The sequence below is a fragment of the Gracilibacillus sp. YIM 98692 genome (assembly GCF_010993965.1).
Classification (GTDB): domain Bacteria; phylum Bacillota; class Bacilli; order Bacillales; family Amphibacillaceae; genus Gracilibacillus.
The window spans coordinates 115344-173014 of the sequence record NZ_WIXM01000003.1; the positions used below are offsets into that span (position 1 = coordinate 115344).

Annotated in this window: 59 protein-coding genes and 1 other annotated feature (2 of these 60 cut by a window edge); of the genes, 22 read left to right on the plus strand and 37 right to left on the minus strand. The window is 36.0% G+C overall.

What is annotated here, in order from left to right; translation table 11 throughout:
* Positions 1 to 341: the 3' portion of an MEDS domain-containing protein gene (locus GHD00_RS04995; RefSeq protein WP_163537045.1), read on the plus strand. 238 nt of this gene lie to the left of the window's left edge; only the last 341 of its 579 coding nucleotides appear in the window; the start codon falls outside the window, past its left edge; it ends in the stop codon at positions 339 to 341.
* 292 nt (positions 342 to 633) lie between these two features.
* The gene (locus tag GHD00_RS05000; RefSeq protein ID WP_163537046.1) at positions 634 to 1227 is read left to right on the plus strand and encodes a cell wall hydrolase; all 594 of its coding nucleotides are present in this window, start codon (positions 634 to 636) and stop codon (positions 1225 to 1227) included.
* 16 nt (positions 1228 to 1243) lie between these two features.
* Here GHD00_RS05000 and GHD00_RS05005 read toward each other — a convergent pair whose 3' ends face one another.
* Positions 1244 to 1921 (minus strand): DUF3298 and DUF4163 domain-containing protein, encoded by a 678-nt coding sequence (locus GHD00_RS05005; RefSeq protein WP_163537047.1) that lies wholly within the window; start codon positions 1919 to 1921, stop codon positions 1244 to 1246.
* Positions 1922 to 2169: 248 nt separating this feature from the next.
* Between GHD00_RS05005 and GHD00_RS05010 the strand changes: the two genes are divergently transcribed.
* From GHD00_RS05010 to GHD00_RS05020, 3 genes are all read left to right on the plus strand, one after another.
* Positions 2170 to 2895, plus strand: coding sequence for an alpha/beta hydrolase (locus GHD00_RS05010; protein WP_163537048.1), 726 nt, complete (start codon positions 2170 to 2172; stop codon positions 2893 to 2895).
* A 17-nt stretch (positions 2896 to 2912) separates the two neighbouring features.
* Positions 2913 to 3335, plus strand: coding sequence for a GNAT family N-acetyltransferase (locus tag GHD00_RS05015; protein WP_163537049.1), 423 nt, complete (start codon positions 2913 to 2915; stop codon positions 3333 to 3335).
* Between the two features lie 75 nt (positions 3336 to 3410).
* On the plus strand, positions 3411 to 4088 hold the full coding sequence (locus GHD00_RS05020; RefSeq protein WP_163537050.1) for a YetF domain-containing protein: 678 nt from the start codon (positions 3411 to 3413) through the stop codon (positions 4086 to 4088).
* 24 nt (positions 4089 to 4112) lie between these two features.
* Here the strand turns inward: GHD00_RS05020 and GHD00_RS05025 are convergent, their stop codons facing one another.
* The 3 genes from GHD00_RS05025 to GHD00_RS05035 form a co-directional block, all read right to left on the minus strand.
* On the minus strand, positions 4113 to 4397 hold the full coding sequence (locus GHD00_RS05025; protein WP_163537051.1) for a hypothetical protein: 285 nt from the start codon (positions 4395 to 4397) through the stop codon (positions 4113 to 4115).
* 172 nt (positions 4398 to 4569) lie between these two features.
* Positions 4570 to 4791 carry a hypothetical protein gene (locus GHD00_RS05030; protein ID WP_163536936.1) on the minus strand — a complete coding sequence of 74 codons (222 nt, stop codon included), beginning with the start codon at positions 4789 to 4791 and terminating at the stop codon, positions 4570 to 4572.
* A 94-nt stretch (positions 4792 to 4885) separates the two neighbouring features.
* Positions 4886 to 5365, minus strand: a complete 480-nt coding sequence (locus GHD00_RS05035) for a CotO family spore coat protein (RefSeq protein WP_163537052.1) — start codon at positions 5363 to 5365, stop codon at positions 4886 to 4888.
* 177 nt (positions 5366 to 5542) lie between these two features.
* Here GHD00_RS05035 and GHD00_RS05040 point away from each other — a divergent pair, with 177 nt between their 5' ends.
* Positions 5543 to 5986: a CotY/CotZ family spore coat protein gene (locus GHD00_RS05040; RefSeq protein WP_163537053.1), complete on the plus strand. Its 444-nt coding sequence runs from the start codon at positions 5543 to 5545 to the stop codon at positions 5984 to 5986.
* A gap of 295 nt (positions 5987 to 6281) precedes the next feature.
* Entirely contained in the window at positions 6282 to 7817 is a 1536-nt protein-coding gene (locus tag GHD00_RS05045; RefSeq protein WP_163537054.1) for a glycine betaine uptake BCCT transporter, read from the plus strand.
* 40 nt (positions 7818 to 7857) lie between these two features.
* Here the strand turns inward: GHD00_RS05045 and GHD00_RS05050 are convergent, their stop codons facing one another.
* From GHD00_RS05050 to mgtE, 4 genes are all read right to left on the minus strand, one after another.
* Positions 7858 to 8259 (minus strand): thiol-disulfide oxidoreductase DCC family protein, encoded by a 402-nt coding sequence (locus tag GHD00_RS05050; protein WP_346427612.1) that lies wholly within the window; start codon positions 8257 to 8259, stop codon positions 7858 to 7860.
* 257 nt (positions 8260 to 8516) lie between these two features.
* On the minus strand, positions 8517 to 9296 hold the full coding sequence (gene fabI / locus GHD00_RS05055; protein ID WP_163537056.1) for an enoyl-ACP reductase FabI: 780 nt from the start codon (positions 9294 to 9296) through the stop codon (positions 8517 to 8519).
* A 214-nt stretch (positions 9297 to 9510) separates the two neighbouring features.
* On the minus strand, positions 9511 to 11358 hold the full coding sequence (locus tag GHD00_RS05060; protein WP_163537057.1) for a monovalent cation:proton antiporter family protein: 1848 nt from the start codon (positions 11356 to 11358) through the stop codon (positions 9511 to 9513).
* Positions 11359 to 11376: 18 nt separating this feature from the next.
* A complete protein-coding gene (mgtE, locus tag GHD00_RS05065) occupies positions 11377 to 12741 on the minus strand; it encodes a magnesium transporter (protein WP_163537058.1) in 1365 nt (454 codons plus the stop codon).
* Between the two features lie 252 nt (positions 12742 to 12993).
* Here mgtE and GHD00_RS05070 point away from each other — a divergent pair, with 252 nt between their 5' ends.
* Together GHD00_RS05070 and prpE are read left to right on the plus strand one after the other, a co-directional pair.
* Positions 12994 to 14181 (plus strand): FtsW/RodA/SpoVE family cell cycle protein, encoded by a 1188-nt coding sequence (locus GHD00_RS05070; protein WP_163537059.1) that lies wholly within the window; start codon positions 12994 to 12996, stop codon positions 14179 to 14181.
* Between the two features lie 29 nt (positions 14182 to 14210).
* Positions 14211 to 14954 (plus strand): bis(5'-nucleosyl)-tetraphosphatase PrpE, encoded by a 744-nt coding sequence (gene prpE, locus GHD00_RS05075; RefSeq protein WP_163537060.1) that lies wholly within the window; start codon positions 14211 to 14213, stop codon positions 14952 to 14954.
* Positions 14955 to 15008: 54 nt separating this feature from the next.
* Here prpE and GHD00_RS05080 read toward each other — a convergent pair whose 3' ends face one another.
* The 3 genes from GHD00_RS05080 to yjbM are packed head-to-tail and all read right to left on the minus strand — an operon-like array spanning position 15009 to position 17376.
* Entirely contained in the window at positions 15009 to 15911 is a 903-nt protein-coding gene (locus GHD00_RS05080; protein WP_163537061.1) for an RluA family pseudouridine synthase, read from the minus strand.
* A 23-nt stretch (positions 15912 to 15934) separates the two neighbouring features.
* The gene (locus GHD00_RS05085; protein ID WP_163537062.1) at positions 15935 to 16741 is read right to left on the minus strand and encodes an NAD kinase; all 807 of its coding nucleotides are present in this window, start codon (positions 16739 to 16741) and stop codon (positions 15935 to 15937) included.
* A gap of 14 nt (positions 16742 to 16755) precedes the next feature.
* Complete coding sequence (gene yjbM, locus GHD00_RS05090) at positions 16756 to 17376, minus strand: GTP diphosphokinase (RefSeq protein WP_163537063.1); 621 nt, start codon at positions 17374 to 17376, stop codon at positions 16756 to 16758.
* Between the two features lie 184 nt (positions 17377 to 17560).
* Here yjbM and GHD00_RS05095 point away from each other — a divergent pair, with 184 nt between their 5' ends.
* From GHD00_RS05095 to GHD00_RS05105, 3 genes are all read left to right on the plus strand, one after another.
* Entirely contained in the window at positions 17561 to 18139 is a 579-nt protein-coding gene (locus GHD00_RS05095) for a CYTH domain-containing protein (RefSeq protein ID WP_163537064.1), read from the plus strand.
* A gap of 156 nt (positions 18140 to 18295) precedes the next feature.
* The gene (locus GHD00_RS05100; protein ID WP_163537065.1) at positions 18296 to 18697 is read left to right on the plus strand and encodes a globin domain-containing protein; all 402 of its coding nucleotides are present in this window, start codon (positions 18296 to 18298) and stop codon (positions 18695 to 18697) included.
* Entirely contained in the window at positions 18694 to 19587 is an 894-nt protein-coding gene (locus tag GHD00_RS05105; RefSeq protein ID WP_163537066.1) for a ClpXP adapter SpxH family protein, read from the plus strand. Before GHD00_RS05100 ends, GHD00_RS05105 begins: the two co-directional genes overlap by 4 nt.
* A gap of 835 nt (positions 19588 to 20422) precedes the next feature.
* Here GHD00_RS05105 and pepF read toward each other — a convergent pair.
* The 12 genes from pepF to GHD00_RS05165 all read right to left on the minus strand — a co-directional run bounded on the left by pepF (position 20423) and on the right by GHD00_RS05165 (position 35322).
* Positions 20423 to 22237: an oligoendopeptidase F gene (gene pepF / locus GHD00_RS05110; protein WP_163537067.1), complete on the minus strand. Its 1815-nt coding sequence runs from the start codon at positions 22235 to 22237 to the stop codon at positions 20423 to 20425.
* Between the two features lie 91 nt (positions 22238 to 22328).
* Positions 22329 to 23417, minus strand: a complete 1089-nt coding sequence (locus GHD00_RS05115) for a competence protein CoiA (RefSeq protein WP_163537068.1) — start codon at positions 23415 to 23417, stop codon at positions 22329 to 22331.
* A 56-nt stretch (positions 23418 to 23473) separates the two neighbouring features.
* Complete coding sequence (locus GHD00_RS05120) at positions 23474 to 24862, minus strand: MDR family MFS transporter (protein WP_163537069.1); 1389 nt, start codon at positions 24860 to 24862, stop codon at positions 23474 to 23476.
* Positions 24863 to 25049: 187 nt separating this feature from the next.
* The gene (gene mecA, locus GHD00_RS05125) at positions 25050 to 25733 is read right to left on the minus strand and encodes an adaptor protein MecA (protein ID WP_163537070.1); all 684 of its coding nucleotides are present in this window, start codon (positions 25731 to 25733) and stop codon (positions 25050 to 25052) included.
* Positions 25734 to 26082: 349 nt separating this feature from the next.
* Positions 26083 to 26478 (minus strand): transcriptional regulator SpxA, encoded by a 396-nt coding sequence (gene spxA, locus GHD00_RS05130; protein WP_163537071.1) that lies wholly within the window; start codon positions 26476 to 26478, stop codon positions 26083 to 26085.
* 203 nt (positions 26479 to 26681) lie between these two features.
* Complete coding sequence (locus tag GHD00_RS05135; RefSeq protein WP_163537072.1) at positions 26682 to 27281, minus strand: GNAT family N-acetyltransferase; 600 nt, start codon at positions 27279 to 27281, stop codon at positions 26682 to 26684.
* A 272-nt stretch (positions 27282 to 27553) separates the two neighbouring features.
* Positions 27554 to 28783: a putative glycoside hydrolase gene (locus GHD00_RS05140; protein ID WP_163537073.1), complete on the minus strand. Its 1230-nt coding sequence runs from the start codon at positions 28781 to 28783 to the stop codon at positions 27554 to 27556.
* Between the two features lie 164 nt (positions 28784 to 28947).
* Positions 28948 to 29874: an ABC transporter ATP-binding protein gene (locus tag GHD00_RS05145; RefSeq protein ID WP_163537074.1), complete on the minus strand. Its 927-nt coding sequence runs from the start codon at positions 29872 to 29874 to the stop codon at positions 28948 to 28950.
* A 558-nt stretch (positions 29875 to 30432) separates the two neighbouring features.
* Positions 30433 to 31473 carry an ABC transporter ATP-binding protein gene (locus tag GHD00_RS05150; protein ID WP_163537075.1) on the minus strand — a complete coding sequence of 347 codons (1041 nt, stop codon included), beginning with the start codon at positions 31471 to 31473 and terminating at the stop codon, positions 30433 to 30435.
* 15 nt (positions 31474 to 31488) lie between these two features.
* Positions 31489 to 32637: an oligopeptide ABC transporter permease gene (gene opp3C, locus GHD00_RS05155; RefSeq protein ID WP_163537076.1), complete on the minus strand. Its 1149-nt coding sequence runs from the start codon at positions 32635 to 32637 to the stop codon at positions 31489 to 31491.
* Positions 32637 to 33569 carry an oligopeptide ABC transporter permease gene (gene opp3b, locus GHD00_RS05160; RefSeq protein WP_163537077.1) on the minus strand — a complete coding sequence of 311 codons (933 nt, stop codon included), beginning with the start codon at positions 33567 to 33569 and terminating at the stop codon, positions 32637 to 32639. Before opp3b ends, opp3C begins: the two co-directional genes overlap by 1 nt.
* An 88-nt stretch (positions 33570 to 33657) precedes the next feature.
* A complete protein-coding gene (locus GHD00_RS05165) occupies positions 33658 to 35322 on the minus strand; it encodes a peptide ABC transporter substrate-binding protein (protein ID WP_163537078.1) in 1665 nt (554 codons plus the stop codon).
* Positions 35323 to 36001: 679 nt separating this feature from the next.
* Between GHD00_RS05165 and GHD00_RS21400 the strand changes: the two genes are divergently transcribed.
* Positions 36002 to 36358 (plus strand): DUF3899 domain-containing protein, encoded by a 357-nt coding sequence (locus GHD00_RS21400; protein ID WP_163537079.1) that lies wholly within the window; start codon positions 36002 to 36004, stop codon positions 36356 to 36358.
* Between the two features lie 74 nt (positions 36359 to 36432).
* Positions 36433 to 36625: a binding site (T-box leader), on the plus strand.
* 92 nt (positions 36626 to 36717) lie between these two features.
* A complete protein-coding gene (trpS, locus tag GHD00_RS05175; RefSeq protein WP_163537080.1) occupies positions 36718 to 37716 on the plus strand; it encodes a tryptophan--tRNA ligase in 999 nt (332 codons plus the stop codon).
* 143 nt (positions 37717 to 37859) lie between these two features.
* Here the strand turns inward: trpS and GHD00_RS05180 are convergent, their stop codons facing one another.
* The 4 genes from GHD00_RS05180 to GHD00_RS05195 all read right to left on the minus strand — a co-directional run bounded on the left by GHD00_RS05180 (position 37860) and on the right by GHD00_RS05195 (position 41321).
* Positions 37860 to 38618 carry a DUF3603 family protein gene (locus GHD00_RS05180; protein ID WP_163537081.1) on the minus strand — a complete coding sequence of 253 codons (759 nt, stop codon included), beginning with the start codon at positions 38616 to 38618 and terminating at the stop codon, positions 37860 to 37862.
* A gap of 125 nt (positions 38619 to 38743) precedes the next feature.
* The gene (locus GHD00_RS05185) at positions 38744 to 38956 is read right to left on the minus strand and encodes a YuzI family membrane protein (protein WP_163537082.1); all 213 of its coding nucleotides are present in this window, start codon (positions 38954 to 38956) and stop codon (positions 38744 to 38746) included.
* Between the two features lie 153 nt (positions 38957 to 39109).
* On the minus strand, positions 39110 to 40348 hold the full coding sequence (gene fabF, locus GHD00_RS05190; protein ID WP_163537083.1) for a beta-ketoacyl-ACP synthase II: 1239 nt from the start codon (positions 40346 to 40348) through the stop codon (positions 39110 to 39112).
* A 37-nt stretch (positions 40349 to 40385) separates the two neighbouring features.
* The gene (locus GHD00_RS05195) at positions 40386 to 41321 is read right to left on the minus strand and encodes a beta-ketoacyl-ACP synthase III (protein WP_163537084.1); all 936 of its coding nucleotides are present in this window, start codon (positions 41319 to 41321) and stop codon (positions 40386 to 40388) included.
* 151 nt (positions 41322 to 41472) lie between these two features.
* On the opposite strand from GHD00_RS05195, the gene GHD00_RS05200 reads away from it, so the two are divergent.
* Positions 41473 to 41676, plus strand: coding sequence for a hypothetical protein (locus tag GHD00_RS05200; protein ID WP_163537085.1), 204 nt, complete (start codon positions 41473 to 41475; stop codon positions 41674 to 41676).
* A 275-nt stretch (positions 41677 to 41951) separates the two neighbouring features.
* Here GHD00_RS05200 and GHD00_RS05205 read toward each other — a convergent pair whose 3' ends face one another.
* Positions 41952 to 42929, minus strand: a complete 978-nt coding sequence (locus GHD00_RS05205) for a BMP family ABC transporter substrate-binding protein (RefSeq protein ID WP_240468601.1) — start codon at positions 42927 to 42929, stop codon at positions 41952 to 41954.
* A 258-nt stretch (positions 42930 to 43187) separates the two neighbouring features.
* Between GHD00_RS05205 and GHD00_RS05210 the strand changes: the two genes are divergently transcribed.
* Together GHD00_RS05210 and GHD00_RS05215 are read left to right on the plus strand one after the other, a co-directional pair.
* Positions 43188 to 43361, plus strand: coding sequence for a DUF2929 family protein (locus GHD00_RS05210; RefSeq protein WP_163537087.1), 174 nt, complete (start codon positions 43188 to 43190; stop codon positions 43359 to 43361).
* Positions 43362 to 43440: 79 nt separating this feature from the next.
* A complete protein-coding gene (locus GHD00_RS05215; RefSeq protein ID WP_163537088.1) occupies positions 43441 to 44271 on the plus strand; it encodes an undecaprenyl-diphosphate phosphatase in 831 nt (276 codons plus the stop codon).
* 607 nt (positions 44272 to 44878) lie between these two features.
* On the opposite strand, the gene GHD00_RS05220 is transcribed toward GHD00_RS05215, so the two are convergent.
* Together GHD00_RS05220 and GHD00_RS05225 are read right to left on the minus strand one after the other, a co-directional pair.
* Positions 44879 to 45190 (minus strand): metal-sulfur cluster assembly factor, encoded by a 312-nt coding sequence (locus tag GHD00_RS05220; protein WP_163537089.1) that lies wholly within the window; start codon positions 45188 to 45190, stop codon positions 44879 to 44881.
* A 95-nt stretch (positions 45191 to 45285) separates the two neighbouring features.
* Entirely contained in the window at positions 45286 to 46050 is a 765-nt protein-coding gene (locus tag GHD00_RS05225) for an alpha/beta fold hydrolase (RefSeq protein WP_163537090.1), read from the minus strand.
* Positions 46051 to 46194: 144 nt separating this feature from the next.
* On the opposite strand from GHD00_RS05225, the gene GHD00_RS05230 reads away from it, so the two are divergent.
* The 3 genes from GHD00_RS05230 to GHD00_RS05240 all read left to right on the plus strand — a co-directional run bounded on the left by GHD00_RS05230 (position 46195) and on the right by GHD00_RS05240 (position 47720).
* Positions 46195 to 47046, plus strand: a complete 852-nt coding sequence (locus tag GHD00_RS05230) for a Cof-type HAD-IIB family hydrolase (protein WP_163537091.1) — start codon at positions 46195 to 46197, stop codon at positions 47044 to 47046.
* A gap of 76 nt (positions 47047 to 47122) precedes the next feature.
* A complete protein-coding gene (locus GHD00_RS05235; protein WP_163537092.1) occupies positions 47123 to 47317 on the plus strand; it encodes a DUF3813 family protein in 195 nt (64 codons plus the stop codon).
* A gap of 139 nt (positions 47318 to 47456) precedes the next feature.
* Positions 47457 to 47720 (plus strand): NifU N-terminal domain-containing protein, encoded by a 264-nt coding sequence (locus tag GHD00_RS05240; RefSeq protein ID WP_163537093.1) that lies wholly within the window; start codon positions 47457 to 47459, stop codon positions 47718 to 47720.
* 196 nt (positions 47721 to 47916) lie between these two features.
* Here the strand turns inward: GHD00_RS05240 and GHD00_RS05245 are convergent, their stop codons facing one another.
* Positions 47917 to 48759 (minus strand): BsuPI-related putative proteinase inhibitor, encoded by an 843-nt coding sequence (locus GHD00_RS05245; protein ID WP_163537094.1) that lies wholly within the window; start codon positions 48757 to 48759, stop codon positions 47917 to 47919.
* Between the two features lie 47 nt (positions 48760 to 48806).
* Positions 48807 to 49655 (minus strand): YitT family protein, encoded by an 849-nt coding sequence (locus GHD00_RS05250; RefSeq protein WP_163537095.1) that lies wholly within the window; start codon positions 49653 to 49655, stop codon positions 48807 to 48809.
* 200 nt (positions 49656 to 49855) lie between these two features.
* Here GHD00_RS05250 and GHD00_RS05255 point away from each other — a divergent pair, with 200 nt between their 5' ends.
* Both GHD00_RS05255 and GHD00_RS05260 read left to right on the plus strand, forming a co-directional pair.
* Positions 49856 to 50719 (plus strand): DegV family protein, encoded by an 864-nt coding sequence (locus tag GHD00_RS05255; RefSeq protein ID WP_163537096.1) that lies wholly within the window; start codon positions 49856 to 49858, stop codon positions 50717 to 50719.
* Positions 50720 to 50975: 256 nt separating this feature from the next.
* Entirely contained in the window at positions 50976 to 51836 is an 861-nt protein-coding gene (locus GHD00_RS05260; protein WP_163537097.1) for an SDR family oxidoreductase, read from the plus strand.
* Positions 51837 to 51975: 139 nt separating this feature from the next.
* Here GHD00_RS05260 and GHD00_RS05265 read toward each other — a convergent pair whose 3' ends face one another.
* The 5 genes from GHD00_RS05265 to GHD00_RS05285 all read right to left on the minus strand — a co-directional run.
* Positions 51976 to 53427: an alpha-amylase family glycosyl hydrolase gene (locus tag GHD00_RS05265; protein ID WP_163537098.1), complete on the minus strand. Its 1452-nt coding sequence runs from the start codon at positions 53425 to 53427 to the stop codon at positions 51976 to 51978.
* A gap of 235 nt (positions 53428 to 53662) precedes the next feature.
* Positions 53663 to 54112, minus strand: a complete 450-nt coding sequence (locus tag GHD00_RS05270; RefSeq protein WP_163537099.1) for a hypothetical protein — start codon at positions 54110 to 54112, stop codon at positions 53663 to 53665.
* 45 nt (positions 54113 to 54157) lie between these two features.
* Positions 54158 to 56008 carry an asparagine synthase (glutamine-hydrolyzing) gene (gene asnB / locus GHD00_RS05275; protein WP_163537100.1) on the minus strand — a complete coding sequence of 617 codons (1851 nt, stop codon included), beginning with the start codon at positions 56006 to 56008 and terminating at the stop codon, positions 54158 to 54160.
* Between the two features lie 125 nt (positions 56009 to 56133).
* Positions 56134 to 56487: a YisL family protein gene (locus GHD00_RS05280; protein WP_163537101.1), complete on the minus strand. Its 354-nt coding sequence runs from the start codon at positions 56485 to 56487 to the stop codon at positions 56134 to 56136.
* A gap of 164 nt (positions 56488 to 56651) precedes the next feature.
* Positions 56652 to 57671 carry the 3' portion of a DUF418 domain-containing protein gene (locus GHD00_RS05285; RefSeq protein ID WP_163537102.1) on the minus strand. 147 nt of this gene lie beyond the right edge of the window, so the window shows 1020 of its 1167 coding nt (coding positions 148–1167); its start codon lies off the right edge, out of view; its stop codon occupies positions 56652 to 56654.

Consider the following 57671-nt stretch of genomic DNA (forward strand, 5'->3'; position numbering starts at 1 on the left):
ACTATACGTTTTATCGTTGTTATAGAGATTTTCATATTGAAAGCATACTAGAACATTTTGGTAGTATCCTCGAACCCTTTTTTAAAAAAGAGTTGGAAGTTCGAACATGGGCACAAGTGGAATGGATGAAACAAGAGAACATTGAGAATATACTGGAAACATTCGAAAACACAGCTGACTGTAAAGTGAATGAATTAGGATTAATGTCCGTATGTGCTTATAATGCGAATAATATTTCCGCTTCTCTACAGACTTCCCTCATGCGAAACCATGAATATATTATGACTGACAAGGAATTATTTAAATCTACTTTATACAAAAGCTATGATATGAATGATTAAAAACCAAAAAGGTATGTCCTTTTTGGTTTTTCTATTATATTTCAATTTTAATCCAATACCCTAATTTTCACCATATACGTTGGATTTTTTTTATGACAATTCCTTGACATTTGAAATAATATTAGCTAGTTTTTCTTCCAATTCCATATTTGTCCATCTCTTATAATCTGGTAAACTTTTCTGTAGTGCATGATAACTACCACCCTCCTAATTGGTAAAAATAACATACTGATTGTTTCTATTACACGTGCTAGTCTTGAACATAGAAACCATCACAGGAGGTATACAAGTAATGTTTTTAAATAAATTTGGAATTCTATTAACTAGTTTTATCATGGCCATTAGTTTCTTTATTCTTCCAACTGTTGCTAATGCGTACACCGTAAAAAGTGGAGATTCCCTATGGAAAATCGCTCAAAAAAATGGGGTTTCAGTGAATAGTCTCCAAAATATAAATAATCGCAATAGTTCTATTATTTATCCAGGTGAAGAACTTATCATTCCTTCAGCGATTTCATCAGAAGATAAAGAACTAATGGCACGATTGGTACATGCCGAAGCAAAAGGTGAACCTTATGCGGGGAAAGTTGCCGTTGCGACGGTCATATTAAATAGAGTAGATCATGATAATTTTCCTAATTCCGTGAAAGGCGTTGTTTATGAAACGTATAGTAATGGAGCTCATTATGCCTTTAGTCCAGTGAAAAATGGACAAATTAATAAAGCAGCAGATGCTGAAGCAAAGCAAGCTGTAGAGGAAGCTGTAGCCTACCGTGGACAGGGTCAAGGATCTACTTTCTTCTATAACCCTGACATTTCTGAAAGCAAGTGGATTTTCAGCCGTGAAACAACGATTACCATCGGCAATCATGTATTCGCAAAATAAAGCCTGACGATCTTCGTCAGGCTTCTTTATATACATCTTCCGGGACCTTGATTTCTTGGTTTCCGGATACATACGGGGCAATTTCATACTGTTGAAAAACTAACGTAATGCCATCATCGTTATAATAAAAAGCAGTATCTGCGTGTAACTTCACATCTTCTTTCTTTAAGTCAGGATAAAAAATATCTGGACGCTCAATCGCATATTCCCACACATATTCCTGAACATCTTTTCTTTGTTCTTCTGTTTTTAAAATATCGGTTAATACAACTCGTTTTCCTTCCTCCACATCATAGTTAAACGACTGAACGGTTGTATTCCCATGAGCTCCTCCGCTGAAAATGTAATTACTTGTTAAAATACTTAATTTAGGTGCTTTATTATATTTCACTTCATATTCCGTTTGGTAATCAGCTTTAAAATCATATTTTTTGGCCATTTTTTCATTTTGCTTATATTCCTTATAAGAATCCTTGATATATTGCAGTAATTGTTTATTGATCTTTTCTTCCATTTTTTCGTCTTTTACATCACTAACTTGCGGATATTTCAATTGATCATTATCTTGATAAAAATCAGATTCTACTGTAGCGGTCGGACCCGTTTGTTCGTTTGCTAATATAGGGATGGAGCCGCTAACGACAGCCAATATAAGCACCGTTAAACTGATTGCACTGACTTTTTTCCAAAACATTTGGGCACATCCTTTCGGCATAAGGGTTTCATATATCTTTAGGATGTACTTTTTTGCTTGGTTCATACCATTATTTTTCCGCTAGGTCTTGATCATACTTTGTAATGCTATTGATTTCCGCTTAATAAAAGTTTTTATGTAAAAATTCATTGCTTCTCCCCCTTTTCCTTCAAACATTAAAAATGGCTCCCTCAACCTGTCGATCTATGTTACAATTTTTCACATAGAGGACATACGGGGGTTTTTATATGGGACGAAAAGGGAAAATGCAAGATGCTGTTATAGAAAGTGATTATTTGGGTGAATCGATGACAATCAAATGGTATTTGCCTGAAGACTTTACACCGTTTCGAGATTATCAACTTTGCATTATGCACGATGGAGATGATTATTTTCAAATGGGACGAGTGGCTACGTTAAGTGATCAATTACATGAAGAAATGGAAATCGAGCCAACGATTTTTATTGGTCTTCATTATCAAGATCGATTTGATCGTCAACAAAAATACCATCCGAACGGTAAACAGCAAAAAGCGTATATTTCCTTTCTTATTAAGGAAGCATTGCCTTTTGTAGAGGATCAATTACACTTAAATCCGCTAGCTAGTCAGCGTGCCTTAATGGGCGATTCATTAGCTGGTACTTTATCGTTTATGGTTGCGACACAATACTCTCATACATTTGGCAAAGTAATCATGCAGTCTCCATTGGTCAATGATAAAGTGCTAGAACGAGCTGAATCGGCTAATCAATGGAATCACTTAGAAATGTATCATTCAATCGGAACTCAAGAAACGGAAGTAAAAACTACTTCAGGAGAAAAAGCGGATTTTTTAACTCCGAATCGTAACTTACAGGAATTATTAGCCCCACTGGTAAATGGCTATACATATGAAGAATTTAATGGAAATCATACTTGGAAGTACTGGCAAAAAGACATGAAAAATATTTTAGTGCAGATGTTTGGGATATAAGTAAAGGAGTAAGAAGCATGGATATTACAATAGCAGAAAATGAAAAACAGAAAGAAGATGCTTATCAAGTTCGTTTTAAAGTGTTTGTCGAGGAGCAAAAGGTACCAGAAAACATAGAAATTGATGAATTAGAAGAAGAAGCCATCCACTTTGTCGGATATAATGAAGATAAACCAATTGCAGCCAGCCGTATGCGGTTAGCAGAAGACTATGGTAAAATGGAGCGAATTTGTGTGTTGAACGAATTCCGTGCGCAAGGTTATGGAAAAGATATATTATTATTTATGGAGAAGATAGCAAAACAAAAAGGAATTCATACAGCAAAGCTAAATGCGCAAACGCAAGCAGAAGGATTTTATCAGCAGTTGGGGTATCAGACGACTTCTGAAGAATTTTTGGATGCGAACATCCCTCATGTTACCATGACAAAAGAAATTTAAGCGATTTTTCATGTATGGTTTTGTCTTATCTTGTCTATCCTTATAAAAGAATGGTAGACGGAGGTAGGAGAAACCATGAATGATGCAGGGTCTATTTTTATTGAAACCATTTTTGGATTTGCTCTGTTATTTGTTTTAACAAAGTTTTTAGGGAAGACGCAAATTAGGCAATTAACAGCATTTGACTTTATTTCTGCCCTTATTTTAGGGGAACTTGTTGGAAATGCATTATATGATGATGAAGTAGGTCTCTTTCATATTGGATTTGCGATTTTAATATGGGGATTATTACTTTATTTAACAGAGTTGGCAACTCAAAAGTTTAAGAAGAGTCGCTCCATACTAGAAGGTAGACCATCTATTGTTATTCACAAAGGGAAACTGCAACGCGAAGAAATGAGAAAAGGCAAATTGGATATGAATCAACTTTTGCATTTATTAAGGTCAAAAGATGTATTCTCCGTGCAAGAGGTAGATTACGCTATTTTAGAAACAGATGGAACGGTTTCCGTCCTTCGAAAAACACAATATCAAACGCCACATAAAAAAGATTTTAATATGCCTTTAGAGGGTATAGTCATGCCATTTATGTTAATTAATGATGGAGAAGTAATTTATGATAACCTTCGAGAAATAGGATATGACAAAAATTGGCTCATGTCAGAACTTAGAAAACAAGAGGTAAAATCTATAAAAGAAGTCTTTTACGCAGAATACGCAACTAATGAAGGGCTTTATATACAAGGATATTAAGTCAGGCAGCACTTCACTGCCTGGCTATATTTTTGCCTGAAACTTTCTGCCTTTACCTGTTATTTCAGCATACCATTTTTCTTGTGCTTTAAAATGATTGGTTTGATATAATAATGTATTATTTGGATGTTTTCTAGGAGTGGATGAACTTGTAGGAGTTTTAGCCTGATGTTGTTCTTCGCGTTTATATTGCATATTGAATGGAACAGGATATAACTTTTCAATAATAAAAGGATCTGGTTGGTCTCGTGTTACTCGCTTTTGATACTGCTGATAAGTTGTATGTTGAATCGGCATAATGTATCCCACATTACCCCTCCCTTTTATACTTAATATACCCATATTTTCGTACATTAAATCCATTTTGTGGGGGTATATAGTATATAAATGTATGCGATTTCTCTAACATTTATGAAAGAAAACTTGGCGATTGAGATAAATAAAACAGATAGCTTTATTAAAAAGCTATCTGTTTTATCTTTTATAGCCAAGAAAAAGGGTGACGCTCATCGTCATCTTTTTTATCATCATCAAAGTGATCTTCATCATCCAATTTTTCCTTCACATCATGTACATCCTCTATTTCTTCTTGACGTTGTCTTGGACCAAAAAATGGGTCATGACGACGTTTAGGTTCGATGTAAACATTATCTGCCTTGATCACTAAATCCTTCACATGGATTTCTTTTTTCTTTTCAGACACCTTTTTCACTCCTTCACTGTACTAATCCATTAAACAAGATCAATATATCCTATGCCTTAGCATAAAAATAGTTACTTATACTAAAAACAGTCATTTAAAATCCAACTAATTCAATTTCTTCGATTTGTTCCAATGATATTGAGCTGGAAGTGGACTTACTGCCCATTTGTATGAATACTTCGTCGCCCTCTTGATCAAGAATATATCCGAAATAAGTCTTTTTATCTGTAACGATTTTACACTTCGCTCTAGGTACGTGAAATGGCTTTTCAGTAAAATAACTTACTTTTTCCTGCACAGTCATATCTTGAAAACGTTTTTTCTCCTTTTCATCCACTTCTTCTTGTACTATTTCTTCTACTGCTTCTTCTTTTTCGTCCTGTCTCCTTTTTCTTTTCTTATTGCGAGGTGTAACGGTTGTTATACTCTGTTGTTCACTCTCCGCTAAATTCGTTTTCGCTTTCGTTTTAGTTTTATTGTTGGATTTGAACACATGCTGCATGTAAGCGTTTGGTTCAACAAAATCTGGTTGATCTACGTATATTTTAGGAATATGTGTACGCCTTTTTGCCACGCCAATTCCCCCTTCATCCATTTCTGATAATGTAATTATATGCACCTGCCTACTAGATGTGAGAAAAAAGTTTTGAATCTAATTTAAAAACCGTGTCATTTGTCTATACGCATTTTACCTTTATTCATACATTATTACTGTTAAAGAAATCTTATTGAATGAGGAGTGTAATAATATATGAAGCGCGAAAATTGTGTATGCGAAGTGGTAGAAGCAATTGCTAATGCGCAAGATGATGTTTTAGACCAGCATTGTGATATTAGCTGTCATCGATCCATCCAGAGTCTTGTTTCCCCAGGAGCAGGAAAAGGTTTAGACACGGTGCCTTTCATGTTATTCGGTGAGAAAGGAAAGCCATTTAAAGGAGTAGGTGTTGAAGTAGAGCATAATGGCTCGCCTAAATTTGAATGTGTAGAAAGCTTTATCTTCCGTGTGAATGAAGTAGATGATTGCTGTGCAGTACTTGAATTACTCATTTTTGATGGCGAAACACATGCTGGCCATGACCCTTGTGATCAATTAGGTCACGTAGCAGATCTTGAACGTACAGGTATCTGTATCACAGTTGATTTAGAATGCTTCTGTGCTATTACTTGTTTACCAGCAGTTTCTGTATTGTAAAAGAAAGGAATCAGCATAAAAGGGAATAGTATATGCGTTGTTCTAAAAACTCTTTCACTGTTTTAGTGAAAGAGTTTTTTCTATACTAGTGTTTTGTACTTGTGTTTCAATTTGAATCTTGGTAAAATGCAAATCGTTGTGAAAAAAAGATTCCATATCTGCCCAATTTAATGGTAAATTTTTCTCTTTATGCGGAAATTGACGAATTTTTGCATACTTCTATCTATAATGGGTAAAGGTATATTGTGCACTCATCGAGATACTAGAAAAAAACATAATAGGAAAGGATGATTATATGAAGAATGTAACCAGAGTATTTTATATTTCACTAGCTATTTCTGTTTTATTTATCATTTGGGGGATAATTCCTGCAGATGTTTGGCCAAATTGGAACCTAGATACGGTAACTTCAGCCATTCAGGGATTTTTAGTAACTCGTTTTGGTTGGTTTTATTTACTTGTTACAACAGCTTTTTTAATTTTTGCGATTTTCTTAATTGTTTCTAAGTATGGGAATATAGTTTTAGGCAAAGATGGAGACAAACCAGAATATAACTACTTGACATGGTTTGGTATGTTGTTCAGTGCTGGTATGGGAATCGGTTTAGTTTTCTGGGGTGCAGCAGAACCAATCTGGCATTTAACCTCACCACCGTATGCAACCGAATCAGAAGCAGAAGCAGCACGCACTGCAATGCAATACAGCTTTTTCCACTGGGGCTTTCACCCATGGGCCGTGTATGCAACATTAGCACTTGCTCTTGCTTACTTTCAATTTAGAAAGGACGAGCCTGGACTTATTAGCAGTACATTAAAACCACTTTATGGAAATAAAATGGATGGCGGTTATGGTACTCTAATCAACGTTATTGCTGTATTTGCTACCGTATTTGGTGTAGCAACATCTTTAGGTTTAGGTGCACAACAAATCGGAAGTGGGATTGAATTTATTTCTGCTAACATCGTAAATGACATTGGCACACAATTACTAATTATAGTAGTTGTTACGGTTTTATATATGATTTCTGCCTTAACTGGTTTAAATCGAGGAATCAAATACTTAAGTACGACAAACATCGTATTAGCGATTTTACTAATGTTTTTCTTACTATTTACGGGACCTACGAATTTCATCATGAACTTCTTTACAACAACCTTAGGTTCTTATATATCGAATTTACCTGAAATGAGCTTTCGTATGGCTCCATTTAATGAAGAAAATGCCACCTGGTTAGAAAGTTGGACTATCTTCTATTGGGCATGGTGGATTGCATGGGCACCATTTGTTGGTATGTTTATTGCTCGTGTATCTCGTGGCCGAACAGTACGTGAATTTGTTATTGGAGTATTATTAGTCCCAACAATTTTTGGCGGTTTGTGGTTTAGTGTATTTGGCGGATCTGCTATTCAATTACAAATGAATGAAGGTATTGATATCGCACAAATTATGACAGACAATGGATCTGAAGCAGCATTATTCACAGTATTAGAAAACTTCCCATTAACGGTAGTGATGGCAACATTAGCGATTCTTTTGATTAGTACATTTTTCATTACATCAGCAGACTCTGCTACTTTCGTATTGGGGATGCAAACAACAAATGGTCACTTGAACCCTGATATTAAAGTAAAAGTAGCATGGGGTGTTGTACAATCTGGTACAGCTGCGGTTTTACTATGGCAAGGTGGTCTTGGTGCATTGCAAACAGCTTCCATTATTGCAGCTTTTCCATTTGCGATCATCATGATAATGATCATTTTCTCTATCTTCAAAGCATTTCGAGAAGAAGCTCGTCACTATCAATTAAAACGTCGTAAAAGAGAATCCTAAAATTTTAAAATCCCTTATTGTATAATAACAATAAGGGATTTTAATCTAAGAATCGATCTTTGTCTCCTGGTTTTGGAATCATGCATGTAGTATTTTTTCCGAATAATTTATAGCGATTGTTTGCGATAAGATCATAGAGCCAATCACGGATGATGCGAGGGAAAATAATGCAAAAATAAAAGTAACGCAAAGGACTATTTAAGATTTTTGCTATTTTTAATGCCGCTGTAGACTTTGTAAAGTACTCATTGTCCTCAAGTAATAGGATACTGTCTATATCGCTAGGTATTTGATACTGAGTGATAAGTTCTTGACCTTTTTCACTTTGTAACGATGCAAATTGAAATTGATGATGTGGATCTCTTTTCATGATGAACTGGACACTCTGATTACATAAATTACAAACACCATCAAACAAAATGATTTTTTTCAATACCCTCATCCTTTTGTATTTGGTTACATGTCAAATCTGGTGAAATAGAACAAAATAAGATACAAAATCAACGTTTATACATTCATTTTATCACGATAAACAATCGTTCGTAAGACCCCACTGATGGAAACCTCTCTTTATAATTTTTATCTACTAAAAAAACAGCCGCTTGCTTGAAATAGCGACTGTTTCTTCATTGATACCGGTTCAGCTCCCAGCTTTTTCTGTCAGGAACCTCCCCTTTTTGCTTTCACTCATTACAACAACTAAGAAAGTCCTAATGCATTATATCCAGAGTCAACATGAATAATTTCACCTGTAACACCGCGTGAGAGATCACTTAATAAGTAGTAGGCAGTATCTCCTATATCCTCTTGTGTTACAGTACGTTTTAATGGAGCTTCCTCTTCAATTTTCGTTAGAATACTGTTGAAATCCCCTATCCCTTTTGCCGATAGTGTACGAATTGGGCCTGCAGAAATAGCATTGACACGAATACCATCTTTTCCAAGATCGTTTGCAAGATACCTCATACTGGCATCAAGACTTGCTTTTGCAACCCCCATTACATTATAATTTTTCACAATACGTTCGCCACCGAGGTATGTTAATGTAACAATACCACCACCTTCAGTCATTAAAGGCGCTGCTTCTCTAGCCGCTGCTACAAGCGAATATGCACTAATGTTATGCGCTAACAAGTAACCATCTCTACTAGTATCAACGAATTCACCTTGAAGATCTTCTTTTTTCGCAAAAGCAATACAGTGTGCTAGCCCATGAATCGTTCCTACGTCTTGCTTAATAGATTGGAATGTGTTAGCTACAGCTTCATCATCTGTTACGTCACATTCGTAAAATAAAGCATCTTGCCCATCTAATGTTGCAGCTAATTTTTTCACAGGTTTTTCAAAACGTTCATTTGCATAAGTGAAAATTAAACGTGCACCCGCTTCATGCAGAGAGCGTGCGATGCCCCATGCAATACTTCTTTTATTAGCGACACCCATCACGACATAGGTGCGTCCTTCCAAAGAAAACTTCATTTATTTACCTCCTACAGGTGATAATATCCTTTTATAGCTTGTTATTAGTACCTGATACTATTTTATATGATTCCTATTAGAATCTCAAATATTTATCACGGCGAACAAATCGTCCATAAGCTTCCCACTTCAAGACTTAGAATTATGAAAGAAGGATAAGTGGGGGATGAAGCCCCCCACAGATGGGAGTATATCTTTATACGAATTATAGATCTTACACATATTCTAAGAGCTGTTGTAATTCATCTACATATTCTTGTGACCCTGTTACGATTAACCTATCGTCATAACGTAATTCTGTATCACCATGAGGTACAATGGATTCTTTACTTCTAAAAATACGGACCATAATCACATCTCCTGTAAAAGGGAATTCTCTAATTACAGTGCCATCATAAGCGGTATTTTTCATACTAATTTCATACAAAGAGCTTTCTTGCTCTGTTAAAATACTAACAACACTTGGTGATTCAATGAGTGCTTTCAATACTGTCTTAGAAGATAACAATACAGAAAAGACATCTACACCAATCTCTTTTAATCGCTTTTCAATTACTGGAATCTCAATTCTCGCAATAACTCGCTCCACTCCAACTTTCTTAGCATAAGTAGCAATTTCTTCGTTCTTTTCCTCATCTCCAGTAGAAACTACCACAATATTATGATCAAATACAAAAGAATCCTTCAATGTATCTAATTGATAACTTGCCAATTCTTGAATATCAAAAGCGGATTTAGAATTTTTATGAACATCAATATTTTCTTGTTTGGTATGGAATAAATGTGCTTGAAAGCTTTTACCATCCAACTCCCGAACAACAGGCAATGTTGCTTGATTTGTACCAATAAAGGCAATACTTTGTTGGTGATTCTCTGTATCATCTTTTTCATAAAATTTACTAAAAAATGCCGGAGTCAGGATACATGATAGGACAGCTACTAAAATCAAGGCTCCATGCATATCATTATCAATAACTCCTAATCTTTCCCCGATCGTCGCTGCTGCAATAACCAATGATAAAGTAGAAGTAAGTAACATACTAGCTGCAATCACTGTTTTGGTATCGTACCACTTTCTTAGTATAGCCACAGGTATCGCTTTGGAAATCAATAAAGCGATGAACAGTAAAGGGATTAAAGCAAGCACTTGTGGATTATCAAATAATGCCCATAAATCTAACTCAACCCCAACCATTACAAAGAAAATAGGGATAAGAAATCCATAGCCAAAGCTATCTAATTTTTGAATCAATTCTTGATGAGGAGCAAGTAAGGAGACTAGAGCCCCCGCCAAAAAGGCTCCTAGAATGTTTTCTGCTCCGACTGTCTCCGATAAGGCAACAAGAAAAATAATTAATGTAAATACAGCTCTTGTCCCAATCTGAATCGTCCCTTTTGACATGGTTTCAATAAAGGATTGATTACGAAAGTGTTTTCCGACAAAATAAAGCAGTACACCTACAGCAAACAATACTAATAATAACCACATGTTTCCTGCTTCTTCTCCGTAAAAGGATACGAAAACAGCAAGTAAAATCATGGTTGCTAAATCAGCAATCACAGCAATCAGCAAAATGGTTTGTCCAACTGTTGTTTGCATAGCTTGGGCTTCTTTTAAAGTTGGAACAACCACTCCTAATGATATGGTCGAGATGATTAGTGTCATCAGCCATACATTATCTATAAATCCTAGCACTACGAATAGATAAGATAATCCAAATGAAAGAATTAATATAGCTGCAAAGATGAAACTTGCAATAATTACCGGATTCGGCATATTTTTTTTTGCCGACTTTTGCGTTTTTTTATTAGAGAATATAGAAAAATCTATTTCTAAACCACTCAAAAACATTAGAAAAATAAACCCTAACGTTGATAGAGTTTCAAGCCAATTACTTTCTTCTACCAAATCAAAGCCACTTTGGCCTATGATTAACCCAACAATTATTTCAGCGACAACGACAGGAATTAGTTTCAGTCGAAATCGATGTAATAAAATAGGGGTTAAAAAGGCTGCGACAATAACGATCACAAGGGAACTAACGGATTCTCCATGTGGCATAATGTCTTACACTCCTCTCTAGAGCAAAAATTTCATAAAAGCTGTTGCTAGTCCAAAATAAATCAAAATAGAAATAATATCATTTAATGTTGTTATAAAAGGGCCTGATGCAACAGCAGGATCAATTTTCAATCGGTGCATAACAAGGGGAACAATTGCACCAGCAATGGTCGCTACCATTAAGGTACACATAATCGATATGCCAACTAAAATACCTAAATAAATATCTGAATACACAAAGGCAACTACGATAGTAATGACTACACCACAACAAGTACCTGTAATGACTCCAGTTCTTGCCTCCTGCCAAATCACTCTGGCACGGCCAATCTTGTCCATTTCCCCTGTTGAAATGCTTCGAACAGCAACTGCTAAAGCTTGTGTTCCCGTGTTTCCAGCCATACCTGCAATCAAAGGTATGAAAATAGCTAAAATAGCCACCTGTTCTAATGTTTCTTCAAAACGGCCAATAATATTTGCAGTAATCATCCCTAAAAATAATAGTGCGATAAGCCATGGCAACCTTTTTTTAGCAGATGAAAAAGCTGTATCACCAAAACGTTCTACATCCGAAATACCAGCTAGCTTGGAATAATCATCACTAGCTTCTTCATCCATGACGTCCATAATATCATCAACTGTAATAATCCCTAATAAATGGCCTTTAAAATCAATAACAGGTAATGCTAAAAAATCATAATCACGCATCATTTGTGCTATCTCTTCCTGCCCTTCACCAACTGGAACAGACACAACTCGTTCATGCATAATATCTTGTATCAGCCAGCCTCCTTCTGCGATGATTAAGTCACGAAGAGAAATAACGCCAGCTAATTTCTTAGAAGAATCTACCACATAAATGTAGTAGATCGTCTCTGCGTCTGGTGCTTCCTGTCTTAGATGTCTCATTGCCTCTTTAACTGTCATTTCTAACTGTATGACAACATATTCAGTTGTCATAATACTTCCTGCTGTTTTTTCTTCATAATGCAGTAATTCTTTTATTTCCTCAGAGGCTTCTTTATCCATAATCGTTAAGAAACTTGCTACTTTGTTTTTATCTAACTCATTTAACAAATCAACGGCATCATCTGTTGACATTTCTTCTAATATTTTAGCTGCATAAGCAGGAACCATTTCAATTAAAATATCAGCAACTGTATCACGTTCGACGTGTTCAATTACTTCCGCCATTTCTTCTGGGGAAAGATAGGAATAAATCAAAAAGCGGATATCTTCCTCTTGTTCTTCAAAAATTTTGGCTTGGTCGTATGGGTGTATTTCTAAAAAGTCTGCACGAAATTGGTCAATTTGCTTATTCACTAATGCCTTTTGTATATTTTCCCATAATTCCATGCGCTCATGTTGTTCTAAATGCTCCACTCTGAACGGCCTCCTTCCTATCTATTACAATATGTACGATTCTACATATTTCCCTAATATATATGCAATAATTTCGATATAACTGTTAAAAGAATAACATATCTTGCTATGAAATACGTTAAATTTACTTCATCTTATTATTACATTTTCATAGGATAATTATAAAAAAGTAGCAGTTTTGATTCTCAAATAGTGGAATTTCCTCTATACTATACAATAGATGAATTTTGTGAGAGGAAGAAATATTTCATTATGTCTCAAGAAAATAAAAATCCAAAAATAGATTATTCGCTAATTTTCATCATTATTTTATTAGCGATATTAAGTGTGTTTACTTTATATACATTAGACCCATATTTAAAGCAAAAATATGCACAAACCTTTTATATAAATCAAATCACCTGGTTTATAGCTGGTTCGATTGTCATTGGTATCGTTATGTTGTTTGATTATGAACGTTTGCGCCAAGTGTCTTGGCTTTTTTATAGCTTAGGCCTGCTTTCATTAATTATGCTTTACTTTCATTTCCCTCCTGGGATAGCCAAAGAAGTAAATGGTGCTTGGGGTTGGTTTCAATTCCCAGTACTTGGAACCATGCAGCCTGCAGAATTTATGAAAGTTTTCTTAATTATTTTCTTGGCTCATATCATGGTCGTTCATAATGAAAAATACCCTGCCCATACGGTAAAAATGGATTTATGGCTGTTGTGCAAAATAGGTATAACAGCTATTGTCCCCATCTACTTTTTAGCAAAGCAACCAGATATGGGAGGGGTTTTAGTATTTATTGCGATTACAGCAACTATGATTCTCGTATCAGGAATAAAATGGCGTATTATTTTAACTGTTGTTGCAGCTGGAATTTTCACAGCCATTTGTATCATTGTTATTTACTTGGCATTTCCTGATCAAATGGAAACCTTCCTAGAAAATACCGGGTTACACCATGTGGAAGGTAGATTTCAAGGGTGGTTGTCTCCAGAAGAATATAGTCAAAGTGGTGCATACCAAGTTATACGTGCAATGAGAGCCATAGGTTCAGGGCAATTATCCGGTAAAGGGATTGGTATTTTTGAAGTAGCACCAGGGATTCCTGAATATCATACCGATATGATTTTCACTGCTGTTGCAGAGCAATTTGGTTTTATAGGCTCCAGTATTGTTATCACTATTTACTTTTTACTCATTTACCGTCTTATTTTTATCGCATTGAAATCAAAAGATCCATTTGGAAGCTATATGATTACTGGAATTATAGGAATGTTCACTTTCCAAGTATTTCAAAACATTGGAATGTCCATAAAACTCCTTCCTATTACTGGTTTACCTCTACCATTTATCAGCTATGGAGGTAGCTCGACATTAACTTATATGCTGGCTATTGGTATCGTTTTGAATGTTTATTATCGTATAAAAACCTATATGTTTGACGAATCCTAGGAATAACCTTATGAGTGAGGAGTTTCATGATGAGAGTAGATATAATAGGTGATATTCATGGTTGTTATGATGAATTACTCGAATTAATCAAGAAGTTGGGGTATGAAATAAAAGGAGATAATATCACTCACCCTGATCAACGAAAGCTTGCATTTGTTGGAGATTTAACAGACAGAGGCCCAAACTCTATTGCTGTCATTCGACTTGTATACCAAATCGTCATTCAACAACAAAATGGCTTTTATGTCCCTGGGAACCACTGTAATAAGCTCTATCGATATTTCCTGGGAAATAATGTTCAGGTAACTCATGGCCTTGAAACAACAGTTGCAGAATATAAGCAATTACCTGATTCAGAACAAGAAGAAATTAAAGGTAAAATGATAGCATTATATGAAAAGTCCCCATTATATATAAAACTGCCAGAGGCAGAGGTTGTCATCGCTCATGCTGGTATTCGTGAAAAAGATATCGGTAAAGTAAATAAACAAGTTAAAACCTTTGTGTTATACGGGGACATCACGGGTGAAAAGCACCCTGATGGAAGACCTATTCGCCGTGACTGGGCTCAACATTATCATGGAGATCACTGGATTGTTTATGGCCATACCCCTGTAACAAAAGCCCGATTTGTTCATAAGACCGTCAATATCGATACAGGTTGTGTTTTTGGTAACAAGTTATCAGCCTTTCGTTTGCCTGAAGAAACAATTGTAGATGTTGAGTCCCGACAACCTTTTGTAGAAGAGAAATTTAACAGGGATATAAAATAAGCCGTCCATAATGGGCGGCTTATTTTCTGGTCTCTATAATATTCTTCTACATATTTAACCCTTATTCTGAAAATTCTTTGGTCTTGCAACTAACGGTTCCATATCCTCTGGTAATGGGACGGAAAAATGCATCCGATCTTTTTTAATGGGATGATAAAAAGATATACTTTCACAATGTAATGCCTGACGATTAATTTGCGTTCTATCCCCTTTATATAATTTATCTCCAAGTAGTGGATGACCAAGATGAGTAAAATGAACACGTATTTGATGAGTTCTTCCTGTTTCTAAGCTAATAGACAATAAAGAATAATCCTCCCATTCACTGATGACCTCGTAGTTAGTTATCGCTTCTTGCCCATTTGGATCTATTTTTCTCTCTAAAATCGAATCAGGATGCCTCCCAATCGGAAGTTGAATCGAACCTTTTTTCTTTTGCAAATGACCTGAGACTAACGCCCGATATGTACGATTCACTACTCCAGATTTTTGATCTTTCATTAAAATAGAATGACTATAGCGATGTTTAGCAATTAAAAGCAACCCTGAAGTATCACGATCCAATCTTGTCACGACATGTACCGTATAGGGCAATCCTTGTTGATTATAATGATAAATAATTCCATTTGCTAATGTATTTTTTAAATGATGGAAAGATGGGATAGTTGCCATATAAGCTGCTTTATTTAATACTAAGATATCACTATCTTCATAAACAATATTTAATGGAATATATTTTGGTGTGACAAGTTCACTTCGTTTTTCTGGCGGAAATATAACCTCAACCAAGTCTTTTTCTTTTAACACATATCTCACGTTTACTTCTATTCCATTGACTAATATTTCCCCGCCGTCATATTTTACGGCATTTAGCGTTCTTCTTGACATCCCTTTTACTTTTGAAAGGTAATCCCTAAGCAGAAGTTGTTCATGTTGTTTATCTACTTGCCATTTCAACTTACGTCACCAAGTTCCTTTCCCTATTCTCTTTCATCTGAAATAAATGAATCATGTACTCTTTTCCAAAATGGAAAAGCGCGAAAGCGAGCAAACCTAATTTTTTTATCGGAAACTTTACATTCAATACTCTCTACCTCTTCATATTCACCCGTATGATGATCGATTGTTATTAAAAAGCTTCGATCACGGTGTAATGGTTTTAATTCACAATCATGATGTTTAGGTAAAATAAGAGGAGAGCCTACCGTTCTAAATACTCGGTTATTTATTGACGCCATTTCAGTTAATTGAAATGCATCTAATGAAGGATGAATAATCGCCCCACCTAACGCTTTATTATACGCGGTACTACCAGATGGGGTCGACATACATAATCCGTCACCACGGAAACGTTCAAAATGCTCCCCTTTTATTAGTACATCCACCACTACGGTACCATCTGCCGATTTAACAGAGGCTTCATTAAGCGCTAAAAATTGTTGTGGTTGAGCATTGCCATTTGGATGAATTTTTATATCTAGCAAAGGATATTCTACTGTTTCAAAAGGCTTTTTTGCTATTTCGATAATTAATTTTTCTACTTCATGTGGCAGCCAATCGGCATAAAATCCTAAGTGTCCAGTGTGCATACCCACGAAGGCCGTTTCATTTAAACGATGTTGATAATTATGAAAAGCTTCTAAAAAAGTACCATCTCCACCGATAGAGATGACAATATCTGGGGTTTCTTCATCATATTCTAAAGAAAAATCTTTTAAATATTGCTTCATTCTCGATTTTAACACGTCCGATTTATGATCCCCTTTTGAAGTAATCGCAAAACGCATCGTCATAACCTCCTTTAATCTTTTCTTTTATATGTGTAAAAAATACGCTGAGCTTCCTGAATTTCATCTTTTATCTTCGACATTTCCTCATCTAGTTTAAAGGCAGCTTCAGCCGCTCTTTTTAAACGAGATTGGACTTTTTCTGGCATTTTTCCTTCATATTTATAATTTAGTGAATGCTCATTTGTTGCCCAAAAATTCATGGCTAAAGTACGGATTTGAATTTCTGCAATCATCTGTCGTTGACCATAAATAGTTTCTACTGGATATCGTATAATTAGATGATAGGATCTATAACCACTTTCTTTTTTATTTTGGATATAATCTCTTTCTTCTATTACATGAAAATCATTACGAGTGCGTAAACGTCTTACAATATCATAGATATCGTCTACAAATTGACATACAACACGAACACCTGCGATATCCTGTAAATCTGTATCCATATGATCATATGATATATTTTTTCTTTTCATTTTCTCCTTTATACTCGACACAGGCTTTACTCTTCCTGTGACAAATTCTATTGGCGAATGATTGGATTCATATTCAAACTGTTCTCTCATCCCTTTTAACTTCACTTTTAATTCTTCTACCACCTGTGCATAAGGTGCCAAAAAAGTCTTCCAGTCCATGTCTAGCACCACCTTCACCTGTCCATTTCCAAGCCTTTTTATGTTTATTTTACCATATTTCAAAACTGTTATCGCCTATTAGCTTGTTTCCGCTGCCAAAAAAAATGAAGCAGAAAGTTTTGCAATTTATCCGCATATAGACCAAAATAAGAAACAGAGTGTTTGGAAAGGAGATATTGTGTTCATGTCACAAGAAATTGAAATAGAATTTAAAAATTTATTAACAAAAAAGGAATTTAATCAAGTTTTAAAATACTTTTTGACAAATGACTCTCATAAGATAGTACAAGTCAACCATTATTTTGAAACAAAAGCAATGGACTTAAAAAATAAACAAGCCGCTTTGCGTATAAGAGAAAAAGAAGACAGCTATCAATTAACACTTAAACAACCTAATCCAGAAGGTGCCGGCTTGTTAGAAACACATGCAAATCTTACAGAAGATGAAGCAAGTGATTGGATAAACGATGAGGTGAAATATAACCAAAAAATAGTAAAACAATTACAACAGCTCGACATCGACTATAACAAACTCCATTATGGCGGACAATTAAAAACAGTGCGATATGAGTTTCCTTACAAAGATACCACCATCGTTCTTGATCATAGCTTTTATAACGATGTTGAAGACTATGAGTTAGAGCTAGAAGCAAAAGATGAAGCATATGGGAAAGAAATTTTTGATGACATCCTTCATCAATTCGATATTCCATTACGAAAGACAGACAATAAGATCAAACGGTTTTACACGACAATACGTTAAACTGTATAATAACAGTTGAACCCTTACCATGAGTAGATTTATTTCACGCAATCACATAAGTTGCTTGAATCAAGTCATCACTGTTACAATATAGTAACGAAATAAAGGTGCTCCTTTACGTAATACGTAACATCGAATGAAAGGTTAGGAAAAAACATGAGAGACGTGGATTCACTTTATGAAGCAATCGGTGGTCAAGCCAAAATTGATGAGTTAGTCGAAGCTTTTTATGCAAGAGTTGCAAAACATCCTGATTTAATTCCGATATTTCCAGATGATTTTACCGAAGTGGCCAGAAAGCAGAAACAATTTTTAACACAATTTTTTGGTGGACCTCCATTATATATACAAGAACATGGACACCCTATGATGAGAAAGAGACATCTCCGCTTTCCAATTACGCCAACTAGAAGAAATGCTTGGCTAAAATGTATGGAAGGTGCTTTAGACGAAGTAAACATTGAAGAACCATACCGCTCTGCAATGTTTGATCGGCTAACATTAACAGCCAATCACATGATGAACACACCTGACGAAGAGAAAGGAGAATCATTGTGAATTGGAATTCTGCCGGATCATGGCAACATCAAGACCGAAGCCAAACCACCCATTACCATTTTATTGATGTATTGAAAAAACCCATTGAAATATATGTTTTTGTCGATCCTTTATGTCCTGAGTGCTGGTCTTTAGAACCCTATTTAAAGAAATTAACGATAGAATATGGTCGTTTTTTTACGATACGGCAAGTATTAAGCGGCCAACTAAGTAATTTGCATAAAGATAAGTTTGAACGCCCGCGCAAATTGAAAGATATATGGGAAAAGACAGCAAGCCGTACAGGCATGAGCTGTGATGGAGATTTGTGGATAGAAAACCCCATTCATTATCCTTGGCTAACTTCAACAGCTATTAAAGCTGCTGAACTGCAGGGGAAGAAGGCAGGAAAAAAATTCTTAAGGAAACTTCAAGAATCGGCTTTTCTAGAAAAGCAAGATATATCTAAAGAACAAGTGCTCTTAAATTGTGCGGAAAAGGTTTATTTAGATATGCAAGAATTCCATAATGATCTTTACTCCCATTCCGCTAAAAAAGCTTTACAATGTGATTTAAAGCTTACAAAAGAAATGGATGTGGAATACAGTCCCACAATGGTTTTTTTCAATGAATCGGAAGATGAAGCAGGCCTAAAAATATCCGGAATGTATCCTTATGAAATCTACGTCAAGGTGTTAAAGCAAATGTTGCAGAAAGAACCCTTACCTGCTAAAAAGCCAAAATTGTTAGACTTTTTATCTTATTATGATTTCGTTGGCACGAAAGAAATCGCAGTAGTGTATGATTGGTCCGTGGAAAAAACAGAAAAAGAAATGAAAAAGCTGCAATTAAAACAGCTTGTTGAAAAAATACCCGTCAAATTCGGTTCATTTTGGAAATATAGTAAATAAAAATGGGAGATGCTTTAAGCATCCCCCATTTTTATTTGCTTTATAACATTTGTTAAGTATCTACACAATTTTGTTATAAATGATAGGTACATTATAAACGGGCAACTCTTCAGCTTCTCAGATAGCCTAGTTGCTCTTATCTATATTCCTAAAATTGTCCATTACGTTTAGATTACCTCCTTGCTGACCATTTATGCTTTCTTATCCGGTAAAAAAGCGTACATGTTCTATACATGTACGCTTTTACACATCTATTACTAGACAAGGGATGGGAGAAAGTTTTTCAAGTCAAACAAAGGGGTTTTGTTTGTTAATCACGTTAATAACTATATCATTTGATAGATAAGTTGACAATACCTCTGTTCATTAATTCACAGAAGTGTCACACTTCTATTTCTCTGCTCGATTCATACAATTTAATAAAGAGAGACTTCTATCAGTGGGGGTTTTGTTCATCCCTCACTGATAGATAGTGAAACTTATCAGGGTGTTAGTGCCCGTTATCCCCCTCTTACACTTCTTTCATTAATCTAAGTCTAGAAGTGGGGGACTTACGGACGATTTTAACCGTGATAAATGTTAAAGAAGGATGTGAAACACAATATGAAATGGTTCTTCATCCTGCTACCTTTTGTTGCGATTCTTTTTAATTTTTTTGGTCTAATGCAATTTATTCCTAGGCTTTTCACCATTCCAATTCTATTTGTCTCCATCTATATAACGGTCTATTATTTCTATTCGCGCCGTTATTTCAGAGGATTTTAATTACAGCAGAAAGCCATCTCTCTTTGAAGAAAAGGGAACAAGTATGAACCACTTATTCCCTTTTTTTACTTTAATTTTGCTCTAATAGGTTTTCCATTTCATTAAGCTTTTCTTCAAAAACTTTTAACGCATTTAAGATAGGTGTCTTCTCAGTCATATCTACCCCTGCTTGTTTTAGTACTTCGATTGGGTAGTCACTGCTGCCAGCTTTTAAATAACCTAAATATCTTTTTACTGCTGTATCTTTTTCCTCCATTATTTGAAAAGCAAGGGATTGTGCAGCAGCATACCCTGTAGCATACTGATAAACATAATAATTGTAATAGAAATGTGGGATTCTTGCCCACTCTAGACCGATCTCATCATCGATAATCAGATCGCTGCCAAAGTATTTTTTGTTTAATGCGTAATAAAGCTCTGTAAACTTATCGGCAGTTAACGTCTCCCCTTCTTGTGCAAGTAGATGTATTTGATGTTCGAATTCTGCAAACATGGTTTGTCTAAACACAGTTCCTCTAAATCCTTCTAAGAAATGGTTAAGCAAAAATAATTTCTCTTTTGGGTCATTTGTTTGTTGCACTAAATAATCATTTAGTAATGCTTCATTACATGTAGAAGCGACTTCTGCCACAAAAATAGAATAATTTCCATAGCGGAATGGTTGATTTTGGTGCGTATAATAACTATGAAGGGAATGACCTAACTCATGTGCTAGTGTAAATAAATTATTTAAATTGTTTTGCCAATTCAATAAAATATATGGATTGGTACTATAAGCACCAGATGAATAAGCTCCACTACGCTTTCCTTTATTTTCTTCGACATCAATCCAGCGTTCATCAAATGCTTTCTTAACGATTTCCAAGTAGTCTTCTCCCAATGGGGCTAACGCCTTTAAGATAACATCTTGAGCTTCCTCATAGGTATAAGTCATATCCACGTCTTTTACTAAAGGTGTGTAAAGGTCATACATGTGCAGCTCTTCTAATTCTAATACCTTTTTGCGCAGTGCTACATAACGTTGCAGTAACGGTAATCCTTCATTAATAGCTTCAACCAAATTATCATACACTTTTTCAGGTATATTATTTTTATTTAAAGCTGCTTGTCGGGCTGACTCATAATTTCTAATTTTTGCATAAAAATTATCTTTTTTCACAGCACCTTGTAAAGTAGAGGCAAATGTATTTTTATAACTTCCAAACGTATCATACATGGCTTTAAATGCATCGTGTCGAACTCTTTGATCTTTTGATTCTAGGAAATTAATATATCTGCCATGTGTCAGATCCACTTCTTCTCCCTTTTCATTTGTAACAGAGGGAAAAGAGAGATCAGCATTATTTAACATACTAAATGTTTGAGATGCATTCCCTGTAACATCAGAAGCTTCCGCTAAAAGTGCCTCTTCTTTTTCAGATAAAATATGTGGCCGCTGTCGATTAATTTCATCTAATGTATGCTGATACATTCGCAGGTCTTTATGTTCTTCTACATAACGTTTTAACGTTTCTTCATCTAATTTCAATATTTCTGGAACGATAAAACTCATCTCACTCGATGCTTGAGTAATTAAATTTTCAGCCTTTCCATTTAGTGATTGATAAAAAGAATTGGCTGTATCTTGGTCATAGCGCATATGAGCATATGTATATAATGTACTCAAACGATCAGACACTTCATCTTGTAATTGTAAAAGCTCATATAACTTTTGAGAAGATTCCTCTAAAGTTCCATGGTATTGCTTGAATTTAGGTAATAAATCCTTTACTGCTTGCCATTCTTTTTCCCAATCCTCATCTGTTGCAAAAATATCTTCCAATTTCCACGTTAATTCTTCTGGGATTTCATCACGTTTAGGCAAAGATTTTTGCGCTTCTGCCATTCTTTATTCCTCCTTCAATACAACAATTGGTCAATTCTTCCTTATTATAACTTACTTCGTACTTGTTCATACAGTTGTACGTATTATTACTTTATTTCTTTCGGTATGGAAAAGAAAAGCTATCTAGGTCTAACATTTTTAACATCCCATTTTTCACAAGGATATTAAAATATTCTTTAATAGGATCTTTATGCGCAGTGATTAAAGGATAGAAGGATGAGGATTGACGATATGGGGCTAATAATGTTTGAGCATTAGAAACTGTAAATCGATCATATGCTAAAAATAAGTCAATATATAGCTTGCTTTGCCACATCCAAGGAGGAACGTTCATCATAAATTGTGTTGATATCGGTAAAAAAGTAAACGAAGGAAGGTCTTGTACATGAAGCCGATGATGGTATAACCATTTTCTCCAATTAGTTGCTTGCTTATTATGAAAAGGTACTGGATAGTGGCGCCAATAATGCCATTCTTTTATCCAGTGTTTTTTCAATAATGATCGTGGAAAACGGGAAAGTTGGAACAAGTTTCTCCACTTTATATTGGTTAAATAATTGACTTGAAGTTTACCTATTGCTTTTGTTTGGCTAAAAAAATAAAAATCTTGAAAAGTAATAATGCTTTTGGTTTGGGAGCAATAATAGTAGAGAGTTGGCAGGAAATGTTCGTGGAATTGATGGATAAACAGCTTATCCCAGGCTGTTAATTTCAGTGTATTTTCATGGAGAAATGTTAAACGATTAGCACCTAAAATCCAAATGGGATTAATACCTAACTTTTGATATTGTCTTGTTCGTTTCACAAATTCCTCTGACGAAAGCTTAGCACATTGATATTCAATTGCTATTTGTTTTGAATGGACCGAGAGAAAAATATCAGGCCGCTGCCTAATCTTAGGGAGATAGTGTTCTAAAGAGGGATGTAACCCTTGACGTTGAAGCCAAATGAATAATTCAGCTTTTCCTTTTTCATGATAGGAACTTTCCCCTTGATGAGAGCAATCTGATTTTTTTGAATGAGCGAAATGAGGGATAACTTGTGGACCAGCCTTAACAACGAGGGGCATTTTGCATTGAGGACAATAAAATGATTTTTCTTTTTTCAAAAAAGGAATCTCACTGCGTTTTCGAGTACATATAACAATAAGGTTTCCTTGATCATCTTCTGCTTGCAGCATATTAAAAATCACCTCCATATCTTTCATTTCGACATGGTGGTGATTTTTCCTTCTTTCTAATTAGTTTTTCCTGGTATAGAATTCTTAATGAAAAAGGCTAGAACAAAACCTATAAAAGAAATAATACCTGCAACGATGAACGAAATGTTTACGCCATGAATCATTCCTTGCAATCCTTCTGATGGAATAGCTTGACTCATCATGATCGATACAAGTAACGCTGTCCCTATTGCTCCTGACATTTGTCTCATCGTGTTATTCATGGCAGTACCATGCGGCATCAGTGAATCTGGCAATTGATTTAACCCTGCAGTGGTCACTGGCATCATCACCATAGATATACCAAACATACGAAAAGCATTGACAATGGTTAAGTATAATAATGTTGTCTCTGTTGTTAAAATTCCAAACAAAAATGTTGTTATAAACAATAGTCCTAGACCGACAACTGCTAACCATTTACCGCCAAACTTATCAAAAAGTTTACCTGTAACAGGATTCATCGCTCCCATCAACAGTGCTCCTGGCAACAATACTAAACCTGATTCCAATGCAGTAAAACCTAAGTAATCCTGCATCATGATTGGTAATATAATAGCACCGCCAATCATGGACATAAAAGAGATCATTCCTATGGCCGTTGTTAATGTAAAAATCGGATAACGAAAAATTCTAAATTCCAAAATAGGCTTTTTCAATGTAAGTTGTCTCCAAATGAAAAGAGCTAATGTAATAGATCCGATAAAAAACGGTATCCACACATGCGGGTCTGTCCAACTGATCTCAACATCCCCTGCAATACTAAATGCGTATAAAAGACCACCAAATCCCAATGTGGACATGATAATGGAAAGAATATCGACTGGTGGCTTTGTCTGCTTCGTCACATTTTTCAAAATAAAGTACGCTATCATCATGTCCAAAATGGCAATTGGCAACACAACATAAAAGAGACTGCGCCAAACAAATTGCTCTACTAACCATCCAGATAACGTCGGTCCAATCGCAGGAGCAAATGCAATAACAAGGCCAAACATCCCCATTGCAGAGCCTCGCTTTTCAATGGGAAAAACGAGAAACATGATCGTTTGCATAAGCGGCATCATTACTCCGGCTCCAGAAGCCTGTAAAATACGTCCTGTTAATAAAACACCAAAATTAGGGGCAAGAGCACAAACTAAGGTGCCTAATGCAAAGCTTCCTATAGCGGTTAAAAACAACGCACGTGTTGTAAACCGTTCTATTAAAAAGGCCGTAACAGGAATCATAATCCCATTAACAAGCATAAAAATCGATTGCAGCCACTGAGCGGTGGAAGCATCGATTTTTAAATCTGCCATAATATGTGGTAATGCTGTACCTAATAAAGTTTGGTTTAAAATCGCAACAAATGCGCCTGAAATAAGTACCGCCATCAACGGTACACGGTTTACTTGTTCAGACATAAAATTCCTTCTCTCTGCTTCAATTCATTAGTTATTTTAACATAACTAATTTCGAAACACGAAACATTTGCTTGTATGCTAGCCTCTGATATTAAAAACATTTAATGTTTTTATTATCAATTGTTATTAGAATTGTATGTTTACTTCCAAACAAAAAAATTAGGTACTCTTATTAGAATACCTAATTTTAACGGGCAAAGTTTTCTTTCACTTGTTCTAAAGCGTCATATTCGAAAATAGGTTTCCCATATTCTTCGACAACAAACATAGTGACAGAAGATTCATGACCATATTCAAGTATTTGACTAATTAAGTCTTCTTGTTCATCATCTGACAAATAATCCTCGTCAAAGCTTGTAATGAGCATGTATTTATCATCATAGAAGTACAATTCATCTCGCATACCTTCTACTGATTCAAACACGTGACTTAATTGAATAACATCTTCTAACTCTTTAAAGCTGACAACTACCACAAAATCATGACCAATTTGATATTCCACTTCCACTTCTTCCTTATCAAGGGGACCAAATTTTTCCTCTAACAAGGATTCAATTTTATCATCTACTGGCATATCAATTGTCTTACCTGATTCAGTTGGTAACTGTAAATTCTGTCCATCTTTAGAAATTTGTGCTTTTGTCACAACAATTTCAAGCCCTTTTTCTAGTGCTTGCACTTGTATCCATAATGGCCCATCTATTTGGAAATCTTCTTCGTTATAATTGACTTCATCCATTACTTGCCAGAATAATTGCTCGCTCTTTTCACGATTATACCAAATTTCTTCTCGATCAAAGCCACGATCTTCAATATCCATGTAAGAAATATAAAACTTAATGGTATTTTCATTAATTCGTTCTATTTCCATACACTAACTCTCCCTTCTTTATTGAATGATTGGGTTGGAAGGGATCATATTACATTTATCTAAACCCTTATAAATTATATACCCTGTTTGCATCAATTAAACCATTTTGAAAGGTGTTATTTCCATTGTATGATAATCATAGCTCATTTGAAAACAAAAAAACTTAAAAAATTAAATTTTTTAATGATGCTCCAGTATTATTATAGATTGTAGCTTATTCTAGCTCATTTGTCACTAGTCATTTTCTTCAATTTTTGAATAATTAGCTCATGCCTATTCAAAAAGTATAATTTAAGCGTTTTACTTTTCAACAGTGGAAAAAAAGCAGATCTTTAAAGATCTGCTTTTTTTAATTTACCATTCTTTGTGCTTCTTTTAATTGGAAAGTACGCACAGTACGCGGTAAGAAACGTCTAATCTCATCCTCATTATAACCAACTTGTAATCTCTTCTCATCTAAAATAATTGGTCTTCTCAATAAGCCAGGGTTTTCTTGGATTAATTGAAAAAGATCTTTTAAAGGAAGTTGGTCTAAATTAACGTTCAATTTTTGAAAAACTTTAGAACGAGTAGAGATAATCTCGTCTGTTCCATCTTCTGTCATTCTAAGTATTTCTTTAATTTCATCTAAAGTAAGTGGTTCAGAGAATATATTTCTTTCCGTGAAAGGAATCTCATGTTCCTCTAGCCACGCTTTCGCTTTTCTACATGATGTACAACTTGGCGAGGTATAAAGTGTTACCATGTAACTTCACTCCTCAAATTTTAAATGATTTATAATATAGATGCTGAATGCTTACACCTTTTATTACATTAAAATAAATTTAAATAACTTTCTATGTAATATAGTATACTACATATTGTAGTGGAATGATAGAGTGTTATGTGTATTTCTTCACTTTTTACATATATTTTTCCTTTCCCTCATTCCTTAAGATTAAAACATGATTATTCATTTTTTTCATCTTCTTTATCAATCGCCTGAAATATGTTATCTACATCACGATCATCATCATAAGAAAGCACTTCATCAACCGGTTGGTATGGCTTTCCATAGATCTCCTCATCTTTATAAGTATGGATATCTTCATACATTTTCTTCATCTGTTGATAAATTTGTTCTTCATTTTTTCCTTCTGGTGACCAATATAAGATTTCTAATGTGTTCGCTTCATCTGTTGCTAAAGATTTTCGTGTATAGCCAATTGATTCTGCATGTCTAAATCCTTCTCGTTGATAGAAGCGTAAACGCTTTGTCGAGTCAGTGTCTTGGTAGTCAAATGGTTCTACCTCTAAAATAATCGGTTTATTTTTCTCTTTTAATTTTTCCATTAATTCATGTCCTAACCCTTTTCCTCTTGCTTCTTTAGACACATAGACATAATCGATAAAAATAAAAGACGGAAATTCAGCATACATTAAAACATGGTAAGGGCCTTCATCCTTATAGTAAACATCTCCTTTTTCTTTTAATAATACTTCCATATGTTCCTTTGATTTCATTTCCTCTACTGGGAAATATTGATTTAATTTTTCATACCAATTCATTCACTTACTCCCCTTTTATCTACCCCATACTAATATGTTCCATTAACCGATTCCTTATACATCAATTACATTATACCCGATAACAGGGGTTTTTATCGATACTATTTTAAAAGAAAATTGATAAAGAAAAACTTGGCTTATCGCCAAGTACTCGCGAAAGCCTTAGTTTTACTTATACTTTGTACTTGAAAATTTTCGCTACATCGAATGGACATCCATTCTAAAATTTTATGATTACCTAACGTGTAAAAAAACCTCACTTTATAGTGAGGTTAATCTAATGGCGTGTAATCTACACCTTCTGTATAGGAGTTTCCAGCATTCCATAATAGAAACTCATCTACACCATTTTCGTTTAATGCTCGTATCTGTGCCTCTACTTCCTCCACACCATATTGAAACGTTGGTCCACTGTAGAGCCATGGTGCTTCAAAATCCTGAATCCAAGGTCTAGATAAAGGCGGTTCATCGAGATTTCCCAACACCTCATTTTCAACCTTCATATACTCGGTAACCAAACGATAAGGTTCTTGGTCTGGCTTATCAATGCCAAAGTACGGTGTCCAATGGCTTGGATAAATCATCGAGGAAATCACATCCACATTATCTGCAATTCTAGAAAAATTCTGGCCAATGCCTGGTGCTTCTTCAATTGTAGCTGAATACCCAAAAATATCGACGGAAACATCCACATCATAGTAAGCTAGTTCTTCTCTTGCATAAGCAACAAAGTCTGTTACAGCTTCCACTCTTTTCTTTACGTCGTTTAATTCTAAATCTTTAAAATCACCTTGATCATATTGCAATTCTTTATCTCGTTTTTCAAAACCTTCTGGAAAGCGAACATAATCAAACTGAATATCTTGGAAACCGAGCTCTGCAGCCTTTTTGGCTAACTCCACATTATAGTCCCAAACCTCTTTCTGAAACGGACTAACAAAAGCGTCTCCTTTTCCATTTTTCCAAACTTCTCCGTTTTTCGTAAACGATAGATCTGGCCGCTTTTCTGCTAACACAGTATCTTTAAAGACTACTATTCTCGCTATCGGATATATCCCTTTATCTTCTAACACTTCTAACATTTCTTTTGGATCTTTAATGAAATTCTGTGCTATATCTTCATAAGGAGACCCTTCTTCTGGGATGAATGTTAAATTGCCATGATCATCTTTAATATCAATTACCATTGCATTTAGTTCGGTTGAGTCGATTAAATTCAGTAAATCTTCAAATCTACTGCCACCTGCAGAATGTCCTGTAACATAGACTCCTCTTACCGCATCAGGATAGTTAAATTGGAACCCTGATTGAAATGTAAAACGTGCTAACTTTTCAGGGAGTTCGATGTCTTTTCCCATCAACTGCTTCACCTTATGTAAGGAAACCATTTTTTCATTATTGGATTGATCTTCCTCGTCAGCTAGAATAAAGCCAGCAGTTACCCAGATGCTTAGCAAAAAAACAAACACAATACTCATGGTGATACGCTTTCCATTATGCATGCTCATCAGTCTCCCTAAATAATTTTCTTCTTACTAACTAATATTATAAAGAAAAACTCAAAAAATGTTAATAAAACTAACAATTTGTCTAATTATTTTTTTACATATAAAAAGAGCTCTTACCTATAGTTATGATAAGAACTCTCATTATAACACTATCAGTCTTAAATTTTTTGTTTAATTGCTTTCATTTCCTTTGCCGAACACAATAGCCAGTGGTTCGGAATTACTTCTCTAAATTGTAAGTCTTCCCTTTTATCCATTTGGCTCGGATCATACGTTATTCTTTTTCTCGACCGTTCATAAGCTGGATCTGGCAATGGAATGGCGGAAAGTAGTGATTTTGTATATGGATGCAAAGGGTTTCTATACAATTCCTCACTATCTGCTAATTCGACAATTTTACCAGCATACATCACAGCAATCCTATCACTAATATATTTTACCATCGATAAATCATGTGCAATAAATAAATAAGTTAATCCATGGTCTTTTTGCAGTTTTTTCATTAAATTTACCACTTGTGCCTGTATGGACACATCAAGAGCTGAAATGGGTTCATCGGCTATAATAAATTCGGGCTCCATTGCTAACGCTCTAGCAATACCGATTCTTTGACGTTGTCCTCCACTAAATTCATGAGGATATCTAGAAGCATGTTCTTTATTTAACCCTACTGTTTCCAACAGTTGATGAACTCGTTTCTTTTTTTCATTTTTAGATTTCAAAAGTGCGTGTATATCCATGCCTTCCGAGATTATTTCGTTCACCGTCATTCTCGGGTTTAACGAGGCATATGGGTCTTGAAAAATCATTTGCATTTGTTGATTAAAGGCCTTTAAGTCTTTTTTAGATTTTTTCCCGTGAACCTTTGTACCCTTGAAGATCACTTTTCCGTCTGTTGCATCATACAGACGAATAATGGTTCTTCCAGTAGTGGACTTTCCACAACCTGATTCTCCAACTAAACCAAACGTTTCTCCTCTATAAATATCAAAACTGATCCCATCTACCGCTTTAATAATCCCTTTATTCCCTGTATGAAAATGCTGCTTTAAATCTTTCACTTCTAGAATTTTTTCCCGCTTCATGGTGTTCACCCTTTTATATAACTATTTTCTAAAAGATTGCTACTGTAAAACAAACATATTGCACAATAAACATAAACTGTGCAGTAATTTATAAATATTTTCCTTCCTCTCGTTTAAAGATGAGTGCTTAATCGTCGCTGCGGAAAAACACTCGCTTTCACCCTAGGGCACAAGTGCGACATCTACTCAAGCTTCCTTTGGTCGCTTTCGCAGTGTCTTCTTTGCCGTGGGGAACGCTTCAGCCTCCTCGGAAGCAAAGGACGCTTCCTGCGGGGTCTTCAGACTGTTCCTTTCCCACAGGAGTCACGCATTTTTCCGCAGCTTGGATTGGTGCTCGTTTTAAGTGAGAAAAAAACATATTCTTACTACTCACTAGCGGAAGAAATATACGTAGACTCCTGGGGGAACAGCGCGAGCTGAAGATCCCGCAGGCAGTTTGCTGCCGAGGAAGCTGAAGCCGTGCCCCCGGAAAGCGAAGTATATTTCTGGAGCGGTATTCAGAGCTTTTTCAAGGCTTATGTCGCAGTTTTGTTCTACTGTGTAGTAAAGAAAGTTTTTTTAACGTATATTGTCCTTTCCAAAACCTTGCATTCTCCTTTTCACAGCTGCTGGTGGGGTTAAGTTTGGTGCTTTTTCGTGCAGTAACCATGTCGCTGCATAGTGTGTATCGGAGACTCGAAACATGGGGGGTTCTTTCTCGAAATCTATTTGTAATGCATATTTATTTCTGGAAGCAAAGGCATCTCCTTTAGGTGGATGGGTTAAATCAGGAGGTGTTCCGGGAATGGTAAATAATTGTTCTTCTTCACTATCAACCATCGGCATAGACCCCAATAACCCCCAAGTATATGGATGTTTAGCATGATAAAAGACGTCATCCACCGTACCTATTTCTACTATTTTTCCTGCATACATAACTGCTACACGATCCGCAACATTTGCCACAACACCTAAATCATGTGTAATGAAAATAATGGATGTTTCCATTTTCCGTTGAATATCCTTCATCAATTCTAAAATTTGTGCCTGGATAGTTACATCAAGTGCCGTAGTTGGCTCATCTGCAATTAACACTTTGGGATTACATGCAAGCGCCATCGCAATAACAACGCGCTGTCTCATACCACCAGAAAATTGATGAGGATAATAATCCATTCTATTTTCTGGTTCTGGTATGCCAACTAAATGTAACAGTTCTTCCGATCTTTTTTTCGCCTCTTTTTTGGACATAGATCGGTGAAGAATTAACCCTTCCATTATTTGTTTCCCAATTTTCATGGTAGGATTTAGAGAAGTCATCGGATCTTGAAAGATCATTGATAAATCTTTACCCCTAATCTTTCGTAACTGTTTCTCAGATAGCTTCGTTAAATCTTGTTGCTCAAATAATATTTCCCCCTTAGTGATTCTTCCTGCTGGCTTGGAAATTAGCCCCATCAATGCTTTGGTTGTCACAGATTTACCAGATCCTGATTCTCCCACTATTGCCAAGGTTTCTCCTTTTTTTAAGCTAAAATGAACGCCTCTTACTGCTTGCACACTACCACCATACGTATCAAACGTTACATACAGATCGTTCACTTTTAATACATTTTCCACTATCATCAGCATCCTTTATCTTCGCATTTTTGGATCTAGTGCATCTCTGAGACCATCAGCCAAAATGTTAAAACCTATCATAAGCAGAGAGATAATAATGGCTGGAAATAGAAGCATATATGGGTAGACACGATAAGAATCAAACGCCGTATCAATTAACGTTCCTAATGATGCAATGGGAGGTTGTAAACCAAGTCCTATAAAACTAAGAAATGCTTCAAAAAATATGGCGCTAGGAATGGTAAACATCGTGTTAATAATGATAATACTTGTGACATTAGGAATAAGGTGTTTCATTAAAACTCGCTTATTAGAAGATCCCAATGTCCTTGCAGCTAAAACAAACTCATAATTTTTTAATTTTAATACTTGTCCTCGAACAATGCGGGCCATACCTATCCAGCCAGTAATCGTTAAAGCAATCGTAATCGCTAACAGTCCAGGATCAAGCAGCAAAATCATTAATATAACGATAACTAAATTAGGAATACCAGATAAAATCTCAATAATCCGTTGCATCACGTTATCTGTTCTTCCTCCATAGTAACCAGAAATCCCGCCATATAACACACCGATCACCATATCTATTAATGCTGCTAAGAACCCGATATATAAAGATATCTGTGTCCCTTTCCAAATTCGTGTCCAAAGGTCACGCCCCATACTATCTGTTCCAAACCAAAAATACTTATCTTCCAATGCTTTAGCTGCATAAATATCTACCTTTAATGCTACAAGGTAATAACCATTGTTCTCTTCTGATGGTTCTTCCAATATTTCTATTCCTCTTACATGTTGTTCCTCTACTTCATAGCTTTCTAAGCCTTTTTCAATCGCTTCGTCTTCTGTCTTTCCATAAGCTTCAAATATTTGAAAGCCATTCAATCCCGCCCACTCGAGCCCTTGTACTTTAGGAGGTAAATAAGCAGAATCATAATCCGTTTCCTTAATCGAATAATGATTCATAAATGGTCCAATGATAGCCATCAATAATAAAAACACTAAAACAAATAACCCTAAGATAGCACCTTTATTTTTCCTTAACCGAATCCATGCATCTTTCCAATAGGAGAGCTGAGGACGTGAAATGGTTTCATTTTCTTCCTCTGCCAAATGGACAGGTTGAAATTTCCCTGTATCCATTTGTTCTTTTTCTTTGTCCATTAGTCCTCCCCTCCTGTTAATCGAATACGCGGATCGATTACGCCATACAGAATATCGACTATTAAAATAACGACAATGAATAGAACAGAAAAAAGCATAGTCGTGCCCATAATAACAGGATAATCATTGGTACTAATGGAACGGACAAATTGTTCTCCAATTCCTGGTATCGCAAATATTTGTTCAATGACTAATGTTCCCGTCATTAAACTTACTGTCATTGGGCCTAATACAGTGATAACAGGAATCAAAGCATTCCTTAATGCATGTTTAAATAAAATGGAACCATTCGAAACTCCCTTTGCTCTCGCTAATTCTATATAATCAGAACCCAAAACCTCTAACATTTCCGTTCTCATAAAACGGGCACAAATAGCCAAAGGAAAAATCATGAGAGATATAGTTGGTAACACGGAATAGATAGGTCCTTCCCAAAAGGATGGAGGAAATATTCTCCACTTCACCGCAAAGTAAAACTGTAACACCCCTGCAAATATAAAGGAAGGAATCGAAATCCCAATTACCGCTGCAATATTAGATATATAGTCCGCCCATAAATTATGCCGTATCGCAGCAATCATTCCTAGCGCGACACCTAAAAGCGAACCAACAATTAGCGCCTGAGCGCCTAATGTAGCGGAAGGACCAATTCGCTCTAAGATAATATCGGTTACGGCACGATTATCATACTGAAAGGAAATACCTAAATCACCCTGTAACATGGCTGCCATGTATTGAAAATATTGAACAGGCACTGGTTCATCTAGTCCATACTTTTGCAACAAAATTTCTTCTTGTGCTTCTGACATTTTGCCACCTAAGTTATTAAAAGGGGAACCTGGTAGCAGCTGCATGAGGAAAAAGGTAATCGTTGCGATAATGTATAATGTAATAACCATGTATATAAGACGCTGAATAATATATTTAGCCAACCCATGCACCTCCTATTGGCTATGCTTTGTCCGTTTATTATGGTGGAAAAGCAGAGATACTATGACTTAGATATACTCTATTTTCCTGTTAGTTCAAAACTTTCTCGTTTTTTTGTATATCTACATACTTAAAACTATAATCATTACCAAACGGATTGAGCTTATTCATTTCTTTGACATAATCCTTAGACAATACCGAAGTCTTCCTTTGCATAATCGGTGCAATTCCAGCTTCTTCTAACAATATTTTTTCTGCTTGCTGCATAGCTTCAAATCGTTCAACTGGTTTCATAGCTAGTTCACCTTTAGCAGCTTGTACTAATCGGTCATATTCTTTATTTGAATAACCTATGTCATTGTTTTCCCCATCTGTTACCCAAAGATCTATAAAAGAGATAGGATCTTTATAATCAGGTCCCCAACCTGAAACAGCTAACTCGTAATCTTGTTTTCTCATAATTTCTAATTGCTGCCCCCAAGGTACATTCATAGTATCAATGGTTAAGCCTTCTAAATTACTCTCGAGTTCTGTTTTCATAAATTCACTTATATCCTTAGCTTCTTCACTATCACCGCTTAGAAAACTCAACGTCATTTCTTCAAATTCTAGTTCCTTTTTAGCCGTTTTCCAGAATGCTTGAGCTGCTTCCACATCATACTCCAATACATCACTACCCGTTTGAAAATCCTCTCCTGTTTCCGGATGCTCAACGAAATTTTCTGGAACAAAGAAGTTTACTGGATTAGAATCATTACCGTAAACAACATCTATATAAGCTTGCTTATTAAAGGCCTTTGCTAAGGCTTTTCTAAAATTTACATTTTGGATATACTCCCCAATTTTTTCTGATTCTTGATTAAATTTCATCCAAAATACAGATGTTTCAAATATGGATTGAAACTCCGGATTCGTTTGATTATCTCTTACTTGTAGACCGCTTAATGGAACACGATCTAATTTTCCAACCTCATAATTGGACAAGCGAGTATTAGCGTCTTTAATAACTTTTACTGAAATTCCATCAAGTGATACATTTTTTGCATCCCAGTATGTTTCATTTCTTATTAACTCCCAAGTATCTTCCGCTTTCCATGTCGTCATTTTAAACGGACCATTTGATAAGATATGATCTGGTTCTAAGGCATAATCCTCTCCCTGATCCTCGATGAACTCTTTATTAGCTGGTAAAAATGTCGGAAATGCGGCATATGAATCAAAATATGGTACTGGCTTTTCTAACTCCACAATGAATGTATGTTCATCTGGTGCACTGACTCCTAATTTTTCTGGAGCTAATTCTCCTTCATAAATCTTAGCTGCATTTTTAATTTTTCCACTCATAAGATAATTAGCATAAAAAGAACCATTCTCAGGATTAATGGCACGTTGCCAACCGTAAACGAAGTCATCTGCTGTAACAGGATCACCGTTCTCCCACTCTGCATCTTCACGCAAATGAAAAGTATACGTTTTTCCATCATCACTTATTTCTGTTTCTCCCTTTTTAGCAATACCTGACACAATTTTCCCTTCAGGAGCCAGACGATATAACCCCTCGTATATAGTGTCTGCATATTGAAGCGACACATTGTCTTCCGCTAAAATAGGGTCCATTGTTGGGATGTCGGAAGAAGAAGAAATATATAAAACTTTCCCATCCATCCCACCTGTTTCATCGTTTCCATAACATGCGGTTACAAAAAATAACAATATACAAACACCCAAAAGACAACATAGCCTTCGTTTCACCATGTATAAAGCACCTCCCTTTTTAAAGTAGGCCATTCTATAAAAGCTTGTTCCTATTAAATAAACCCTTATTGTACAACATCCATATAATACGCAGTAACTTTGAACAGTTTCCCTCTCACTCTGTTCACGATGAGTGCTTAATCGACGCTGTGGAAAACACTCGCTTTCACCCAAGGGCACAAGTGCGACATCTACTCAAGCTCCCTTTTGGTCGCTTTCGCAGTGTCTTCTTTGCCGTGGGGAACGCTTCAGCCTCCTCACTCACCAAAACCGTTCGCCTGAGGGGTCTTCAGACTGTTCCTTTCCCACAGGAGTCTCGTATTTTTCCACAGCTTGGATGGGTGCTCGTTTTTAGTGAGAAAAAATACATTTTCTTAATACTCACAAGCGGAAGAAATATACGTAGACTCCTGGGGGAACAGCGCGAGCTGAAGATCCCGCAGGCAGCTTGCTGCCGAGGAAGCTGAAGCCGTGCCCCCGGAAAGCGAAGTATATTTCTGGAGCGGTATTCAGAGCTTTTTTAAGGCTTATTGCGCAGTTTGGTTCTACTGTGTAATAAAAAAGAAAAGAGCAAAAAATATAGAATAGATTATTATATTTACATATAAAAAGACGAATTGTGTGATAATATAAATAGTTTTTCTGTTCACTAAGTTGAAGAAAGAGTTGATACCTAATCATGAAACATATTTTTCTATTTTGTTTACATATTCTATTTTGTTTCATTTTTGTCATATTATGTATTAGAAGTGTATCGTTAGAGGCTTTCATTAATATTCTTTTTTATTTGAGTGCTTTTTACCTCATAACTGGTTTACTACTATTTGTCATAAAGAGGGGATTTTTCGACCAAGCAGCCATTAGTTTTAGTAAAGTTTTTAAAAACGGAAAAATGATATCTTATGAATGGATATTTAAAGAATGGAGATTACCATCGGAAAAAATATCTGCATGGCCTGTTTCGTTTTTTCTTCGAAACGGTGTGTTTTTTGCTATTTTGGATATTTCCCTGCTTTTTCTCTATTATCAATATTAATATTGTTTTCTTTCTATTAACTTGAAAAATAGCCCCATTTTCTTTATAATTTCTATACAAATACTATATTGAAAAAGCAGGGAAATGAGAGTACTTCTTTTCCACTAGTAGAAGAGAGTTCGTGGCTGGTGTAAACGGACACTATGAAAAGAAGGAATTGGGACTTCCTATGGAATTAGCTTTTTAATCGTATCTAGGCGTTAACTAGAATAAGTGATCACTTTATCGTGATAACAAGGGTGGCACCGCGGTTCATTCGTCCCTTTTCTCAAGGGGGAAAGAATGGGCTTTTTTATTTTGTATAAAGAGAGACTTCCATCAGTGGATAGTTACATAGGAAAATTAAATGAGGTGACAATATGAAAACTATTTTTTCGGGGATTCAGCCTAGTGGTTCTTTAACCTTAGGAAATTATCTAGGAGCAATGAAACATTTCGTTGATTTACAAGAAGATCATCATTGTTATTTTTGCGTAGTAGATGAACATGCTATCACGGTACCGCAAGATCGATTAAAGTTACGTGATAACATTAAATCTCTTGCAGCACTTTATATCGCTTCAGGTATTGATCCAAATAAATCAACTCTTTTTATTCAATCAGAGGTACCAGCACATACTCAATTAGGCTGGATGCTTCAAACGGTCAGCTATATCGGAGAACTGGAAAGAATGACACAATTTAAAGATAAATCTAAAGGGAAAGAAGCGGTATCAGCAGGTTTATTAACCTATCCTCCTTTAATGGCTGCTGACATTTTGTTATACAAAACAGATATCGTTCCAGTTGGAGAAGACCAAAAGCAACATTTAGAGTTAACACGTGATTTAGCACAGCGTTTTAACCATCGCTATAACGATATTTTCACGATTCCTGATATAAGTATTCCAAAGGTTGGTGCTCGCATCATGTCACTACAAGAACCAACCAAAAAGATGAGTAAATCAGATGATAATCAAAAAGCTTCTATTTTTATATTAGATACAGAGAAACAAATTGAGAAAAAAATCAAAAGTGCTGTAACCGATTCAGAAGGCATCGTAAAGTATGATAAAGAAAATAAACCTGGAATTAGTAACCTTTTAACCATTTATGCAAGCTGTACTGGTGAAACAATCGAAGAATTAGAAGGAAAATATGAAGGAAAAGGTTATGGAGAATTTAAGCAAGATACTGCCAATGCTGTGATTGATGCACTAAGACCTATTCAGAAAAAGTATGAGGCACTTATCCATTCAGAGGAATTAGATGAATTGTTAGATCACGGAGCAGATAAAGCAAATGCTGCTGCTACTAAAATGTTAAGAAAAGCAAAAAAAGCAATGGGCTTAGGTAGAGTGCATAAAAAGCGTAAATAGTTTACCTGTAAGAACTTCATTGGCCTACACGTTTCAAATGGCACAAACAAAAGGAGCTGTCTTAAAATCTAGGTTACTGTACACGCATCTGTGTACATTTGTAACCAACCTTATAAGACAGCTCCTTTATTTACGAAACTCTACTATGGCCTTAATGATTTTGTTGGATTCTCTTCTTGTTCTTTTTCCCATATGTTTTCATAATAAGAGTGACCTTTGACAATCTGTTTACAGAAATTTTCATGACGTTTACTCCAACCATCTGAAACCTCGTGATACAATATACCCCACGCTTGATCAAAAGACATTTCTTTAATTTCACAATATTGATCTGGTGCCCATTCCGTTAACCAATACCGCACTTCTTCTAAACATTCTCCTGCTTCTAACTGATCTAATGCTATCATTAACAATTGTTTAAGCTGACGTTCTCTTCTCGTAAGTCCTTGCATTTGTTGAGGTGGCAGCGATAGGATATGATATTCCTTTTGCTCTTTCCCCTTTATCTTATAACTTTGGGGTTGTCTACCTTCAATTAATTCTAATACTAGTCTTTCTTGTCGTGGAATTAGACGACTTTTTCGCATCGGAATATGGTAACCCATTGTATCAAATACCATGATGGATGTTCCATCTGTTACTATACTTGCATAATCGAGTGGCTTACGCTCTTGATTTTTTCGAATATATGCTCGTTTATGGATCTCATCAAGCATGGACTTCGGAATATCTTGTAAGTCATTTTCTAAATATTGATAAGTCATAGAATCAATATACAGAACCGGCACTTGATCTAAAATTTCAATCCCATCAGACTTTCTCCATTCATGGAATGGACAGACATTATACCCATTTTCTTCACCTTCAAACCAATTCACCCATACATCATGCAAATACAACATATGACGAACCCTCACTTTTAAGCTAATCTTTTTCTTAATCTGAACTGCCATTGTTTATAAAATTACAAGTTGTTTTCTTTAAAAACAGTATGGCCAAAATATGAAAATTTATTCTTCTCTTTCTATTATTTAACAGAAATGACACTTAGCTTTTGGATGGAGAGTCCCATTATGATAAGTCCGATTAGAAAAAAATAGCATTCCGCCTTCGACTGTATAATGGCTACATAGTCTAAGAGTGTTAGTCCTGCTGGGATAAAGTTTAAATATAAAATAATCGAAATGCCACCAGATATCGATAAGCCAAATCCAACTAAAAAAAAGAGAATATAAAGCATTTTTTCACCTGCTTGTCTGATGATCATCTTTTTTACATTATATGTCCAAGCTTTACTTCTATGAAGAAAAGCTTCACCATAAGAAAAAGAGGCTGACTAAAACATCACTATTACGATGTTTACAGTCAACCTCTTTTTATCCATATCAAAACATTATTCAAATTTTTTAAAGATTAAGGATACATTATGCCCACCGAACCCTAGAGAGTTACTTAATGTAACATTTACTTTTCTCTCTTTTGCTTCATTTGGCACGTAGTTTAAATCACACTCTTCATCAGGTGTTTCATAGTTAATGGTAGGTGGAACAATTTGCTCCTGAATTGATTTAATACAAGCAATCGCTTCTATTGCACCTGCTGCACCTAACAAGTGACCTGTCATAGACTTCGTAGACGAAACATCCAGCTGATAAGCATGGTCTTTAAATACTGTTTTAATCGCTTGTGTTTCGAAAGAGTCATTATAAGCAGTACTTGTACCATGAGCATTAATATAATCAACTTCCTCTGCTGCCAATTCAGCGTCATCCATAGCTTGTTGGATCGCTCGACTAGCTCCTTCCCCTTCAGGTGCAGGAGAAGTAATATGATAAGCATCTCCAGAAGCCCCATAACCAACAATCTCAGCATAGATAGTCGCGCCCCGTTTTTGAGCAGATTCTAGTGATTCTAAAATCAGAATTCCAGCCCCTTCTCCCATGACAAAACCATCACGGTTTTTATCAAATGGACGGCTAGCTGTCTTCGGATCTTCATTAAAAGACAAAGCTTTCGCTGTGGAGAATCCTGCAAACGACATTGGTGTTAAAGGCGCCTCTGCTCCACCTGTAATCATATAATCGGCATCTCCACGTTCAATGACTTTAAAAGCATCTCCAATAGAGTTTGCACCAGAAGCACATGCTGTTACGGAACAATTATTAATACCTTTAGCTCCTAATTGTATAGATACTTGACCTGATGCCATATCTGCAATAAGCATTGGTACGAAAAAGGGGCTAACGCGACGATATCCTTTATCCACAAATTTACGGAATTGTTCGTCATATGTGGCCATACCACCGATACCAGAGCCAATCCAAACACCGACTCTCGGCGCTATTTCATCTGTTATTTCTAGCTTGGCATCTTCTACTGCCATTTTTGCTGCAGCTACTGCATATTGTGTAAAGAGATCCATTCGTTTGGCTTCTTTTTTATCCATATATTTGGTTGCATCAAAATCATCTACTTCCCCAGCTACTTTGGCTGGAAAATCATCTTTATTTACTTTTGTTACATAATCAATACCAGATTCTCCAGCTTTTAAGTTATTCCAAAATTGTTCCACTTCATTACCTAATGGTGTAATCGCACCAAGTCCGGTAATAACAACTCTATTTTTGTCCATTGCTTTTCCTCCTTATCAAAATGAATCTATAATTTCGTTATTTGCCCCATTTTAGTGCAACCGCGCCCCAAGTGAGGCCACCGCCGAACCCGACTAATACAATAAGATCATCATCTTTTATTTTACCGTTTTTTACCCCTTCAGATAAAGCAATTGGTATAGAAGCAGCAGAAGTATTTCCGTATTTATTCACATTTACTGCCATTTTATCTTCTGATATACCTAATCTTTGTCTAGCGGCATCCATTATACGGATATTCGCTTGGTGAGGAATTAAATAATCAACATCCTCTTTAGCATAGCCAGCTTTTTCTGCTACATAAACGGAAGACTCTGGCATTTGGCGAACTGCAAACTTAAAGACTTCGCGTCCATTCATATGAATAAAATCACCTGTTTGTGCTAAGTGTGGGCCTCCACTGCCATCTGCACCTAGTTCAAATGATAGTACACCTCTATCTTCGCTCACAGGCCCCATTACTGCAGCACCTGCTCCATCTCCAAATAAAACACATGTATTTCGGTCTTCCCAATCCGTAATTTTGGACAGTTTTTCAGCTCCTACAATAAGAATATGTTTATAAGCGCCTGTTTCAATAAATTGTTTGGCTGTAATGACACCATACATAAAACCTGCACATGCCGCACTAACATCCATTGCTGCAGCATTAGTTGCCCCTAGTGCCTCTTGCAATTTACAAGAAACGGTCGGAAAGGACTGGTCTGGTGTTACGGTAGCTACTAATATAAGATCTAACTCCTCGCCTTTTACACCTGCTTCTTCTAAAGAAACCTTAGCAGCCTCTAACGCCAGATCAGATGTCTCTTCTTGATCTGCAGCAATTCTTCGTTCTTCGATGCCAGTTCTTGTTCTAATCCACTCATCGTTCGTGTCAACGATTTTTTCCATATCAAAATTAGTTAACACTTTTTCTGGAACATAATGCCCTGTTCCTAAAATACCTGCTTTCATTTATATCCTACCTCTCATAGGGTTATCATCAATTATTAAGACTTGGTACTAATTTTAATCGATATTGTTGTAAATTTCAAGTTGCCTCAAGCGTCTTTTGCCTATACTGCTGTTCTTTTTGTTCATAGAATATTCTACGGGGGTGTTTTTTATGTTTCATCAAGACCGTTCTAATCCACAACCAAAGAATAGATTTGATGAAATGATGTTCGGAAAAACATCAAATAGCTCAAATCCACAAGAAGAAAAAGACTCCAACGAATCAGCAGACTTATTCGAAACAGCACAATTAATAGCAGACACATATCAAAAGCTTTCTCCATATACGAAAGCTATTAAAAAATTCTTTAAGTAATCAGTAAGAAAAGGAGCTGTTTAATAAGTTAAGGTTTTGATTTTTCTCTGATGCAACAACTGTAATATGCAAGACTCCTCATGACGAGCGAGCCTAAGAGACTCCACAACGAGGGACAAGTGAGGAGGCTTGCGGGAAGCATGCGGTATAGAAAAAAACTGCTTAAGCGATTTTTGCTTAAGCAGTTTTTTGACTTATGCCCTTTGGGTGAAAGCGAATATATTCCAGTTGTGTGTACAGGGAAGCTCACTATAGGACAGTTCCTTCCCTGCTCTTTATTTTGTTTCTTGTTGATGTGGCAACAATCCGGTCGTTTTATACTCATCAATATCTTCTTTTAATGTACGAATAAATGGTTCTGGAACTTGATCGCTAAAACTCCCCATCGATATTACTTCCTCTGGGAAACCAAAATTATAGACACCACCAATAATTTCCCCATTTTCTATTTGTTCAAAAGCATATACATATAATTTATCGACATGCTGTACTGTGCTTGTTAATACACTTTGTCCTCCAATATTACTTTGGTCATTGACAAAGCCAATCGATTGTATTCCTTGCTCCATTGCTGATTCGATAATTGGAATACTATAGGCATCCCCAGCTGGATAAATGGTATCTACATTATTAGCAATCATTGCGTTATAATGCTGCATTGCTACCTCTTCATTATCCCAACTGTAAACATATTTAATATCTACATTGACTTGATCATTTTGATACTGAACACCTTCATAAAAGCCTTCAACCTCGGGCTGCCACTCATAGGCAGCAATAATTCCTACTTTATTAGTTTCTGTCATTTTACCTGCCATCATTCCAGCAAAAAAACCCATCGGCATTGAATTAAAATTTAAGCTAGTAAGATTATCACCAGAGTAACCCCCATTGACATAAAGAAAATGAATATCGGGATAAAACGTATGAATTTGTTGAAAGAACTTTCCGTAAATACTGCTATGTCCAATAATTAAATCCACACCATTGTTTGCAAATTCTTCTATCACTCTTTTTGTTTGTTGCCTAGTTTTAACTTCTTCACGAAAGTAAACATCCACATCATGCTCTTCCTTCAATTCAAGCAAACCTCGGTATCCTTTATTTCCCCATGTTTGATCATTAATGGAATTCTCTATGAGCATCCCTACTTTTTCAATTTTCTGACTTTTCACAGTCATATTACAACCTGTTAGTAAGGAAAAGGTAAAGATGGTACCAATCAATAACATGATCCCAGAAACTCTAATCAATATCCGCACTCCCATTTATAGCAGTTTCTTTTTCTACGTTTGATATAAAAGTTTATATAAAGCAATTTTTCTCATCTTAGGACTATTTTATCGCTTACAGCCTTATCCGTAAACCAAAGAGATATGGTCAATTAGGATTTGCATTTTTTTATTTATTTTCTTAATAAACTTTGGTAAACTATTATAAGATAAAACCTGTTACGGATTATCCGTATAAAACAAGTACATATAAAAACGAGAAAAATAAGAGGTGAGATCATGAAATATTTAATGGCCATCATTTGGGCAGTATTGTTCAGCTTTTTAGTAGCGTATGTTTTATCCAGTATGGCAGGAGAAATGTTTAGCGTTCCATCCGTACTATCCATCGCTGCCGTCTTCACTATTATTGTGATTATACTTGGCGACGGCATACTGAAGGAAGAAAATTAATAAGTATAATAGTACTTGTTCAACCCTTGTCACATTTATTGGCAAGGGTTGATTTATGAAAAATATAGGGGGATAAATAATGGAAATGTGGCAGGACCTTTTGTTATTGTTAAAATATTTGTTCCTTGGGGTACTACAAGGCTTTACAGAACCGATCCCCATATCATCAAGTGGACATTTAGTCATTGTACAGCAATTGTTTGGGGTAAAGGCAGAGAATGACTTATCGTTTGAAGTGCTCGTAAACTTTGGGTCATTACTAGCTGTTTTAATGATTTACAGAAAGGATTTAATTCGAATAACCATTAATGGTGTGAATTACATTACAACACGTCGAGAACCTTATCAAGCAGACTTTATGTTTATCATTTACCTTATTATTGCTACGATCCCCGCAGCTGTGATTGGATTATTGTTTGAAGATCAAATAGCCGGTGTATTTGGTCGAGCGAAAATGGTTGGCATCACATTAATTATAACAGGTATTGCATTATGGATAATTCGAAATTTACGAGGAAGTAAAAATGATGGAGCACTGACAGTAAAAGACGCTTTAATTGTAGGGTTTGCTCAAGCTGTTTCTTTAATTCCCGGTATCAGCAGATCTGGTGCTACGATTGTTGCCGCCATGCTTCTTGGTATGAAACAAGAAACTGCCTTACGATTTTCCTTTCTTATGTTTATTCCAGTAAGTTTAGGTACGCTTGTTTTATCTATCGGTGATGTAGTGAGTAACGAAAATTTCGATGCATTGTGGATTCCCTACACCATCGCTTTCATCGCCTCTTTAATTGCGACGTATTACTCTCTGCGCTGGTTTATGAACGTGATGGCACGAGGCAATTTAAAATATTTTGCTTTCTACTGCTTTATCGTAGGTTTTATAGCCTTTATCTTTATACAAGGATAAGAAATTATAAAAGTTTTTATAACGTTTGAAAATAATCAAGCTTTCTTTATAAAAGCCTGTTTTCTAAAAGGGCTTTACTTTTCAAATAAATACCATTGCATAATATCCATATACTGCGCATAATTTTAGCATGACTTTCTACCATTCTTCGGAAGCTGAGTGCAAAGAATCGCTTCGCCAAGATACTTCGCTTCATTTGGTGTTCTGATTGAAGAAAGACCGAGTACAAAGAAATGAATTTCGATGGATCTACACTTCCAAAAGGCAGAACACCTTTATTAGCGTAGGCAGAATACAGAGACTCCTGTGGGACAGCGAGAGCTGAAGATCCACTTGGTAAAGCGGGTTTCTTTACCAAGTTAGCTGAAGCCGAGCCCACGGAAAGCGAAGTATTCTGCCGGAGCGGATGATAGCACACACCTCCAATTAGAATGGAAAGAAGCTTCACCGAGACAACTTTTCACTATTGCGCAGTTGTTTGGTTCTACTATGTAGAAATCAACAAAGAAGTAGGAAAAGCCATGAAAAAATAGAGGTACGAATCATGATGTGATTGTACCTCTATTTTTCACTCGTCTTATTTTCTTCGGTTAGGCATCAGTCGATTTTAATCAGGAATACCTAAAGCTATTTTCGCATAACGTGACATACGGTCTTTAGACCAAGGTGGATTCCATACGATATTAACGTTTGTATCTTTTACCTCAGGAATATCCTCCATAACACGCTTAACATCTGCCTCAATGTGCCCGGCTAATGGACATCCCATCGCTGTTAGCGTCATAGTAACTGTAGCTACACCGTCATCGTCTAAATCAACACCATATACTAATCCTAAGTTAACAATATCTATTCCAAGCTCCGGGTCAATTACATTTTCCAAAGCTCCCATTAGATTTTCTTCAAGTGCTTGATCCATTTGTGTTCCCTCCTTCTTCCATCTTACAGCTCTTTCATTTAGCATGTTTCCTCTATTATAAAGGAAAATCACACTTTCGCAAAAAGCTATGCTTATTATAATTGTAACTCGATCCAGTTAGCAAATTCAAGAATAGCAAAGCGACTTACGTCATGCCCACGTCCCATTTCTTTTAGGAAGCGGATATTTTCTGGATTTTTATAATGCTTAATTGCTTCCTCATAAAACTGATAAGCATGGTTAAAAGGGACAACTTCGTCTTCTTCCCCATGCCAGAAAAATAATGGGCGGCCAAATAATTTTTCCATTTGTAATGAAAGGTCAATATCATTTAATTGTTTCATTAATGAAGTTATTTCTGCTTCAGATAATGAGAATTCTTGCAGACTTTCTTGCATATAATCCACTAATTCCTGAGCAAATTTTGATATTTTAGGGGACCCCATTAAAACCCCTGCACTTTTTATCCAAGAAAACTGTGTTAATGCAGCAGCGGTCGTAATACCACCCATACTTGTACCGGCTAATCCAAAGCGGTCTTTATCCAATAGATGTTTTGCTGCAAGTTCTTGATAAATAATCTCTATATCATCAAGATTTTGCAAAATAATATCAAAAAAACGCATTTCCAATTCTGCCTTGGATAGATCCTCTTTACGGTCACCATGGTACATGCAGTCAGGTAAAAGTACACGGTACCCTTTTTCTGCTAAAAAGTATGCAATCGATAAATTATGCTCTTTAGCACTTGTAAAGCCATGTATGTACGTTAAGGTGGGCATTGGTTTATCGCGTTTATCTTGGTCGACAACATGCAGAAGCGGTATATCATTCCAATATTCTTTATTGATCACAATCATATTGTCTAATTCCTTTCTGTATAATATTGCTAATCCTATCATATCCTTTTCGCAGAGTGCATGCAAAAAAAAGGAATGAAATTACAAAAACTTTACATCCATAATCAAGCAATATAGACTATACTTACATTGTGAGGTGATAAAATGCAGGAAAAACACTTGATTGCACTTGATTTAGATGGCACATTACTGACAGATAGAAAAGAAATTAGTCCTTATACGAAAAATATTGTACACAAAGCGATTCAGGAAGGACATATTGTGGTTATCGCTACAGGCAGACCTCATCGAGCTAGTATCATGTACTACCAAGAACTTGGATTAGATACACCTATGGTAAATTTCAATGGAGCACTAATCCATCATCCACATGACCATAAATGGGATGTCCTTCATTCGCCACTTCCGAATCGCACTGCTAAAAAAATTATTCAAACATGCTATGAATTTAAAGTTGACAATATATTTGCTGAAATACGAGATGAAATGTTTTTAGATCGTTATGATGAGCAAATTTTGAACATGTTTTCACATCCCCAACAAAAAGAAATTATCACCATTGGAAGCTTAAAAAACCATTTAAAAGAAGATCCTACTTCCTTATTAATTCACCCGAAGAATCATCATATTGAAGAGTTAAGAAAATACTTGGATGATGAACACGCCTCCGTTATTGAACACCGAAAATGGGGTGTTCCTTGGGATATTATTGAAGTAGTACGAAAAGGAATCAATAAAGCTGTAGGTTTGAAAAAAATTGCTCATTACTACCACATTCCACAATCTCATGTTATTGCGTTTGGCGATGAAGATAATGACCTTGAAATGATTGATTATGCTGGTGTCGGTGTAGCAATGGGAAATGCCATCGATTCTCTGAAAGATATTTCTAACCACCAAACAAATACCAATCAAGCAGATGGAATTGGCACATTTTTATTAGAATATTTAAAACTAGACGTTTCCATATCCTCTACAAGCGAAATATACGAATAAAAATGATACTTTGCTACATACTAAAGCTTGAACATCTTAATGAATGTTCAAGCTTTAGTAAACAGGAGGATTTTCGATGCAAAATCAATTGTTTCAGCAAGCAAGAGAAGCAGTTAACCGTTTAGTAAACCGTGGCGGGCAATTTAACCAACAAGATAAACAAGCTGCACACGACGCTATTCAATCTGCATATAACAACGCTACAGCAGAAGAACAACAAGAACTAAAACAATTGGAACAACAATTAAAGCAACAAAACGAACTAAAATAGTCTCCTCGAATTATATACCCCGCACTTTAAACAGGCATACTGAAAAAGTATGCCTGTTATTTACATATATAAATTCTTTTTAATTTTACTCATTTCTGATATTATGAGTGTAAAGTACGTTTAAATAGGAGGAAAGAACATGGGCATTCATGTCGAATCAACACCAAATCCAAATGCAATGAAATTTACAAGTGACAAACTAATTTTTGAAGGGAATAACAGTATTTCTGTTATGCCAGGCCAAACAAGTGAATATGAAATTTTGAATGAATTAATGAATCTTGATGGCGTTGATAATGTTTTTGGATTTCAACACTTTATTACCGTTAACAAAAAAATGGATGTAGAATGGGATGCATTAATTGGACAAGTAGAAGATACTATCGAACGTTACGGATATTAGAAAAGAGAAGGAACAAATCCTTCTCTTTTTTTTAACGTATAGGAAAGCATAAATGGTCAGCAAGGAAGCAATCTCGACGTAGCAGACCATTTTAGGAAGATAGATAAGGGCAACTACAGCTCTGCTGTCGCCTAAAGGCTCGGCAATCGCCGAGTTTTCTTTACACGGCGAATAATTGTCCGTAAGCCCTCACTCTTTATTGTTGAAGTTGCTCTAATTCAACAGGTAATTGAACTGATCGATCTTCATTATATAGAAATAATATTAAAGTTCCATTTGTCGGTAAGTCTTCTTCTGAAATCGAAATCTCAATTGAAAAAGGTTGCCATCCATTATCATTTAATTCTAAAGGAGTTTGTTCAATTAAATAATGATGGCCATCTTCTACTTCATAATAAGCTTTTCCAATTGACCCATGAATTTCTCCTTCGACAATATATTGTCCCTTTTCCCCTTGTACTGTTACACCACGGAATGGTTCTTCTACTGCTTCCTCATTTTTAGTCATTTCTTTTATTTCTAGTGTTGTCGTTTGTTGGAAGAACTCATCCTCTATTGTTTCTCCATCTATTCGCGCAGGTAATAACGTCATTTCTACGTGATAAGTTCCAGTCTCTAATGTGTGATCTGGCTTCCATACTTCTTGCCACACCATCGTCTCGCCGCTCCCAATTTCTTTTTCAACTAAAGCTTCGGTAAACATTTTTCCTTCAGAGTACTGATATATTTTTTCTTCGTCCTTCGATACTATAATTTCATATTGCTTACCTGATGGAAAAGTGAGTACTTCCTTATCATCACTCTGGTTGGTTAACGAAAAATCAAAGCGTATCCCATCTGCTGTTTGATTGACATCCACCTCGAATAACAAATGATCCAGTGAATCTTCTTTTTTCTCATCCTCTTCTTCTGAAGGTTGGGAATTTACCGGGGTATTTGGCTCATCCTTTTGCATAGAGTCGTCTTCACTTGTCCCAGTTCCACACCCTATTAACAGCCCGAAGATACTAATAGTCATAAACCTAAGCAATTGTTTCATTTCAATGCCCCCTTTTTAGTATAGTCGTTTAACATGAAGAAAAAGTTTCAATCATCTCTGCGGAAAAATCCATAGACACCTGCTGTTTGAACTACATTGGTAAAGGCATTTTCATCGACTTCATGAATAATTCTTTCTAAGTCATATAGTTCATACCTTGTGATGACCAGATAAAGCATATGCTTATCTTCTTTTGTGTAGGCCCCTTTTACTGGGAGAATTGTCATCCCACGAGTCATCGTATCATGAATCGCTTTTTGTAATTCATCCGTTTTCTTTGTCACGATCATGGCGGTTACTTTTTCATGACGTGTATGTATGCTGTCAATAATTCTTGTTGTCACATATAAACCTACTAATGTGTACAGGGCATTTTCTGGTTCATTTAACAAACCTGCGATCACGATAATCATCCCGTTTATCACCATTAAATAACCGCCAATTGGCTTGTCTTTCATTCGTGAAATCCACATTGCGATAATATCAGAACCACCAGTTGATGCCCCCCATTTCAAGGTGATCCCAACACCAAAACCTGCGATCACACCGCCAAATACCGCATTTAACATTAAATCATCCGACAGGCTGAGGGTTGGCAGTATTTCCAATGCACCTGATGTAAAGATAACAGATAAAAAACTATATATTGTAAATCCTTTTCCTACTTTAATCCATCCAAGTATAGCAACAGGAATATTTAATAGAAATAAGATAATACCAGTACTTATATTTTCCATATGAAAGTAATCCGTGAATATTGTAGAAAGGATTTGTGAAATACCTGTAAATCCACTGGCATAAACGTTCGCTGCTATGAGAAAAAAATTCAGAGCTATCGCATTTAAGATCGCTCCAATAATAACGATAGCAATTCTTTGTGCCTGCATTAAAAACAAGATTATCCCTCCAATTATAACCATCTCTTTATTCTAAATAGGCCACGATATCCTTTACCCTTTGATTGGTTCATTTAACCATATTGAAGAGCAAATTAAGCTCATTTATTTTGACGAATAGACCGGTTATGCTTACACTTATATTAAACTGAAATAACGATTACATACATGTTGTCTAGTATGTAAAAGGAGGATGTCGATTGCAGATCCAAATTATGACCGATAGCGCTTGTGATTTATCAAAAGAAGATTATCAAAAGTACCAAATTGAAATGGTTCCATTAACGGTTCAATTAGAAGGAAAAAATTATGAGGATCAATTATCGATTTCGTCAAAGCAAGTATATGATTCGATGCGTGAAGGAAAAGCCCCAAAAACAGCACAAGTAAGTCCCCAAGTTTTTAAGGATGCTTTTGAAAAACATGCCAGAGAAGGAAGTGCAGTCATTTATTTATCCCTATCTTCTGAGCTTTCTGGAACATATCAAGCTGCTAAATTGATGGAACAAGAAGTAAAAGAAAATTTCCCTGACTTCAAGATAGAAGTCATTGATACGAAATGTGCTTCTCTTGGGTTGGGGTTAGTCGTATTAAAGGCAGCAGAACTAGCACAAAATAACACAAAATTTGAAGAAATCGTCTCTACCAGTAAATATTATTTGGAGCATATGGAACACATTTTTACGGTGGACGATCTCGAATATTTATATCGAGGCGGCCGTGTAAGTAAAACAGCTGCTTTTGTTGGAACATTATTAAAAGTGAAGCCTTTATTACACATGGAAGATGGCAAACTGATTCCACTTGAAAAAATACGTGGAACGAAAAAAGTCTATAAACGAATGCTCGAGGTTATGGATGAGCGAGGAATGGATTTAAAACATCAAACGATTGCCATAAGCCATGGTGATGCGAGTGATACTGCAGAACATTTGGCTAATATGATACGGGAAAAATGGGATGTAAAAGAGATTAAAATAAATATGATAGGATCTGCCATTGGGGCACATGCAGGACCAGGGACGATAGCATTATTCTTTTCAAATCAATCACCAAACGAATAAAAGACATGCACGCAGCTTATTTTGCTGCGTGTTTTTTACCATATCAAAATCTATATCGTGTTACAGATAAAGAGAATTCGACGTAGATACCACGACGAGGAAGATAGATAAGGGCAACTACTCCTCTAACTTCTCCCTAGACTCGTTAATCGACGAGTTTTCTTTATCATATTAAAATATGTATTATCGTATGGTGCATGATTCATTGGATTTTTGACATACTATTCAAATAGATTACATATAAGGAGTGGAAGGTATGTCATCCAATCAACAGAAAGAAATTTTACCCAAACAACATCAAGACAGGCAGCCTGGCTTTGAACACAACATGCAGCCATTACCAAAGACGATAAATCGCCATTATCAAGGCAGCCAAAAGCTTGCGCAAAAGAGTGCGATTATTACAGGTGGTGACAGTGGCATCGGTCGTTCTGTAGCAGTACATTTTGCTAAAGAAGGAGCAAATATCGCCATTGTTTATTATGATGAAGATCAAGATGCCAATGATACAAAAAAGATGGTGGAACAAGAGGGGGTACAATGCAGTCTTTTTAGAGGAGATATAGCGAAAAGTAACTTTTGCTCGGATGTGGTAGAGAAAGTGTATCAAGAATTTGGCAAAATAGATATTTTAGTCAATAATGCCGCGATGCAATTCCCGCAACAAGATTTCACTAAAATTACCGATGAACAGTTAGAGCGAACATTTCGAGTTAATATTTTCTCCTACTTTTATTTTTCAAGAGCGGTTCTGCCATACCTGAAACAAGGCAGCTCAATTATTAATACTTCTTCCATTACTGCTTTTAAAGGAAACAAAAAATTAATTGATTATTCGAGCACGAAAGGAGCCATTACGACGTTTACGAAATCACTAGCTCAATCTGTTGCATCACAAGGAATTCGAGTAAATAGTGTCGCACCTGGTCCCATTTGGACTCCTCTTATTCCAGCATCTTTTGATGAGAACGAGGTAGCAAAGTTTGGTTCAGATACTGAAATGGCACGACCTGGGGAACCATGTGAGGTCGCACCGGCCTATGTTTATTTAGCTAGCGAAGATGCTAGCTACATCACAGGTCAAACCATTCACATAAATGGCGGCACTCCGATCTAACCTCTAGGTATAAATTTTAAATAAAGAAAAAAGGAGCTGTTTAAATAGACAACTCCTCTGTACACGCAACTGGAATATATTCGCTTTTCCCACAGGAGTCTCATATATTCCAGTTGCTGAATTAATCATTCATACCTACCTATGAAATGACCTTATTCTTATTTTTAACACTGACGGTGATGACAAATCCGACAAATGCTCCGACGATAGCTAACATGGCTATGATAAAAAACCAATTAAATCCTGTATCTTCTTCTAATATAAAAACATTAGCTGTTTCACGGTCTAACACAATATAATAGTTCCCATCATCTTGTTGTCTTACAATACCATCTTCTAATAAACCGCGAAGTTGCATCCCATCATCCATATTGGCTATTTCTACCGTTTTTGTTTCTGTATCATTGTTGATCGCCATATACATAGTCTGATCGGCAGAAGTCCTTTTATAGACAGACATCGCTCCCGCTTGGTTTACGAGTTCTATATCTCCTTCTCGTAATGCCGGTGCATCTTCTCTCAGTGTACTTAATTTATCTAAGTATCTTGTAATATCTTCATCTGTCCGATTAACTTCTGCCATTCGATGATCAGGTTCTGCTGCCCCATTGTCCATCGGCACTTCAGAACCTTGATATATCAGACTATCGCCTGGAATGGTATATAAAAATGTAAGGGCTAATTTCCACCTAGTAACAGGGTTGAATCCTTCCCGAACTGCTTCATGCGTAAACCGATTCGTTGCCGCATTATCGATAAACTGTATTTGGTTGCCTTGTAAAAGTTGTTCTTCAGTCAAAATAGATTCTAATGATTCCCCTGGATGCTTCAATACATTCACTAATTTTTCTTGTAACCGATGATTCACTTGAAGATAATTTGCATCATTAGCGTAACTCTTTCCATCTGTCAGGAGAAGTGCTTGCTCGTTCACTTCCTCAATCCTCTCTTGGAAAGCTTGAATAAATGATTCAGGTGTATTCTCATTCACATATAAATGAAAACCATCAATTTCCACTTCTTCTATCCAATAGGCAGCACTATTTAAGAAATAGTTTTCCACATCATCTATTTGTAAATCAGGGATCAAAACCTCTGTACCCCATTGATGATTCTCTTTGTTCGCTGTCCACTTGCCATTTAGTTCTGATAAAGGATGATCGGCATTTACTTGAGAGACAACAAAATCCAAGATAACTTTCATATCATGTTCATGCGCCGTTTCTACCATTTGTTTTAAATCTTCCATTTCACCAAAGTGAGGATCTAGTGATTGGTGGTCCAATGGATCTAACCCATGGTAACTGCTTGATTCCATTACTGGACTAACATTAATCGCAGTAAAACCTAAATCTGCTAATTCAGGAATATGATCGATTATTCCTTCTAAATCACCACCATGATAAGCTGTTTTTTGATCAATATTAATGTCCATATCATTGTCGCTGTTGCCATTAATGAACCGATCTACCAATATATAATACATCCGCTCATCTGTCTTTTGATTAGCTTCGACCTTCCCTCCAAAAACAGTACCAATCATAATGATGAGAAACCCGACTAATAGAATTTGTCTAATATATTTATACATGTACTATCCCCTTCTTCATATAATCTTTCTTTTTCTATTATGATGAACTTTAACAAGTTGTCAAATAAAGAAAACTCGGCGATTGCCGAGCCTTTGGCGACAGCAGAGCCGTAGTTGCGCTTATCTATATACTTCAAATTGGCCGCCTCGTCGAATTACTTCCTTGCTGACCATTTATACTTTCAGATACGGTAATAAAAAGACTACACTTTTTTTGACAAAGTGTAGTCCTTTATTACTTTGATATTTGATTTAAATATTTTGTCTTCATTCTTTCTCTTATAAAATAAATCATACTAATCACAATAAAAAAGAGGATGGGAACAGTATATTGAAAAACGTTCATCCAATGGAAAGGTGCTTCGTGTTGATAGATTGCTTTTACGTATACATTACCTTCTTCTACCGCAATAGCTTCACTAACCGGAATATCGCTTATCGAAAAATATTTTGTATCAATCGGGTACTTATTTGAAGCATTTCCATAATACTCCCCTGTTCTATCAGGCTTAGAGGTAACCCGGCCAATATTCTCTTCCACCTGAACTATCGGAACCTGTTCCTCTGTCACTTGATACACCTTTCCATCATAGACCACAAACGGATAAGCCCAACTTAACCCCAAGACAACCGTTAAAGGACTAAACATACAGACAAGTAGTAAGCTAACGAAAAATTTTTTCATAATGGGTCACTACTTTCCTATACTTTTCCTATTAAATACCCTTCACTAGGACGTTTCAATCGTTACATCATACATTCTTAACCAATAATCAATTTGAGCTAGATGTGCCATTAATTGCGGCCCTGTCATTAATTGGCCAAACCATGGAGCATCTATATTGGATGCTTTATGATTGACTAATTCTTGCACCGCTTTTTTATCCAATACTTCAAATAACCGGGCATCCTTATCCTGTAAAATCTCATCCATCCATTTAACAACTGCTTTCGTATAAGCTGGGTGATGTGTTTTCGGATAAGGGCTTTTCTTACGATATAAAATCTCATCAGGAAGCAATCCCTCTAAAGCTTTTCGTAAAATTCCCTTTTCTCGATTTCCTATTGTTTTTATTTCCCATGGAATATTCCAAACATATTCCACCAAGTGATGATCACTAAACGGCACACGCGCCTCGAAACTCGCCCCCATACTCATTCGATCCTTACGATCAAGTAATGTTGGCATAAACCAATGCATATTTAAATAAAACATCTGACGTCTACTCCGTTGCTCTGCATCTTCCCCATCTAATAAGGGGGTCTCTCGAATCGTATCCTCGTATTTCGTTAGAGCGTATTCCTTCAGACTTAGCTTTGATTGCAGTTTTTTTGTTAATAACTGCTGTCTCACTTCAGAAGATCGAATCCAAGGAAAACCTTCTCTTTCTAAATCATCCTTACGATAAAACCATGGATAACCACCGAATATTTCATCTGCACATTCTCCAGATAAAGCAACGGTGACATGTTTTTTCGTTTGTTCACAAAACCACAATAGTGATGAATCCACATCTGCCATTCCTGGCAAGTCACGGTATCTTACCGCATCTTTTAATAAACCAGCTAATGTGTGATTATCCATCTCAAAAGAATGGTGACGGGTTCCGCAAGCATTTACCATCTTTTCAATAAATGATTTATCTTGATTTGGTTGAAAACTGCTTTTTTGAAAATATTGGTCATTTCCTTGATAATCAATGGAAAAAGTTTGTAAAGTACCTGAATTATGACGCTTCATATATTGACTAGCAATCGCGGTAATCGCACTTGAATCCACTCCACCAGACAAAAAAGTGCCTAACGGAACATCTGAAACGAGTTGCCGTTCCACGGCATCTGTTAATAACTCTCTGATATGTTGTGCTGTCTCTTCAACAGAGTCTTCATGCTTCTCACTTTGGACATTCCAGTACCGTCTTGTTTTCCAGCCATCTTTTGAAAAAATTCCGACATGTGCTGCTCGTAATTCTTCCATTTGCTTAAAAACACCAAATCCTGGTGTTCTTGATGGGCCAACTGCAAAGATTTCCGATAAGCCTTCTTCTGTTAAGACAGCTCTCACTTCGCTATGTGCTAAAATTGCTTTGATTTCGGAAGCAAATAAAAGACCATTTCGATGCTGCATGAAAAAGAGCGGTTTTACCCCTAAACGATCCCTCGCTACAAAAAGCTGTTCTTTTGCTTCATCCCATATCGCATAAGCAAAGATGCCATTTAATTTTTCAACATGAGATTCGCCCCATTCCATATAGCTTTTTAATAATACTTCTGTATCAGAGTGTGATTGAAATTTCCAGCCTCTTTTAACTAACTCACGTCTTATTTCTTCAGTATTATATAATTCTCCATTATAAACGAGTACATATTTTTGTTTCGACGTTCGTGCTTCCATTGGCTGCTTCCCGCCATCAGGATCCACTACAATCAGACGCTGATGCCCAAAACCAACATGTTGATCCAGCCAATAACCAGATTCGTCAGGGCCACGGTGTTCTAGGGTATTCGCCATTTGAGTGATATTTTGCTTTTCATTCGTTATATCACGAGTAAAATCTACCCATCCTGAGATGCCACACATCGAGTATCCTCACATCCTCTCTGTCTCGATCACTCTTAATAATGTATGCATATACAGGCAAAAAATGACCAGTACAAAAAAAGCATGCCTCTTAAGAAAGGCATGCTATATATCGATTTACTCTTTTACATAGGTAATCGAAAAAATCCGAGAACTAATGCAATAATGAGAGCTATAATCAGTTGAGCCCATACACCTTTTGCAGGTTTGCCTTTGGAAGTTTTCACTAATACCAATTCCATTCCTGCAATAACCCATAAACCTGCTAATCCTTTTACAATCAACTCACCTAAGAAAGGAAAACCGCCACTGGCATATTCTGCAAACAGATCTCCGCCAGAGTAAAGAATCAGCAAATAATCTAAGCGCAAAATCATATGTAGAATCTTGCCAGCTTTATGACCTTGTTTATAAAAGATAAACGATATCAACAATAAAATTAAACCTAACACCCATGCGGTAATATGCAAATGTGTCATTTTGTTCCCCCCTTAACTATTCTATTTAAAAACATCATATCATTTATTAGGATAATTTTCATTTTTAATCTTGGACTTCACGCAATTGTCAAAAACCAGTCTATATTTTCACATTTATCACGGTGAACAATCGTCCGTATAACCCCACTGATGGAAATCTCTCTTTATTTGTTCGAATAAACCTTACCAATTCTTCCATAAGTTCCTTTTCTCCAGAGCCACTCCAGTGGGCCTCTCCTCCATTTTCGAAGCCATACATAACTCCATATAATTTGAAGCGGAAAGACAACGAACGCAATTGCTATAGTCTCAAATGGGGTTAGGGAACCATACCAACCAAGACCAACGGAATAAAATAACAAAACACCAATAATCGACTGAAGAATATAATTCGTTAAGGCCATTTTCCCAACATAACTAAACAATCGGAAAATAACTGATATATAAGAGTAAGTTAAAGCAATCGTTAACATGTAAAAAATCGCAGACATCGTTCCACCTATCATATCCTGTGGAATAGTCAGCCATAAGGGATTTCCAATAAAATATGGGCCTACCTTAAATAGCACGAAACCAATTAAGGTGATGAGCCATACTCGCTTCAATATATTTTGATGATCTTTTATATCATGCAGCCACTTATTTCTTGCAAAAAGCATCCCAATTAAGAAAATTGGCAATATATTAGCAATCATTAAAATAAAGGCAAAGACATTATTAGCGAAGAGCCAATCTGTCATATTTTGACGAAGAATTTCTCCCCAACCACCTCCACCATAATGTTGGTAAGCACGCTCTATTAGTTCTACATTGGTTGTATCTATAAAATCACGCGCCAAATACATTAATCCTGTAAACAAAGACATAGGAATCAGTAACAAGCATAAAGACCAAGTCCATAACGTTTTGTTTTCACAGTGAATAAACAACAGCAATATAAGCCCGATTAAACTATATGTAATCAATATATCCCCATACCAAATCAAAAATGCGTGAATACATCCAAATAACAATAACAATAAAAGTCTTCTAACTAATAATCTTCTAGGCTTGGCAAGTTTATTTTTAGCATTTTCATATATAATCTGAATACCAAATCCAAATAAAAAAGAAAATAGCGAATAAAAACTAGCTTGAAAAAAGATATCAATAATGATTTGCCAGATACCAGCATCTCCCGTTCC

Excerpts from the sequence above, each read along its gene's own strand:
- GHD00_RS05000 (WP_163537046.1), top strand. The coding sequence starts at position 634 with ATGTTTTTAAATAAATTTGGAATTCTATTAACTAGTTTTATCATGGCC.
- GHD00_RS05005 (WP_163537047.1), bottom strand. The coding sequence starts at position 1,921 with ATGTTTTGGAAAAAAGTCAGTGCAATCAGTTTAACGGTGCTTATATTG.
- GHD00_RS05010 (WP_163537048.1), top strand. The coding sequence starts at position 2,170 with ATGGGACGAAAAGGGAAAATGCAAGATGCTGTTATAGAAAGTGATTAT.
- GHD00_RS05015 (WP_163537049.1), top strand. The coding sequence starts at position 2,913 with ATGGATATTACAATAGCAGAAAATGAAAAACAGAAAGAAGATGCTTAT.
- GHD00_RS05020 (WP_163537050.1), top strand. The coding sequence starts at position 3,411 with ATGAATGATGCAGGGTCTATTTTTATTGAAACCATTTTTGGATTTGCT.
- GHD00_RS05040 (WP_163537053.1), top strand. The coding sequence starts at position 5,543 with ATGAAGCGCGAAAATTGTGTATGCGAAGTGGTAGAAGCAATTGCTAAT.
- GHD00_RS05045 (WP_163537054.1), top strand. The coding sequence starts at position 6,282 with ATGAAGAATGTAACCAGAGTATTTTATATTTCACTAGCTATTTCTGTT.
- GHD00_RS05050 (WP_346427612.1), bottom strand. The coding sequence starts at position 8,259 with ATGAGGGTATTGAAAAAAATCATTTTGTTTGATGGTGTTTGTAATTTA.
- fabI (WP_163537056.1), bottom strand. The coding sequence starts at position 9,296 with ATGAAGTTTTCTTTGGAAGGACGCACCTATGTCGTGATGGGTGTCGCT.
- GHD00_RS05060 (WP_163537057.1), bottom strand. The coding sequence starts at position 11,358 with ATGCCACATGGAGAATCCGTTAGTTCCCTTGTGATCGTTATTGTCGCA.
- GHD00_RS05070 (WP_163537059.1), top strand. The coding sequence starts at position 12,994 with ATGTCTCAAGAAAATAAAAATCCAAAAATAGATTATTCGCTAATTTTC.
- prpE (WP_163537060.1), top strand. The coding sequence starts at position 14,211 with ATGAGAGTAGATATAATAGGTGATATTCATGGTTGTTATGATGAATTA.
- GHD00_RS05085 (WP_163537062.1), bottom strand. The coding sequence starts at position 16,741 with ATGCGTTTTGCGATTACTTCAAAAGGGGATCATAAATCGGACGTGTTA.
- yjbM (WP_163537063.1), bottom strand. The coding sequence starts at position 17,376 with ATGGACTGGAAGACTTTTTTGGCACCTTATGCACAGGTGGTAGAAGAA.
- GHD00_RS05095 (WP_163537064.1), top strand. The coding sequence starts at position 17,561 with ATGTCACAAGAAATTGAAATAGAATTTAAAAATTTATTAACAAAAAAG.
- GHD00_RS05100 (WP_163537065.1), top strand. The coding sequence starts at position 18,296 with ATGAGAGACGTGGATTCACTTTATGAAGCAATCGGTGGTCAAGCCAAA.
- pepF (WP_163537067.1), bottom strand. The coding sequence starts at position 22,237 with ATGGCAGAAGCGCAAAAATCTTTGCCTAAACGTGATGAAATCCCAGAA.
- GHD00_RS05115 (WP_163537068.1), bottom strand. The coding sequence starts at position 23,417 with ATGCTGCAAGCAGAAGATGATCAAGGAAACCTTATTGTTATATGTACT.
- GHD00_RS05120 (WP_163537069.1), bottom strand. The coding sequence starts at position 24,862 with ATGTCTGAACAAGTAAACCGTGTACCGTTGATGGCGGTACTTATTTCA.
- mecA (WP_163537070.1), bottom strand. The coding sequence starts at position 25,733 with ATGGAAATAGAACGAATTAATGAAAATACCATTAAGTTTTATATTTCT.
- spxA (WP_163537071.1), bottom strand. The coding sequence starts at position 26,478 with ATGGTAACACTTTATACCTCGCCAAGTTGTACATCATGTAGAAAAGCG.
- GHD00_RS05135 (WP_163537072.1), bottom strand. The coding sequence starts at position 27,281 with ATGAATTGGTATGAAAAATTAAATCAATATTTCCCAGTAGAGGAAATG.
- GHD00_RS05140 (WP_163537073.1), bottom strand. The coding sequence starts at position 28,783 with ATGCATAATGGAAAGCGTATCACCATGAGTATTGTGTTTGTTTTTTTG.
- GHD00_RS05145 (WP_163537074.1), bottom strand. The coding sequence starts at position 29,874 with ATGAAGCGGGAAAAAATTCTAGAAGTGAAAGATTTAAAGCAGCATTTT.
- opp3C (WP_163537076.1), bottom strand. The coding sequence starts at position 32,637 with ATGGACAAAGAAAAAGAACAAATGGATACAGGGAAATTTCAACCTGTC.
- GHD00_RS05165 (WP_163537078.1), bottom strand. The coding sequence starts at position 35,322 with ATGGTGAAACGAAGGCTATGTTGTCTTTTGGGTGTTTGTATATTGTTA.
- GHD00_RS21400 (WP_163537079.1), top strand. The coding sequence starts at position 36,002 with ATGAAACATATTTTTCTATTTTGTTTACATATTCTATTTTGTTTCATT.
- trpS (WP_163537080.1), top strand. The coding sequence starts at position 36,718 with ATGAAAACTATTTTTTCGGGGATTCAGCCTAGTGGTTCTTTAACCTTA.
- GHD00_RS05180 (WP_163537081.1), bottom strand. The coding sequence starts at position 38,618 with ATGTTGTATTTGCATGATGTATGGGTGAATTGGTTTGAAGGTGAAGAA.
- GHD00_RS05185 (WP_163537082.1), bottom strand. The coding sequence starts at position 38,956 with ATGCTTTATATTCTCTTTTTTTTAGTTGGATTTGGCTTATCGATATCT.
- fabF (WP_163537083.1), bottom strand. The coding sequence starts at position 40,348 with ATGGACAAAAATAGAGTTGTTATTACCGGACTTGGTGCGATTACACCA.
- GHD00_RS05195 (WP_163537084.1), bottom strand. The coding sequence starts at position 41,321 with ATGAAAGCAGGTATTTTAGGAACAGGGCATTATGTTCCAGAAAAAGTG.
- GHD00_RS05200 (WP_163537085.1), top strand. The coding sequence starts at position 41,473 with ATGTTTCATCAAGACCGTTCTAATCCACAACCAAAGAATAGATTTGAT.
- GHD00_RS05210 (WP_163537087.1), top strand. The coding sequence starts at position 43,188 with ATGAAATATTTAATGGCCATCATTTGGGCAGTATTGTTCAGCTTTTTA.
- GHD00_RS05215 (WP_163537088.1), top strand. The coding sequence starts at position 43,441 with ATGGAAATGTGGCAGGACCTTTTGTTATTGTTAAAATATTTGTTCCTT.
- GHD00_RS05220 (WP_163537089.1), bottom strand. The coding sequence starts at position 45,190 with ATGGATCAAGCACTTGAAGAAAATCTAATGGGAGCTTTGGAAAATGTA.
- GHD00_RS05225 (WP_163537090.1), bottom strand. The coding sequence starts at position 46,050 with ATGATTGTGATCAATAAAGAATATTGGAATGATATACCGCTTCTGCAT.
- GHD00_RS05230 (WP_163537091.1), top strand. The coding sequence starts at position 46,195 with ATGCAGGAAAAACACTTGATTGCACTTGATTTAGATGGCACATTACTG.
- GHD00_RS05235 (WP_163537092.1), top strand. The coding sequence starts at position 47,123 with ATGCAAAATCAATTGTTTCAGCAAGCAAGAGAAGCAGTTAACCGTTTA.
- GHD00_RS05240 (WP_163537093.1), top strand. The coding sequence starts at position 47,457 with ATGGGCATTCATGTCGAATCAACACCAAATCCAAATGCAATGAAATTT.
- GHD00_RS05245 (WP_163537094.1), bottom strand. The coding sequence starts at position 48,759 with ATGAAACAATTGCTTAGGTTTATGACTATTAGTATCTTCGGGCTGTTA.
- GHD00_RS05260 (WP_163537097.1), top strand. The coding sequence starts at position 50,976 with ATGTCATCCAATCAACAGAAAGAAATTTTACCCAAACAACATCAAGAC.
- GHD00_RS05265 (WP_163537098.1), bottom strand. The coding sequence starts at position 53,427 with ATGTATAAATATATTAGACAAATTCTATTAGTCGGGTTTCTCATCATT.
- GHD00_RS05270 (WP_163537099.1), bottom strand. The coding sequence starts at position 54,112 with ATGAAAAAATTTTTCGTTAGCTTACTACTTGTCTGTATGTTTAGTCCT.
- asnB (WP_163537100.1), bottom strand. The coding sequence starts at position 56,008 with ATGTGTGGCATCTCAGGATGGGTAGATTTTACTCGTGATATAACGAAT.
- GHD00_RS05280 (WP_163537101.1), bottom strand. The coding sequence starts at position 56,487 with ATGACACATTTGCATATTACCGCATGGGTGTTAGGTTTAATTTTATTG.